The 55,786-nt window shown below is 70.0% G+C and carries 53 protein-coding genes and 2 pseudogenes (1 of these 55 cut by a window edge); 27 read left to right on the top strand and 28 right to left on the bottom strand.

Annotated features, from left to right (window positions below; genetic code table 11):
• Nucleotides 1-487 precede the first annotated feature (487 nt).
• Both ABZS64_RS14935 and ABZS64_RS14940 read right to left on the bottom strand, forming a co-directional pair.
• Nucleotides 488-1,045 carry a helix-turn-helix domain-containing protein gene (locus ABZS64_RS14935; RefSeq protein ID WP_355828816.1) on the bottom strand — a complete coding sequence of 186 codons (558 nt, stop codon included), beginning with the start codon at nt 1,043-1,045 and terminating at the stop codon, nt 488-490.
• A gap of 281 nt (nt 1,046-1,326) precedes the next feature.
• Entirely contained in the window at nt 1,327-3,081 is a 1,755-nt protein-coding gene (locus tag ABZS64_RS14940; RefSeq protein ID WP_355828428.1) for a biotin carboxylase N-terminal domain-containing protein, read from the bottom strand.
• A gap of 401 nt (nt 3,082-3,482) precedes the next feature.
• Between ABZS64_RS14940 and ABZS64_RS14945 the strand changes: the two genes are divergently transcribed.
• Entirely contained in the window at nt 3,483-3,893 is a 411-nt protein-coding gene (locus ABZS64_RS14945; protein WP_355828819.1) for a hypothetical protein, read from the top strand.
• A 157-nt stretch (nt 3,894-4,050) separates the two neighbouring features.
• Here ABZS64_RS14945 and ABZS64_RS14950 read toward each other — a convergent pair whose 3' ends face one another.
• From ABZS64_RS14950 to ABZS64_RS14965, 4 genes are all read right to left on the bottom strand, one after another.
• On the bottom strand, nt 4,051-4,659 hold the full coding sequence (locus ABZS64_RS14950) for a nucleoside triphosphate pyrophosphatase (RefSeq protein WP_355828431.1): 609 nt from the start codon (nt 4,657-4,659) through the stop codon (nt 4,051-4,053).
• Between the two features lie 20 nt (nt 4,660-4,679).
• Entirely contained in the window at nt 4,680-4,808 is a 129-nt protein-coding gene (locus ABZS64_RS14955) for a hypothetical protein (RefSeq protein WP_266486898.1), read from the bottom strand.
• A 164-nt stretch (nt 4,809-4,972) separates the two neighbouring features.
• On the bottom strand, nt 4,973-5,179 hold the full coding sequence (locus ABZS64_RS14960; protein ID WP_355828822.1) for an acyl-CoA carboxylase subunit epsilon: 207 nt from the start codon (nt 5,177-5,179) through the stop codon (nt 4,973-4,975).
• A 14-nt stretch (nt 5,180-5,193) separates the two neighbouring features.
• The gene (locus tag ABZS64_RS14965) at nt 5,194-6,777 is read right to left on the bottom strand and encodes an acyl-CoA carboxylase subunit beta (RefSeq protein WP_355828434.1); all 1,584 of its coding nucleotides are present in this window, start codon (nt 6,775-6,777) and stop codon (nt 5,194-5,196) included.
• 109 nt (nt 6,778-6,886) lie between these two features.
• Between ABZS64_RS14965 and ABZS64_RS14970 the strand changes: the two genes are divergently transcribed.
• The 5 genes from ABZS64_RS14970 (at nt 6,887) to hutH (ending at nt 12,827) form a co-directional block, all read left to right on the top strand.
• Nucleotides 6,887-7,744, top strand: a complete 858-nt coding sequence (locus ABZS64_RS14970; RefSeq protein ID WP_355828437.1) for a biotin--[acetyl-CoA-carboxylase] ligase — start codon at nt 6,887-6,889, stop codon at nt 7,742-7,744.
• A 108-nt stretch (nt 7,745-7,852) separates the two neighbouring features.
• A complete protein-coding gene (locus tag ABZS64_RS14975; RefSeq protein ID WP_355828440.1) occupies nt 7,853-9,070 on the top strand; it encodes an adenylate/guanylate cyclase domain-containing protein in 1,218 nt (405 codons plus the stop codon).
• Between the two features lie 68 nt (nt 9,071-9,138).
• On the top strand, nt 9,139-9,933 hold the full coding sequence (locus ABZS64_RS14980) for an enoyl-CoA hydratase-related protein (protein ID WP_355828443.1): 795 nt from the start codon (nt 9,139-9,141) through the stop codon (nt 9,931-9,933).
• Nucleotides 9,934-10,015: 82 nt separating this feature from the next.
• Nucleotides 10,016-11,182, top strand: coding sequence for a sensor domain-containing diguanylate cyclase (locus ABZS64_RS14985; protein ID WP_355828446.1), 1,167 nt, complete (start codon nt 10,016-10,018; stop codon nt 11,180-11,182).
• Nucleotides 11,183-11,285: 103 nt separating this feature from the next.
• Nucleotides 11,286-12,827: a histidine ammonia-lyase gene (hutH, locus tag ABZS64_RS14990; RefSeq protein WP_355828825.1), complete on the top strand. Its 1,542-nt coding sequence runs from the start codon at nt 11,286-11,288 to the stop codon at nt 12,825-12,827.
• Nucleotides 12,828-12,852: 25 nt separating this feature from the next.
• Here the strand turns inward: hutH and ABZS64_RS14995 are convergent, their stop codons facing one another.
• A complete protein-coding gene (locus ABZS64_RS14995; protein ID WP_355828448.1) occupies nt 12,853-13,143 on the bottom strand; it encodes a hypothetical protein in 291 nt (96 codons plus the stop codon).
• Between the two features lie 107 nt (nt 13,144-13,250).
• Here ABZS64_RS14995 and ABZS64_RS15000 point away from each other — a divergent pair, with 107 nt between their 5' ends.
• The 3 genes from ABZS64_RS15000 to ABZS64_RS15010 all read left to right on the top strand — a co-directional run bounded on the left by ABZS64_RS15000 (nt 13,251) and on the right by ABZS64_RS15010 (nt 16,206).
• Nucleotides 13,251-13,628: a hypothetical protein gene (locus ABZS64_RS15000; RefSeq protein ID WP_355828451.1), complete on the top strand. Its 378-nt coding sequence runs from the start codon at nt 13,251-13,253 to the stop codon at nt 13,626-13,628.
• 205 nt (nt 13,629-13,833) lie between these two features.
• Nucleotides 13,834-15,096, top strand: coding sequence for an Ig-like domain-containing protein (locus ABZS64_RS15005; protein ID WP_355828454.1), 1,263 nt, complete (start codon nt 13,834-13,836; stop codon nt 15,094-15,096).
• Between the two features lie 120 nt (nt 15,097-15,216).
• Nucleotides 15,217-16,206, top strand: a complete 990-nt coding sequence (locus tag ABZS64_RS15010; RefSeq protein WP_355828457.1) for a GNAT family N-acetyltransferase — start codon at nt 15,217-15,219, stop codon at nt 16,204-16,206.
• 31 nt (nt 16,207-16,237) lie between these two features.
• Here the strand turns inward: ABZS64_RS15010 and ABZS64_RS15015 are convergent, their stop codons facing one another.
• Nucleotides 16,238-17,101: a helix-turn-helix transcriptional regulator gene (locus ABZS64_RS15015; RefSeq protein ID WP_355828461.1), complete on the bottom strand. Its 864-nt coding sequence runs from the start codon at nt 17,099-17,101 to the stop codon at nt 16,238-16,240.
• A 117-nt stretch (nt 17,102-17,218) separates the two neighbouring features.
• On the opposite strand from ABZS64_RS15015, the gene ABZS64_RS15020 reads away from it, so the two are divergent.
• Together ABZS64_RS15020 and ABZS64_RS15025 are read left to right on the top strand one after the other, a co-directional pair.
• Nucleotides 17,219-18,262: an NAD(P)-dependent alcohol dehydrogenase gene (locus ABZS64_RS15020; protein ID WP_355828464.1), complete on the top strand. Its 1,044-nt coding sequence runs from the start codon at nt 17,219-17,221 to the stop codon at nt 18,260-18,262.
• A 148-nt stretch (nt 18,263-18,410) separates the two neighbouring features.
• The gene (locus ABZS64_RS15025; protein WP_355828467.1) at nt 18,411-18,770 is read left to right on the top strand and encodes a DUF1330 domain-containing protein; all 360 of its coding nucleotides are present in this window, start codon (nt 18,411-18,413) and stop codon (nt 18,768-18,770) included.
• 213 nt (nt 18,771-18,983) lie between these two features.
• Here ABZS64_RS15025 and ABZS64_RS15030 read toward each other — a convergent pair whose 3' ends face one another.
• On the bottom strand, nt 18,984-20,537 hold the full coding sequence (locus ABZS64_RS15030) for a hypothetical protein (RefSeq protein ID WP_355828828.1): 1,554 nt from the start codon (nt 20,535-20,537) through the stop codon (nt 18,984-18,986).
• A 204-nt stretch (nt 20,538-20,741) separates the two neighbouring features.
• Between ABZS64_RS15030 and ABZS64_RS15035 the strand changes: the two genes are divergently transcribed.
• Nucleotides 20,742-21,140 (top strand): PPOX class F420-dependent oxidoreductase, encoded by a 399-nt coding sequence (locus ABZS64_RS15035; protein ID WP_355828469.1) that lies wholly within the window; start codon nt 20,742-20,744, stop codon nt 21,138-21,140.
• Between the two features lie 20 nt (nt 21,141-21,160).
• Here the strand turns inward: ABZS64_RS15035 and ABZS64_RS15040 are convergent, their stop codons facing one another.
• Nucleotides 21,161-21,460, bottom strand: coding sequence for a hypothetical protein (locus ABZS64_RS15040; protein WP_355828472.1), 300 nt, complete (start codon nt 21,458-21,460; stop codon nt 21,161-21,163).
• Nucleotides 21,461-21,695: 235 nt separating this feature from the next.
• On the opposite strand from ABZS64_RS15040, the gene ABZS64_RS15045 reads away from it, so the two are divergent.
• Nucleotides 21,696-22,106 (top strand): helix-turn-helix transcriptional regulator, encoded by a 411-nt coding sequence (locus ABZS64_RS15045; RefSeq protein ID WP_355828474.1) that lies wholly within the window; start codon nt 21,696-21,698, stop codon nt 22,104-22,106.
• A gap of 34 nt (nt 22,107-22,140) precedes the next feature.
• Here ABZS64_RS15045 and ABZS64_RS15050 read toward each other — a convergent pair whose 3' ends face one another.
• The 5 genes and pseudogenes from ABZS64_RS15050 to ABZS64_RS15070 all read right to left on the bottom strand — a co-directional run.
• Nucleotides 22,141-22,743: an ATP-dependent Clp protease proteolytic subunit gene (locus tag ABZS64_RS15050; RefSeq protein ID WP_355828477.1), complete on the bottom strand. Its 603-nt coding sequence runs from the start codon at nt 22,741-22,743 to the stop codon at nt 22,141-22,143.
• A 1-nt stretch (nt 22,744) separates the two neighbouring features.
• Nucleotides 22,745-23,404, bottom strand: coding sequence for an ATP-dependent Clp protease proteolytic subunit (locus ABZS64_RS15055; protein WP_355828479.1), 660 nt, complete (start codon nt 23,402-23,404; stop codon nt 22,745-22,747).
• A 135-nt stretch (nt 23,405-23,539) separates the two neighbouring features.
• The gene (locus ABZS64_RS15060) at nt 23,540-24,001 is read right to left on the bottom strand and encodes a GNAT family N-acetyltransferase (RefSeq protein ID WP_355828482.1); all 462 of its coding nucleotides are present in this window, start codon (nt 23,999-24,001) and stop codon (nt 23,540-23,542) included.
• A 235-nt stretch (nt 24,002-24,236) separates the two neighbouring features.
• Nucleotides 24,237-25,343, bottom strand: a pseudogene (locus ABZS64_RS15065) (serine hydrolase domain-containing protein).
• Nucleotides 25,344-25,352: 9 nt separating this feature from the next.
• Nucleotides 25,353-25,562 (bottom strand): annotated as a pseudogene (locus ABZS64_RS15070) (hypothetical protein); the annotation flags it as partial.
• 626 nt (nt 25,563-26,188) lie between these two features.
• Here ABZS64_RS15070 and ABZS64_RS15075 point away from each other — a divergent pair.
• A complete protein-coding gene (locus ABZS64_RS15075) occupies nt 26,189-26,962 on the top strand; it encodes a polysaccharide deacetylase family protein (RefSeq protein WP_355828484.1) in 774 nt (257 codons plus the stop codon).
• Nucleotides 26,963-27,260: 298 nt separating this feature from the next.
• On the opposite strand, the gene msrA is transcribed toward ABZS64_RS15075, so the two are convergent.
• Nucleotides 27,261-27,926: a peptide-methionine (S)-S-oxide reductase MsrA gene (msrA, locus tag ABZS64_RS15080; RefSeq protein WP_355828488.1), complete on the bottom strand. Its 666-nt coding sequence runs from the start codon at nt 27,924-27,926 to the stop codon at nt 27,261-27,263.
• Between the two features lie 82 nt (nt 27,927-28,008).
• Nucleotides 28,009-29,112: a hypothetical protein gene (locus ABZS64_RS15085; RefSeq protein WP_355828490.1), complete on the bottom strand. Its 1,104-nt coding sequence runs from the start codon at nt 29,110-29,112 to the stop codon at nt 28,009-28,011.
• Nucleotides 29,113-29,219: 107 nt separating this feature from the next.
• On the opposite strand from ABZS64_RS15085, the gene ABZS64_RS15090 reads away from it, so the two are divergent.
• Nucleotides 29,220-30,374 (top strand): cystathionine gamma-synthase, encoded by a 1,155-nt coding sequence (locus ABZS64_RS15090; RefSeq protein WP_355828493.1) that lies wholly within the window; start codon nt 29,220-29,222, stop codon nt 30,372-30,374.
• Nucleotides 30,375-30,467: 93 nt separating this feature from the next.
• Here ABZS64_RS15090 and ABZS64_RS15095 read toward each other — a convergent pair whose 3' ends face one another.
• From ABZS64_RS15095 to ABZS64_RS15110, 4 genes are all read right to left on the bottom strand, one after another.
• Nucleotides 30,468-30,659 (bottom strand): DUF1059 domain-containing protein, encoded by a 192-nt coding sequence (locus ABZS64_RS15095; protein ID WP_355828496.1) that lies wholly within the window; start codon nt 30,657-30,659, stop codon nt 30,468-30,470.
• A gap of 97 nt (nt 30,660-30,756) precedes the next feature.
• Entirely contained in the window at nt 30,757-31,008 is a 252-nt protein-coding gene (locus ABZS64_RS15100) for a hypothetical protein (RefSeq protein WP_355828499.1), read from the bottom strand.
• Nucleotides 31,005-31,478, bottom strand: a complete 474-nt coding sequence (locus tag ABZS64_RS15105; protein ID WP_355828502.1) for a sigma factor-like helix-turn-helix DNA-binding protein — start codon at nt 31,476-31,478, stop codon at nt 31,005-31,007. Before ABZS64_RS15105 ends, ABZS64_RS15100 begins: the two co-directional genes overlap by 4 nt.
• A gap of 32 nt (nt 31,479-31,510) precedes the next feature.
• Complete coding sequence (locus tag ABZS64_RS15110; protein WP_355828505.1) at nt 31,511-32,023, bottom strand: MarR family transcriptional regulator; 513 nt, start codon at nt 32,021-32,023, stop codon at nt 31,511-31,513.
• 147 nt (nt 32,024-32,170) lie between these two features.
• On the opposite strand from ABZS64_RS15110, the gene ilvA reads away from it, so the two are divergent.
• The 3 genes from ilvA (at nt 32,171) to ABZS64_RS15125 (ending at nt 35,527) form a co-directional block, all read left to right on the top strand.
• Nucleotides 32,171-33,400: a threonine ammonia-lyase gene (ilvA, locus tag ABZS64_RS15115; RefSeq protein ID WP_355828508.1), complete on the top strand. Its 1,230-nt coding sequence runs from the start codon at nt 32,171-32,173 to the stop codon at nt 33,398-33,400.
• A gap of 235 nt (nt 33,401-33,635) precedes the next feature.
• Nucleotides 33,636-34,673 (top strand): ATP-binding cassette domain-containing protein, encoded by a 1,038-nt coding sequence (locus ABZS64_RS15120; RefSeq protein ID WP_355828510.1) that lies wholly within the window; start codon nt 33,636-33,638, stop codon nt 34,671-34,673.
• Nucleotides 34,670-35,527: an ABC transporter permease gene (locus ABZS64_RS15125; protein WP_355828513.1), complete on the top strand. Its 858-nt coding sequence runs from the start codon at nt 34,670-34,672 to the stop codon at nt 35,525-35,527. The genes ABZS64_RS15120 and ABZS64_RS15125 overlap by 4 nt, the downstream gene beginning before the upstream one ends.
• A 54-nt stretch (nt 35,528-35,581) precedes the next feature.
• Here the strand turns inward: ABZS64_RS15125 and ABZS64_RS15130 are convergent, their stop codons facing one another.
• Nucleotides 35,582-36,304, bottom strand: a complete 723-nt coding sequence (locus tag ABZS64_RS15130; protein ID WP_355828516.1) for a response regulator transcription factor — start codon at nt 36,302-36,304, stop codon at nt 35,582-35,584.
• Between the two features lie 273 nt (nt 36,305-36,577).
• Between ABZS64_RS15130 and ABZS64_RS15135 the strand changes: the two genes are divergently transcribed.
• Nucleotides 36,578-36,943 carry a hypothetical protein gene (locus ABZS64_RS15135; RefSeq protein WP_355828518.1) on the top strand — a complete coding sequence of 122 codons (366 nt, stop codon included), beginning with the start codon at nt 36,578-36,580 and terminating at the stop codon, nt 36,941-36,943.
• Nucleotides 36,944-37,024: 81 nt separating this feature from the next.
• On the opposite strand, the gene greA is transcribed toward ABZS64_RS15135, so the two are convergent.
• The gene (gene greA / locus ABZS64_RS15140; protein ID WP_355828521.1) at nt 37,025-37,522 is read right to left on the bottom strand and encodes a transcription elongation factor GreA; all 498 of its coding nucleotides are present in this window, start codon (nt 37,520-37,522) and stop codon (nt 37,025-37,027) included.
• 182 nt (nt 37,523-37,704) lie between these two features.
• The gene (locus ABZS64_RS15145) at nt 37,705-38,112 is read right to left on the bottom strand and encodes a DUF4307 domain-containing protein (protein ID WP_355828524.1); all 408 of its coding nucleotides are present in this window, start codon (nt 38,110-38,112) and stop codon (nt 37,705-37,707) included.
• A gap of 97 nt (nt 38,113-38,209) precedes the next feature.
• Here ABZS64_RS15145 and mca point away from each other — a divergent pair, with 97 nt between their 5' ends.
• On the top strand, nt 38,210-39,091 hold the full coding sequence (gene mca / locus ABZS64_RS15150; protein ID WP_355828527.1) for a mycothiol conjugate amidase Mca: 882 nt from the start codon (nt 38,210-38,212) through the stop codon (nt 39,089-39,091).
• A complete protein-coding gene (locus tag ABZS64_RS15155; RefSeq protein ID WP_355828530.1) occupies nt 39,084-39,341 on the top strand; it encodes a hypothetical protein in 258 nt (85 codons plus the stop codon). Before mca ends, ABZS64_RS15155 begins: the two co-directional genes overlap by 8 nt.
• 362 nt (nt 39,342-39,703) lie before the next feature.
• On the opposite strand, the gene ABZS64_RS15160 is transcribed toward ABZS64_RS15155, so the two are convergent.
• Nucleotides 39,704-42,913, bottom strand: coding sequence for a tetratricopeptide repeat protein (locus ABZS64_RS15160; protein WP_355828533.1), 3,210 nt, complete (start codon nt 42,911-42,913; stop codon nt 39,704-39,706).
• Nucleotides 42,914-43,059: 146 nt separating this feature from the next.
• Between ABZS64_RS15160 and ABZS64_RS15165 the strand changes: the two genes are divergently transcribed.
• From ABZS64_RS15165 to ABZS64_RS15185, 5 genes are all read left to right on the top strand, one after another.
• Nucleotides 43,060-45,069: a thioredoxin domain-containing protein gene (locus ABZS64_RS15165; RefSeq protein WP_355828536.1), complete on the top strand. Its 2,010-nt coding sequence runs from the start codon at nt 43,060-43,062 to the stop codon at nt 45,067-45,069.
• Nucleotides 45,070-45,378: 309 nt separating this feature from the next.
• A complete protein-coding gene (locus tag ABZS64_RS15170) occupies nt 45,379-46,593 on the top strand; it encodes a glycosyltransferase (RefSeq protein WP_355828831.1) in 1,215 nt (404 codons plus the stop codon).
• Nucleotides 46,594-46,628: 35 nt separating this feature from the next.
• On the top strand, nt 46,629-48,227 hold the full coding sequence (locus ABZS64_RS15175) for a phospholipid carrier-dependent glycosyltransferase (protein WP_355828833.1): 1,599 nt from the start codon (nt 46,629-46,631) through the stop codon (nt 48,225-48,227).
• Complete coding sequence (locus ABZS64_RS15180) at nt 48,224-49,438, top strand: glycosyltransferase (protein ID WP_355828539.1); 1,215 nt, start codon at nt 48,224-48,226, stop codon at nt 49,436-49,438. Before ABZS64_RS15175 ends, ABZS64_RS15180 begins: the two co-directional genes overlap by 4 nt.
• A 71-nt stretch (nt 49,439-49,509) precedes the next feature.
• Nucleotides 49,510-51,876, top strand: a complete 2,367-nt coding sequence (locus tag ABZS64_RS15185; protein WP_355828542.1) for a galactose oxidase-like domain-containing protein — start codon at nt 49,510-49,512, stop codon at nt 51,874-51,876.
• Nucleotides 51,877-51,914: 38 nt separating this feature from the next.
• Here the strand turns inward: ABZS64_RS15185 and ABZS64_RS15190 are convergent, their stop codons facing one another.
• The 3 genes from ABZS64_RS15190 to ABZS64_RS15200 form a co-directional block, all read right to left on the bottom strand.
• The gene (locus ABZS64_RS15190) at nt 51,915-52,550 is read right to left on the bottom strand and encodes a TetR family transcriptional regulator (RefSeq protein WP_355828545.1); all 636 of its coding nucleotides are present in this window, start codon (nt 52,548-52,550) and stop codon (nt 51,915-51,917) included.
• 5 nt (nt 52,551-52,555) lie between these two features.
• On the bottom strand, nt 52,556-54,127 hold the full coding sequence (locus ABZS64_RS15195; protein WP_355828548.1) for a DHA2 family efflux MFS transporter permease subunit: 1,572 nt from the start codon (nt 54,125-54,127) through the stop codon (nt 52,556-52,558).
• 140 nt (nt 54,128-54,267) lie between these two features.
• Nucleotides 54,268-54,945, bottom strand: a complete 678-nt coding sequence (locus ABZS64_RS15200; RefSeq protein WP_355828549.1) for a hemolysin III family protein — start codon at nt 54,943-54,945, stop codon at nt 54,268-54,270.
• A gap of 261 nt (nt 54,946-55,206) precedes the next feature.
• Here ABZS64_RS15200 and ABZS64_RS15205 point away from each other — a divergent pair, with 261 nt between their 5' ends.
• Nucleotides 55,207-55,786, top strand: the 5' portion of a protein-coding gene (locus ABZS64_RS15205) for a phosphoenolpyruvate carboxykinase (GTP) (protein ID WP_355828552.1). Its footprint extends 1,244 nt past the window's final position; 580 of the gene's 1,824 nt are visible here — the first part of the coding sequence; it begins with the start codon at nt 55,207-55,209; the stop codon falls past the right edge of the window.

A 55,786-nucleotide genomic window follows, 5' to 3' on the forward strand; every position in this document is an offset into this window, starting at 1 on the left:
AGGCACCGCGTTTTGTGGGTGCCGTGGGCCGGGGGCGTTGGTGGTTGCTGCCCGGTGGGTGGCTTCGCGGGCGAGCCGCCGGTAGGCACCGCGTTTTGTGGGTGCCGTGGGCCGGGGGCGTTGGTGGTTGCTGCCCGGTGGGTGGCTTCGCGGGCGAGCCGCCGGTAGGCACCGCGTTCGTGGGTGCCGTGGGTCGGGGGCCCGCCGCTGGCGTCAACGTGCGGCGCGAAGCTGCCGTCGGGGCCCGGGCCGGCCCCTTTGGTCGTGCGTGCCCTGTCGGCGCGCGCCGTAGGCTCCTGGCAGCCCGGAGCCGCCGCAGAGCACCCGTGGCCCCTGCCGCCCCGGGTCGGGAGCTTGCACCGGGTTCGTAACCCGTCGCCCGGCAACCATGCACCTCGCCCGGCGGCGCGAAGCTGCCGCCCCGGGGTCCGGGGCCTGCCCCGGTTTCGGGAAGGGGCGGGGTGGGGGCAAGCCCCGCGCAGCGGGCCTACGTGCCGCCGTTCCCCTTCAGGCCCCGCAGCGTCAGCATCAGCAGCCTGTCCGCCAACTCCGCGTCCCCCGGCTCCTCCTCCGCCGCCAGTGCGATCGCGTTCGTCAGTTGCATCAGGTCGCCGATCGAGACATCCGCCCGAACCGCGCCGCTCTCCTGTGCGCGGATCAGCAGGCGTTCGCCCGCCTCGCGCATCGGCACGCTGCATTGCGACAGCGCCGAAGTCTCGTCGTGCGAGGCCGACATGAGCGCCCGCGCCAGACCGCGGTACTCACCCGCATGAGTGATGATGGCGCGCAGCCACTCCACCAGGGCGCCGCACGGCTGCTCCGCCGAGGCCAGTTCGCGGGAGCGCTGCAGCAGTGAGGCCAGGGCCTCCTGGAAGACCGCGCTCATCATCGCGTGGCGGTTGGGGAAGTGCCGGTACAGCGTGCCGATGCCCACGCCCGAGCGCCGCGCGATCTCTTCGAGCGAGGCGTCGGTGCCGTACTCGGCGAAGGCGGCACGTGCTTCGGTGAGCAGCCGTTCGTAGTTGCGGCGCGCATCCGCCCGCATCGGGCGTGCCGGGCTGGCCGGGCTGGCCGGCGCACCTGCTGCCGTGCCGGTCGTCGACGTACTGGTCGCCATCGCGCCGTCCTCCCTGAGTCCGCCCCCGACGTCCAGTGTCCAGGATGCCATCGCGAAAGCGGAGGACTCCTCCGCATATTGCCGTCCCCTGGAGGCACTGCCGCCATGCCCAGCACCCTGAAAACTGACAAGCGGGGCTGAACACACGTGTGGGGCCTGCCCGTCGACGTACCGGGCAGGCCCCACACACGTACACACTCAGCCGGACGTCAGTCCTTGATCTCGCAGATCGTCGCGCCGGAGGAGATCGACGCGCCGACCTCGGCCGACAGGCCCTTGATCGTGCCGGAGCGGTGCGCGTTCAGCGGCTGCTCCATCTTCATCGCCTCCAGGACGACGACGAGGTCGCCCTCCTTGACCTCCTGGCCCTCCTCGACCGCGATCTTGACGATCGTGCCCTGCATGGGAGAGGCGAGGGTGTCACCGGAGGCCGCCGACGCGGACTTCTTCGCGGCACGCCGCTTGGGCTTGGCGCCCGCGGCCAGGCCGGTGCGGGCCAGCGTCATGCCCAGCGAGGACGGCAGCGAGACCTCCAGGCGCTTGCCGCCGACCTCGACGATGACCGTCTCGCGGCCCGGCTCCTCATCGGTGTCCGCCTCCGTGGGGGCGGCGAAGGGCTTGATCTCGTTGACGAACTCGGTCTCGATCCACCGGGTGTGGACCCGGAAGGGGTCCGCGGTGAACGCCGGGTCCACGACGACCGCACGGTGGAACGGGATGGCCGTGGCCATGCCCTCGATGTTGAACTCGGCCAGCGCACGCGCCGCACGCTGAAGCGCCTGCTCACGCGTCGCGCCCGTGACGATCAGCTTGGCCAGGAGCGAGTCCCAGGCCGGGCCGATCACCGAACCGGACTCGACACCGGCGTCCAGGCGCACGCCCGGGCCGCTCGGCGCGGCGAACGTGGTCACCGTGCCGGGGGCCGGGAGGAAGCCCCGGCCTGGGTCCTCGCCGTTGATGCGGAACTCGAAGGAGTGACCGCGCACCGCCGGGTCGTCGTAACCCAGCTCTTCGCCGTCGGCGATACGGAACATCTCGCGGACCAGGTCGATGCCGGTGACCTCTTCGGTGACCGGGTGCTCCACCTGGAGACGCGTGTTGACCTCCAGGAAGGAGATCGTGCCGTCGACACCGACGAGGAACTCGACGGTGCCGGCGCCGACGTAACCGGCCTCCTTGAGGATGGCCTTGGAAGCGGCGTACAGCTCGGCGTTCTGCGCCTCGGAGAGGAAGGGCGCGGGCGCCTCCTCGACCAGCTTCTGGTGGCGGCGCTGCAGCGAGCAGTCACGCGTCGACACGACGACGACATTGCCGTGGCTGTCGGCCAGGCACTGGGTCTCCACGTGCCGCGGCTTGTCCAGGTACCGCTCGACGAAGCACTCGCCGCGCCCGAAGGCGGCGACGGCCTCGCGCACCGCGGAGTCGTACAGCTCCGGCACCTCTTCGAGGTTGCGGGCGACCTTCAGACCGCGGCCGCCACCGCCGAACGCCGCCTTGATCGCGATCGGCAGCCCGTGCTCCTCGGCGAAGGCGACGACCTCGTCGGCGCCGGAGACCGGGTCGGGCGTACCGGCGACCAGCGGGGCGCCGGCGCGCTGAGCGATATGACGGGCGGCGACCTTGTCACCCAGATCGCGGATCGCCTGCGGCGGCGGGCCGATCCACGTCAGACCGGCGTCCAGCACGGCCTGCGCGAAGTCCGCGTTCTCCGAGAGGAAGCCGTATCCGGGATGGATGGCGTCCGCTCCTGCGTCCTTCGCGGCCTGGAGCACCTTGGCCATGTCCAGATAGCTGGCGGCCGGGGTGTCACCGCCCAGGGCGAACGCCTCGTCGGCCGCGCGGACATGCAGAGCGTCCCGGTCCGGATCGGCGTAGACGGCTACGCTCGCGATCCCGGCGTCCCGGCAGGCACGGGCAACGCGGACAGCGATTTCGCCACGGTTGGCGATGAGCACCTTGCGCACGATGGCTCCCTCCTTGAAACAAGCTGAGTTTAGGGAAGCCGCACACCGTCCTTCGACCCGTCCCCAATGGTGAGCTTGCACACACGGAGCGTGATTCGAGGCTCGCGCAAGTCGCGAAATCCCTTGTCGCACCAAGGTACGACGGGTTCCTTCCTCGCACAGTAACCCTGTGGTGTGGCACAGGTCTCTGTTCTGGACGCCAGCGGCCGAACGGGTTTCTTTGTGGAGTCCCTACGAATGGCCCAATGATTCTTTGCTGCGAGACCGAGCGTGCCGCGCCCCTTGTCCCACCCTTTACCCGTTAGTAGCGTTCGGGATGTCGTACATACTTCCGGTAACAGAGGGTTGGGGGCGCCGTGGCGCGCAGACCGGTGGCCGTGGTGGCCGCGCTTGTTCTGCTGATGGAGGCCATCGGCATCGTGGTGATCAACGGCGTTCTCGCCACCTTCGTCGACAAGCAGAGCATGTCGCTTGCCGACCTGGACCCTGACGCGATGGTCACGGGCACGTGGGTGATGGGCGGCGTCTTCGGTCTCTACCTCGCCGCGTGCGGTGTGGTCATGCTGCTGGCCGGTCTGCGCGACCGGGCTCCTGGCCGCGTCGCCCGGATCCTGCTGATCTCGTGCGCGATCACGCACGGGGTGCTGGGCGCGCTGACGGTGGGTCTCGTCGGCTGGGACGCGTTCGCGTTCATGATGGTGGTGCTCGGACTGATCGTTCTGGTGCTGCTCGCGTTTGGAAATGGCGAGAAGCCACAGAAGGAAGAGACCGTGAGTGAGCCCTCTCCGACGAACGGTGCCGCCCCCGCCTGAGCGGGATCCCAGCCGGGCCTGAGCTGTGCGTTAGCCGGGCGTGAGCCACGCGTGAGCCGGTTTTGAGTCTGACGTGATCCTGACGCTGAACTGACGTCAACCGGCCCTGCGGCGGGGGTGGTTCAGCCCGTCGTTCAGTTCGTCGGCAGTTCGTCGTTCAGTCCGTCCACAGGTCCGTGATCGAGAAGCCGAGCTCGGCCAGCAGTGTGCGCAGCAGCGGCAGCGAGAGCCCGATCACGTTCCCGTAGTCGCCGTCGATGGAGTCGATGAACGCCGCCGAACGGCCGTCCAGCGTGAACGCGCCCGCCACATGCAGCGGTTCGCCGCTCGCGACGTACGCGGCGATCTCGGCGTCCGTCGGGTCGCCGAAGCGCACCGTCGTCGACGCGGTCGCGGAGGCGCTGCGGCCGGTCGCCGTGTCCGTCACGCAGTGGCCGGTCTGCAGGATGCCCGAGCGGCCACGCATGGCCTTCCAGCGGGCTGTCGCGTCCTCCTCGTCGGCCGGCTTGCCGAGGGCCTCGCCGTCGAGTTCGAGTATCGAGTCGCAGCCGATGACGAGCGCGCCGGAGGCCTCGGGGCGCGCGGCCACGGCGGCGGCCTTCGCCTCGGCGAGCACCAGGGCCAGCTCGGCCGGGGTCGGGGCGCTCAGCGCGTCCTCGTCGACGCCGCTGACGATCACTTCTGGGGCGAGTCCGGCCTGGCGCAGCAGATTGAGGCGCGCGGGGGATGCGGAGCCGAGGACGAGGCGGGGGCGCTGAGCGGTCATGGGGTCATCGTAGGCGGCACTCAGTGCAGGCCGACCACGAACATCGCCACCACCATGGCCAGGGCCAGCAGCAGGCCCGCGCGGCGCATCATCGCCTGCGTCTCGCGCAGCTCTTTGGGGGGCTCGTTCTCCGGGTCGGACCACAGCATGTCTTCGATCCTGCTGCGGGCGGCCGGGCGGCGCCTGAGTACGGGTACTCAACACCTGGGGTGACAACGGGCCAATTTCCGGTGTCGGCGTGACTACTCGCGACTCCGGCCCGACCCTCGGGTACGCCGTCGGGCGCACCGGGGATCGGGCCGGAGCCCGGTTGTCACACCGGCCAGTAGCTGCGGGCCCAGGCCCTCGGGCCCGGCAGGGGCCTTCGGGTGCGGGCGATGCGCGCCGGGTCCGACCACTGTTCCGGCGGCAGCGGAGAGCCCTCCACCGCCGCGGCCGTCGCCGCGGCGCGCGCCTGGACCACCGCCAGGGCGGCGGCCAGCTCCTCCGGGGTGGGATTTCCTCGTACGACCTTGATCATCGTCAAGTCCCTTCCTAGAGGGGGATGTTGCCGTGCTTCTTCGGCGGCAGGGTTTCCCGCTTCGTACGCAGCTGACGCAGGCCCTTCACGATCTGCACCCGCGTGTCCGACGGCATGATCACCGCGTCGACGTAGCCGCGCTCGGCCGCGATGTACGGGTTGAGGAGCGTGTCCTCGTAGTCCTGGATCAGTTCCGCGCGGGTCGCCTCGATGTCGTCCGCGGCCGCGATGGTGCGGCGGTGCAGGATGTTCACCGCGCCCTGCGCGCCCATGACCGCGATCTGCGAGGTCGGCCAGGCCAGATTGAGGTCGGCGCCCAGGTGCTTGGAGCCCATGACGTCGTACGCGCCGCCGAAGGCCTTGCGCGTGATCACCGTGATCAGCGGGACCGTCGCCTCCGCGTACGCGTAGATCAGCTTCGCGCCGCGGCGGATGATGCCGCCGTACTCCTGGTCCACGCCGGGCAGGAAGCCGGGCACGTCGACGAAGGTCAGCACCGGCACGTTGAAGGCGTCGCAGGTGCGCACGAAGCGCGCGGCCTTCTCGGATGCGTTGATGTCCAGGCAGCCCGCGTACTGCATCGGCTGGTTGGCGACGATGCCGACCGGGTAGCCCTCGACCCGCCCGAAGCCGGTGATGATGTTCGGCGCGAACAGCGCCTGCGTCTCCAGGAATTCGCCGTCGTCCAGCACATGCTCGATGGCCGTGTGCATGTCGTACGGCTGGTTCGCGGAGTCGGGGATGAGCGTGTCGAGCTCGCGGTCCTCGTCGGTCGTCTCCAGGTCGGCCTCCTCGGGGAAGGCCGGTGCCTCGGAGAGGTTGTTGGACGGCAGGTACGACAGCAGCGACTTGACGTACTCGACGGCGTCCTTCTCGTCGCCCGCCATGTGGTGCGCGACACCCGAGGTGGTGTTGTGCGTACGGGCTCCGCCCAGCTCCTCGAAGCCGACGTCCTCGCCGGTGACCGTCTTGATGACATCGGGTCCGGTGATGAACATGTGCGAGGTCTGGTCGACCATCACCGTGAAGTCGGTTATGGCGGGGGAGTAGACGGCGCCGCCCGCGCAGGGTCCGACGATCAGCGAGATCTGGGGGATCACGCCGGAGGCGTGGGTGTTGCGGCGGAAGATCTCGCCGTACATGCCGAGGGCCATGACGCCCTCCTGGATACGGGCGCCCCCGGAGTCGTTGATGCCGATGACCGGACAGCCGGTCTTGAGGGCGAAGTCCATCACCTTCATGATCTTCTGGCCGAAGACCTCGCCCAGGGAACCGCCGAGGACCGTGAAGTCCTGGGAGAAGACCGCCACCGGGCGGCCGTCGACTGTGCCGTAGCCGGTGACCACACCGTCGCCGTAGGGGCGGTTCTGCTCCATGCCGAAGTCGGTGGACCGGTGCCGGGCGAACTCGTCCAGCTCTACGAACGAACCCTCGTCCAACAGCAGATCGACGCGCTCACGGGCGGTCAACTTGCCCTTGGCGTGCTGCTTCTCCACCGCGCGCGCGGAACCGGCATGCGTCGCCTCGTCAACACGGCGCTGCAGATCCGCCAGCTTTCCTGCGGTGGTGTGAATGTCGATCTGTTCCGGCTCGGACATCGGGATGCGGCTCCCTGGCTGGTCACGGGGTCGGTGGCTACTGACTCGTAGCGTATCGGCGCGCATACCGTTCGGCAGTGCGTCGTTTACCACACCTAACCTGGCTTGCATGACGCCTGAGAATGCGCCCAAGAGCCGCTGGTCCGACCTCGACCGGCCGCCGCTGAACGAAGCCGCGCTGCGCCACTCCCTGCTGCAGCCGGGCGGGCTGTGGACCTCGCTCGACATCGTGGCCGAGACCGGGTCCACCAACTCCGACCTGGCTGCCAGAGCCGGGTCCCTGGAGGAGGGGGCGGTGCTCGTCGCCGAGGTGCAGACGGCCGGGCGGGGGCGCCTGGACCGCACCTGGTCGGCGCCCCCGCGCTCCGGGCTGTTCTTCTCCGTACTGCTCAAGCCCGGAGCGGACGTCCCGGTGGAGCGCTGGGGGTGGCTGCCGCTGCTCGCCGGAGTGGCCTCCGCGACCGGCCTCGCACGCGCCGCCGGAGTGGACATGTACCTCAAGTGGCCCAATGACCTGCTGGTAAAGATCGACGGCGAGGAGCGCAAGACCGGCGGGATCCTCGCCGAGCGTGCGGGCGACGACGCAGTGGTCGTCGGGATCGGCCTCAATGTCACGCTGCATACCGACGAGCTGCCGGTCCCGGCGGCGGGCTCACTCGCCCTCGCGAACGCGATCTCCACCGACCGTGACCCGCTGCTGCGGGCCGTGCTGCGCGGGCTGGAGCAGTGGTACGGCGACTGGCGGGCGGCGGGCGGCGACCCGGGCCTGTCGGGGCTCCAGGAGGCGTACGCGGCGGGCTGCGCGACGCTGGGACGGCGGGTACGGGCCGAGCTGCCCGGCGAGCGCTCGGTCATCGGCGAGGCGGTGGCGCTCGACAGCGACGGGCGTCTGGTGTTGTCCACGGAGGGCGGCGGGCGGCAGGCGATCAGCGCGGGCGACATCGTGCACCTGCGGCCGGCCGGATGAACCGACACGGCGACCGGGACGTGAGCTAGGGCACACCTGCCGTATCGTTGAGGCGATCGAGCGACAGATCGGCAGGGCAGTGCGCAGGGAACGGGCAGGAGGCGGCTGGTGACAGTCGACGACACCACTTCCGGCGCGGGCGCGCAGCCGCCGGAGGACTCGTCCGGCGCGTCCGCCCCGTCGAATTCGTCATCGTCGTCCTCGGGGACGTCCTCCGCCGCCGCGTCCACCTCGGTGCATCCGACGCCGCACCACGAGGTCGACCACACCGCGGAGCCGACCGACGACCCCCTTGCGATCCGCCTTGAGCAGCTGATCCTGGGCGCGGACCGGCGCTACACCCCGTTTCAGGCCGCCCGTACGGCCGGAGTCTCCATGGAGCTCGCCTCCCGCTTCTGGCGGGCCATGGGCTTCGCCGACATCGGCCAGGCGAAGGCCCTGACCGAGGCGGACGTGCTGGCCCTGCGGCGGCTCGCCGGTCTGGTCGAGGCGGGTCTGCTGAGCGAGCCGATGGCGGTCCAGGTGGCCCGCTCGACCGGCCAGACCACCGCCCGGCTGGCGGAATGGCAGATCGATTCCTTCCTGGAGGGCCTGACCGAGCCGCCAGAGCCCGGGATGACCCGCACGGAAGTCACGTACCCCCTGGTCGAGCTGCTCCTGCCCGAGCTGGAGGAGTTCCTGGTCTACGTCTGGCGCCGCCAGCTCGCCGCGGCGACCGGGCGCGTGGTGCAGGCGGCCGACGACGAGGAGATGGTCGACCGCCGTCTCGCGGTCGGCTTCGCGGACCTGGTGGGCTTCACCCGCCTCACGCGGCGGCTGGAGGAGGAGGAACTGGGCGAGCTGGTCGAGGCGTTCGAGACCACATCGGCCGACCTCGTCGCCGCGCACGGCGGCCGCCTGATCAAGACGCTCGGCGACGAGGTGCTGTACGCGGCGGACGACGCGGGCACGGCGGCGGAGATCGCGCTGCGGTTGATAGAGACGATGACGCACGACGAGACGATGCCTGCGCTGCGCGTCGGTATCGCGTTCGGGACGGTGACGACTCGGATGGGCGACGTCTTCGGCACGACGGTGAACCTGGCGAGCCGTCTGACCTCGATAGCGCCGAAGGACGCGGTGCTGGTGGACGGCGCGTTCGCGGAGGAACTTGTCCGCACGGGCGACGCGCCGGCCTCCGAGGCAGAGGCGGCGGAGGAGGCGGCCGCGGCGGAGAAGGAGGGCGAGGAGGCACCGTCGTACCGCTTCGCGCTCCAGCCGATGTGGCAGCGGCCGGTGCGGGGACTGGGCGTGGTGGAGCCCTGGCTGATGTCCCGCCGCGGCTGAGTCCGGGCGACCCGCCGGCCGCCGGGCCTATGATCCGGTGAACCATCGTTAACCGGGAGGGTGTCGTCATGTCCGAGTCCGAGCAGCGCTTCGGGGAATTCGTCGTCGTACGCAGGCACGAGCACGTGGCCGAGCTCGTACTCGACCGGCCCAAGGCCATGAACGCCGTCTCCACCGAGATGGCCCGTTCCATCGCCGCCGCCTGCGACGCCCTCGCCGCCGACCGGGATGTACGCGTCACCGTCCTCACCTCCACCCACGAGCGCGCCTTCTGCGTCGGCGCCGATCTCAAGGAGCGGAACTCCTTCTCCGACGCCGAGTTGGTGCGGCAGCGGCCGACCGCGCGGGCCGCCTACACCGGAGTGCTGGAGCTGCCCATGCCCACCGTCGCCGCCGTGCACGGATTCGCGCTCGGTGGTGGGTTCGAGCTCGCGCTGGCATGCGATCTGATCGTGGCCGACGACACCGCCGTCGTCGGGCTGCCCGAGGTGTCCGTCGGTGTCATCCCCGGCGGCGGCGGCACGCAGCTGCTGCCGCGCCGGGTCGGGGCTGCACGGGCCGCCGAGCTGGTCTATACGGCGCGGCGCGTCGAGGCCGCGGAGGCCCGGGAGTTGGGGCTCGTCGACCAGCTCGTGGACGAGGCCCGGACCGGCGCGCTGGAGCTCGCCGCCCGGATCGCGGCGAATTCCCCCGTCGGGCTGCGCGCCGCCAAGCGTGCGATGCGGCTCGGGCAGGGGCTCGATCTGCGGGCCGGTCTTGAGGTCGAGGACGCCGCCTGGCGTTCGGTGGCCTTCTCCGGGGACCGCGCCGAGGGTGTCGCCGCGTTCAACGAGAAGCGGAAGCCGCAGTGGCCCGGCGAGTGAGGCGCGGCGGGGCCCGCGGTGGGGCCCGTGGAATCCCGGGTTACGTCAACTGATCAAATCGGGCAAACCTCCCTAAGCTGGGGTGATGGCTGAGGATCGGCGGCTGCGAGCCGTAGTGGCGCTGGCGCAGGCGATGGCCAGCGCGCACACGCCGCGCGAGTCCTGGCGGGCCGCCGCGCTCGGTGCGCGCGACGCCCTCGCCGGGTCCTTCGCGGCGCTGTCCGTGTGGGAGCGGGAGCTCGGACGCCTCAAGGTGCTCGTGAACGCCGGCGAACGCGCCGCGGGGGAGGAGGAGTTCCCCGAGTCCGAGACGTACCCGGTCAACCGTTTCCCGGAGATCACGGAGTTTCTGCACGAGCAGTGGGCCGGCGGCGGTGAGCCCGACGCCTGGGTGGAGACCGCCGACGGCCACGCGTCCGGCGAGCCCGGCTACTCCCATCAGCGCGTGGATGCGCTGCGTCGGCGAGGGCGGGGCTGCTGTGTCGTCGCGCCCATCGTGCTGCACGGGCGGGCATGGGGGGAGCTGTATGTGGCACGCGCCGCCGGCCAGCCCGTCTTCGACCGGGAGGACGCGGACTTCGCGACCGTGCTCGCCTCGGTGGTGGCGGCCGGGATCGCCCAGACCGAGCGGCTTGAGGAGGTCCGCAGGCTGGCGTTCACGGACCCCCTGACCGGTCTCGCCAACCGCCGGGCCGTCGACATAAGGCTCGACGAGGCGCTGGAGCGCCATCGCGTCGACGGCTCGGTCGTCAGCCTGGTGGTGTGCGATCTCAACGGCCTGAAGCAGGTGAACGACACCCATGGCCACGCCGTCGGCGACCGGCTGCTCGAACGTTTCGGCTCGGTCCTCTCGCTGTGCGGGGCGATGCTCCCGGGCGCACTGGCGGCCCGTCTCGGCGGGGACGAGTTCTGTCTGGTCTCGGTCGGCCCGGCGGCGGACGAGGTGGTCCGCGTCGCGGACGAACTCTGCGTACGCGCAGGTGAGTTGGAGCTTGGGGAGGGCGTGGCCTGCGGGGTCGCGTCCACCGGCGACCCGATCGGGCAGGTCCGCTCGGCCCGCCGGCTGTTCCGGCTCGCGGACGCGGCCCAGTACCGGGCGAAGGCGGCCCGTTCCCCGAAACCCGTGGTCGCAGGCCGCGACGGCACGGTGCTGCGTCTCGCGGACTCCCCGCCCCGCTCGGAGCACGAGCGCCGCACGTTCCGGGCGGCGCGGCCCGAGGACTCTCAGGAGCCGTGGAGCGAACCCTGAGCCCACTGCGCGGTGCCGCGTGCGCCGTCGGATGCGTAAGGGGCCAACCGGGCCACCACTAGTGACAGGTTTGGATTCAGTCCGTACGCTCCTGAATATGGATATGCACACAGTCGTGGTGGGGACGTCCGGTACCACCGCTGAAGACGTCATCGCCGTGGCCCGCGAGGGCGCCCGTATCGAGCTCTCCGAGGAGGCCGTCGCCGCCCTCGCCGCCGCCCGCGGAATCGTGGACGCGCTCGCCGCCAAGCCGGAGCCCGTCTACGGGGTCTCCACCGGATTCGGCGCACTCGCCAGTCGGCACATCAGCAGCGAGCTCCGCGCCCAGCTCCAGCGCAACATCGTCCGCTCGCACGCCGCGGGCATGGGCCCGCGCGTCGAGCGCGAGGTCGTCCGCGCGCTGATGTTCCTGCGCCTGAAGACCGTGGCCTCCGGCCACACCGGCGTACGCCCCGAGGTCGCCCAGACCATGGCCGACGTACTGAACGCGGGCATCACGCCCGTCGTCCACGAGTACGGCTCCCTCGGCTGCTCCGGCGACCTCGCGCCGCTGTCCCACTGCGCCCTGACCCTCATGGGCGAGGGCGACGCCGAGGGCCCCGACGGCACCGTCAGGCCCGCCGGCGAGCTGCTCGCCGAGCACGGTATCGCCCCCGTCGCGCTCCGCGAGAAGGAGGGCCTCGCCCTCCTCAACGGCACCGACGGCATGCTCGGCATGCTGGTCATGGCCCTTGCCGACCTCCACCGCCTCTACACGACCGCCGACATCACCGCGGCGCTGTCGCTGGAGGCGCTGCTCGGCACCGACAAGGTCCTCGCGCCCGAACTGCACGCCATCCGCCCCCACCCCGGCCAGGGCGTCGCCGCCGCCAACATGAGCGCCGTCCTCAAGGGCTCCGGTCTCGTCGGCCACTTCCAGGAGGAGGAGGCGCCCCGCGTCCAGGACGCGTACTCGGTGCGCTGCGCCCCGCAGGTCGCAGGCGCCGGACGGGACACCCTCGCCCACGCCCGCCTGGTCGCCGACCGCGAGCTCGCCTCGGCCGTCGACAACCCGGTTGTGCTGCCCGACGGCCGTGTCGAGTCCAACGGCAACTTCCACGGCGCCCCCGTGGCATACGTCCTGGACTTCCTGGCCATCGCCGCCGCGGATCTGGGATCGATCGCGGAGAGGCGTACGGACCGGCTGCTCGACAAGAACCGCTCGCACGGGCTGCCGCCGTTCCTCGCCGACGACGCCGGTGTCGACTCGGGCCTGATGATCGCCCAGTACACCCAGGCCGCCCTGGTCAGTGAGATGAAGCGGCTCGCCGTGCCTGCCTCCGCCGACTCGATCCCGTCGTCGGCGATGCAGGAGGACCATGTCTCGATGGGCTGGTCGGCCGCGCGCAAGCTGCGTACGGCAGTCGGCAATCTGAACCGGATCCTCGCGGTGGAGCTCTACGCCGCGACCCGCGCCATCGAGCTGCGCCGCCATCTGACCCCCGCGCCCGCTTCGCAGGCCGCGATCGGGGCGCTGCGCGCGGCGGGCGTCGAGGGTCCGGGTCCGGACCGCTTCCTCGCGCCCGACCTGGAGGCGGCGGACGCGTTCGTACGGGACGGAGCGCTCATCGCGGCCGTGGAGCCGGTGACGGGCCCGCTGGCCTGACCCGTGGCTCAGTTGTCGGCGGGGCTCATCGCAGCCCCGCCGGCGACTGAGGGCGGCGCACCGAGTACGTCACGAAGCCCACGCCGATCGCCAGAAATGCCGTGCCGCCGATCAGATACGGAGTGGTGTCCACGGTGCCCGTGTCGGCGAGAGCCAGCCCCTGCGCCGCCGCTTCCGCGCCGGTCTGCTGTGTCTGTACTGCCTCCGTCACCGCTTCCGTCTCGGCCGTGGCATTCGCCGAGGGGACGAACCACAGCGCACACAGAAGAGTCCCTGCGGCAGTGGCGGTGAGAAGCGGTCGACGTGCGACGGACACGGAGTCGATCCCCCTTGAGGCATCCTCGAATTGGCCGGTGCGCTGATGCTAGTGAAAGCAGCGGGTCGCGGGAAAGCCGAGTGGCCGGGCGCTCTACCCTCCGTCGTATGACCACTTCTGAGACATCACGTTATGTGCGGCTGCGGGTGGATTTGGTGCTGGAGATCGCCGATACCGAAGCGCTGACCGCCGCGGCGCTCGAGCGCATCGCGGCCGACGAGTTCATGCCGGACGAGGAGCGTACGCACGCGCGCTCGGCGGTGCGCGAGGACGAGGCCGAGGCCATCGCGTATCTCGTGGACCCCTTCGACCTGGTCGGCGAGGTTCCTGGGGTCGATCTCGCCCAGGCTTCCTGGAGCAGTGAGCAGATCGAGTACGACCCCGATGCCGAGGACTGGGATCTCGACGAGGAGGATGGGGATTACGAGGAGGACGAGAGCCCTGAGGGCAGTCCTGGCGACGGCCCTGACGGGGCACGGCCGTAGCCTCCGGTGGCAGCCGGACCCCGGGCCCGTTTCGTCGGGTGAGTGAACCGGAACCCGGCCCCTTTCGTGCCGTAGTGCAACCGGCCGGGCCCCGGCTGCGTCGGTGAGTGTCGTTGAGTGGTGTTGCCCACATCCCCGCGGGATGTGGAACCGGATGGCCCGGAATGGGTGTTGTCCAAGCAGTTGGTCAGGGGAATCGGCGACGATGGAGAAGCGTGTGATGACGGACAGCAAGCGGCGCAGGGGCCTGATGGCCGCGTCCGCGGTGCTCGGCGGCGTGCTGGTGATATCCGCCTGCAGCGGCGACGGGGACAAGGGCGGCGCCGACGGCTCGAAGAAATCGCAGGCCCAGGTCGACGAGGCCGCCGCGAAAGACGCTTCGAAGGCCCGAATAGTCATCTCGCCCAAGAACGGCGCGACCAACGCGGGCATCAACGATGACGCCAAGGTCACCGTCAGCGACGGCACGCTCACTCAGGTGACGATGACCACCGCCGACGGCAAGAGCGTCAAGGGCACGCTGGCCGCCGACGGCAAGAGCTGGAAGCCGGACGAGCAGCTCGACCGCTCGACCACGTACAAGATCTCCGCATCCGCGAAGGATGCCGCGGGCCTCGAGGCCCACGAGAACTCCTCCTTCACCACGGTCTCGCCCGACAACAGCTTCATCGGCAACTTCACGCCGGAGGACGGTTCCACCGTCGGCGTCGGTATGCCGGTGTCGATCAACTTCAACAAGGCGATCACCGACAAGAAGGCCGTCCAGTCCGGGATCACCGTGACGTCGAGCAGCGGCCAGGAGGTCGTCGGCCACTGGTTCAACGGGCAGCGTCTCGACTTCCGCCCCGACCAGTACTGGGCCGAGGGCTCGACCGTCACCCTCAAGCTGAACCTCGACGGTGTCGAGGGCGCGGACGGCGTCTTCGGCGTCCAGCAGAAGACGGTCACGTTCAAGATCGGCCGTAACCAGGTCTCGACCGTCGACGCGTCGTCCAAGACGATGACGATCACTCAGGACGGCAAGACGATCAAGACCATCCCGATCTCCGCCGGCGCCCCGGACAACCCGACCTACAACGGCCAGATGGTGATCTCCGAGAAGTTCAAGGAGACCCGGATGGACGGTTCGACGGTCGGCTTCAAGAAGAAGGACGGCAAGGGCGAGTACGACATCAAGGACGTCCCGCACGCGATGCGGCTGTCCACGTCGGGCACGTTCATCCACGGCAACTACTGGGGCGCCGACTCGATCTTCGGCAGCGCCAACACCAGCCACGGCTGTGTCGGCCTCAACGACGTCAAGGGGGCGGGCGACCCGAACCAGCCCGCGGCCTGGCTGTTCGACAACTCGATCGTCGGCGACGTCGTCATCGTGAAGAACTCCAAGGACAAGACCGTCCAGCCCGACAACGGTCTGAACGGCTGGAACATGAGCTGGAGCGCGTGGAAGGCCGGTTCCGCGGTCTGACCCGCGCTGGCACATCAGGCATACGAAGGCGGCGGCACCCCTCTGGGTGCCGCCGCGGTCGTTGTGGCGATCGAAGAAATTGGCCTGCGTCGGCTCGGACCGCCCCGTACCGTCCGGGTCATGACGATCACCAGCCTCTCCGTCCCGCCCGCCGCCGCCTCCGTCGACGCCTGGCACGAAGTGCTCACCGCGGCACACACCCACGACCTTCCGGCCGGGGTTCCGGCGCCCGGCCGGGTCGAGACCGAGGGGAAGCTGGCCCGGTCATCGGCGAGCGGGCGCACCGTCCGTCTCGCGGCGACGGCACCGGACGGCTCGTACGACGGCGTGGCCTCGCTGCTGCTGTTCACGGACGAGGGCAACCGGCACACGGCCTTCCTCGATGTGCTCGCCGTCCACCCGCGGGCGAGGCGGCGCGGCGTCGGCGCCGCGCTGTGGGAGGCCGTGCGCGCCGAACTCACCGCCGACGGGCGGACCTCGGTGTCCACCCTGCTCGAACTCGGCGGCTCGGGCGAGGAGTTCGCGGCCGGACTCGGCTTCGGGAATGTGCTGCCCCTCGGGTGGTACGTACAGAATGTGCGGGAGGCACTCGAAGCGCACCCACAGCCGCCGGAGCTCCCCGAGGGCTATGCGTACGCCCAGTGGGCGGGCGTCGTGCCCGATGCCCACGCCGACGCGTTCGCCGAGGCGCACAACGCCATGGAGGACGCCCCGAGCGGCGACATGGACGAGCAGGTGACCCCCTGGGACGCCGAGCGCGTGCGGGCCGCCGCGCAGGTGATCCTGGACCGGGGCGGGGTGATCCTGTCCTCGGCGGTGCTCCATGCGGCGAGCGGTGACGCCGTCGCCGCGTACACCGAACTCGTGCTGCGCGACCCGTCGGACGTGCGCGCCATCCAGTACGACACGGTGGTCACCCCGGCCCACCGGGGCCGCGGGCTCGGCCGTGCGGTCAAGCGGCACATGCTGGGGACGGTGAGCGTCGCGCAGCCCGGCATACGGGAGGTCGCGACGACGGTCGCCGACGACAACGGTCCGATGCTGGCGGTCAACGAGGGCCTCGGCTACCGGCGCGAGCGGACCGCCGCGGTCTTCCAGGTGAAGCTCTGACAAGCCCCGGCAAGCTCTGAGAAGCCCTGGCCTAGCCGGTCTGGTCGGCGTCGGCCCGCTCGTCGATTCCCCATCCCGCCAGGAGCCGCAGCGAGTCCGCCGAGCGGCTGCCCGGCTCCGCGTGATACGTCACCAGCGACAGATCGTGGTCGTCGGGCAGCCTCAGCGTCTCGTACGACAGGGTCATCTCGCCCACCAGCGGATGGTGCAGCCGCTTGGCGCCATGGCCCTTCTCCTGCACGGTGTGGGCGGCCCACAGCCTGCGGAACTCGTCGCTCTTGACCGACAGTTCGCCGATCAGCGCGGGCAGCTCGGGGTCGTCGGCCGAGCAGCCCGCGTACATCCGCAGCACGCTGACCAGCTCGACCGCCTTGCACTCCCAGTCGACGTACAGATCACGGGCGTTGGGGTCGAGGAAGACGATCTTCGCCATGTTCCGCTCCCACGGCTTGAGCGCGGCGAAGTCGCCGAGCAGCGCGCGGGCCATGCGGTTCCAGCCCAGGATGTCCAGGCGCCGCCCGAAGATGAGGGCGGGCACCGTGTCCATCGCGTCGATCAGCTGCTGGACCGCCGGACGCACCTGCTGCGGCCGCCCCATCCGCCGGTGCTTCTTCTGCTTCGGCTTGGCGAGATGCGTGAGATGGTCGCGCTCGACGTCGGTCAGCCGCAGCGCCCGTGCGATCGCGTCCAGCACCTCGGTGGAGACATTGCGGCCGTTGCCCTGCTCAAGACGCGTGTAGTACGCCACGGACACCCCGGCGAGCTGGGCCAGCTCCTCGCGGCGCAGCCCTGGCACGCGGCGATGGCGGCCCAGCTGCGGCAGGCCCACGTCCTCCGGCTGGAGCCGGGCACGGCGTGAGCGGAGGAATTCGCTGAGTTCGGCGCGCTGGTCCATGCAGCCAGTATTCGTCAGTCGTGGCTGTCCAGCCTGACCCTGCCAGTAGTACGCACGCCGGACGTAGGCACAACAGAGGGCTGGGTAGCTTGCGCGCGCTGCTCCAGGCTCGACGTCATGACCACCACCGTTTCCGCATACGCCGCTCCCGCCGCCAAGGCGCCGCTGGAGCGGACCACCGTCCCGCGCCGCCCGGTGGGCGAGCACGACGTTCTCATCGAGATCAAGTACGCCGGAATCTGTCACTCCGACATCCACCAGGCCCGCGACGGCTGGGGCGAGGGCATCTTCCCGATGGTGCCGGGCCATGAGATCGCGGGCATCGTCACCGAGACCGGCCAGGGCGTGACGAAGTTCGCCGTGGGCGACCGGGTGGGCGTCGGCTGCATGGTCGACTCCTGCCGCGAGTGCGACAACTGCAAGGCCGGTCTGGAGCAGTACTGCACGGGCGGCAACGTCGGCACGTACAACGCCCTCGACAAGAACGGCGAGCCGACCTACGGCGGCTACTCCACCCACATCGTCGTGGACGAGGCATTCACGGTCCGCATCCCCGACGGTCTGTCGCTGGACGTCGCAGCCCCGCTGCTCTGCGCCGGAATCACCCTCTACTCCCCCCTCGCCCACTGGCAGGCGGGCCCCGGCAAGAAGGTCGCGATCGTCGGCCTGGGCGGCCTCGGCCACATGGGCGTCAAGATCGCCGACGCGCTGGGTGCCGAGGTGACAGTGCTCAGCCAGTCGCTCCGCAAGAAGGACGACGGGCTGAAGCTGGGCGCCGACCACTACTACGCGACCAGCGACGAGGCGACCTTCGAGCACCTCGCGGGCACCTTCGACCTGATCGTCTCGACGGTCTCCGCGCCGCTTCCGCTCGACGCGTATCTGCGGCTGCTGAAGACGGGCGGCGTCATGGTGAACGTCGGCGCCCCCGAGGAGCCCGTATCGCTCAATGTGTTCTCCCTGATGGGCGGCCGCAAGAGCCTCGCAGGCTCGGGGATCGGCGGCATCCGCGAGACCCAGGAGATGCTCGACTTCTGCGCCGAGCACGGGCTGGGTGCGGAGATCGAGCTGATCAGTGCGGATCAGATCAACGAGGCGTACGAGCGGGTGCTGGCGAGCGACGTCCGCTACCGCTTCGTGATCGACACCGCGACGATCTGAGTCACCCGTTGCCCCGGCTGCGCCCGATCGCCTCGCGCGGATCCGGTGCAGCCGGGGCAACCTGCTGATTACCTCTGGCGTAATCGACGGCTCTCCCGTGCCCCGGCAGGATCGAAGACATCCGAACGAGCCCCGCACAGGAGGAATCATGAACGCCTACGCCATTGGCCATCTGCTTCCCGCCGCCACGCTCGACGACGAGGTCTTCGTCTACATGGAGCGGATCCAGTCCACCCTCGACCCGTTCGGCGGCCGCTTCCTCGTCCACGGCGCGAGCGTCGAAGTCCGCGAGGGCGAGTGGCCGGGCGCGCTCGTCATCATCGGCTTCCCGGGGATGGAGGAGGCGCGCGGCTGGTACGAGTCCGAGGCGTATCAGGATCTCGTGCCGCTGCGTGCGCGGCACATGGCGGGCGATGTGGTGCTGGTCGAGGGGGTCGCTCCGGGATACGACGCGTCGGTGACGGCGAACCGGCTCAGGCAGGGGCAGGAGCGGGCCGCGGCGTCCTGACTGCGAGAGGTGCCGGGGGCGCCCGGCGAGTGAGGACAGGCGGGGCCGCGGCCGAGGGCTTCGCCGCCAGGCGACGAGCACTCTGCCCGTGCTGCCGCTGCCGCGTCAGCAGGCTGATCCGCGGGAGCGCGAAAGCCGCGAGCACTCCGCCCGTGCTGCCGCCGCTGCCGCGCCCGTGCTACCGCAGCCCCGCCTGTGTTGCCGCTGCCGCGGTCAGCAGGCCGATCCGCCGGAGCGCGAGAGCCGGTACGGCGAGTCCAGCCGGTACACCCCGGCCCGCGGCACCGTCAGCCGCGTCCACTCGCCCTCCTGCCGCAGGCAGGCCCCCTTCGCCCGCAGCCACGGCGAGTACGCAACGCGCACCGTCACCGACCCGGCCGCCCGCATCCGTACCACCAGCTCCGCGTCATCGCCCCGGACCACCGTCGCCGGGGACGACACGAGCGGAACCGCGTCCCGTACCCGGTAGACCGTCCAGCCCTCGTCCTGCCACACCTGCTCCAGCCAGACCGGCCCGCTCCTGACGATCGCCGCCTCGGCCTCCGCGGGCCCGTCGGGACGCCCGTGGTGCAGCACCACCAGGCCGACCGCCCACCGGTCCAGCCACTGGCGGTACGTCGCCGGGGTCAGCGACCCGTCGTAGAAGAGTCGCCCGCGCTCCACATCGAGCTGCCGGTTCCAGCCGCGCGCCATGTTGATGTGCGGGGCGAGGAGGGCCGCCTCGCGGTGGTTGCGGGCGGGGACGACCTCGACCCGCGTGCGGTCGGCGCCGAGCCGCGCGAGTTCGCGTACGACACCGTCGGTGTGCGCGGCCCACGCGGGGACGTGATTGGAGACGGCCAGGTCGTCATCGGTCTTGTCGATCAGCCAGTACGTGTTCAGGGCGAGCGCGGCCGTGAGGACGGCCGGCAGGAGCTTGCCGAGCCCTCTGCCGAGCTCCCTGCCCAGCCCGCCCGTGAGCACGGCGGCCAGCAGCACCGGCGGTCCGACGAGACCGACGAGCCGCTCGACGTTCGTGCCGATGGGCGAGGCGACGAGATAGGTCAGGACGACGCCGATGCCGTACACAGCGGCTCCGTACCGCACCACCCGCCACTCACGGTCGCGCGGCGCGGCGACGGCAAGCGCGGCCGATGCGGCCAGTGGCATCCACAGCTTGCCGCTCGCCATGGGCTGCTCGCCCTGGAAGGGGAAGAGCAGCGTCACCGCCCCCACCACGACGAACGGCGGCAGCACGAGCGCGGCGCCCTTCCGCCACTGCCGGTCCAGCAGATACGCCGCCCCCGCCACCACCAGGAACAGCCCGGCGACGGGACTGGCCGTCGCCGCGAGGGCCGCGCACACCGCGGCGAGGGCGGTCCTGCGTACGTACAGCACGGCGAGCAGCCCGATCGCGACGCCCAGCGCGAAGGTCGTACGCCCGGAGGCGACGTTGCACCAGAGGGCCAGCGCCCCGAGAACGGCGGGCCAGACCGGCCGCGGCACCCCACTGCGTACGAACAGACAGGCCAGCACCCAGGTCCCCGCGAGCCCGGCGGCCACGGACACGGCGCGTACACCGAAGACGGCCATGAGCGGGGGAGCGAGCAGGCTGTAGTTGGCGGTGTGGGTGCCGCCGTACCAGGAGAGGTTGTACGCGGAGGCCGGATGCCGCTCCATGAAGCCCGCCCAGGCGAGCTGCGCGGCCAGATCGCCGCCGCCGGTGGCGAGCCAGAGGGCCCACAGGACGTAGAGCGGCACGACGACGGCGGTCGCGACGAGCGGCACGCGCCACCAGGGTGGTGCCTCCCGCTTGCCTGCGTCGCTCCGGACGCTCTCCGCCCGTTCGCTGATCCCCACGGCGCAAACCCTAATGGCGCCGCAATCCGGCGCAGCTGATCACCCGCTCGGGCAGGGAATGATTGCTTTCCCGAGCGACGTTGTGCTGGATCACAAGCCATGTACCGCAGTGGGCAGTTGGAGGCTGGAACCATGCCGAGCGTCGCATTCGACGAGACCGTCCGCGCACTGCTGGACGGCAAGAACTTCGCCACCGTCTCCACCGTCGGCCCGGGCGGCGCGCCCCAGTCGTCGGTGGTGTGGATCAAGCGCGAGGGCGACACAGTGCTCTTCTCCACGACGGCCCACCGCCAGAAGACCCGCAACATCGAGCGCGACGCCCGCGTCAGCGTCTCGGTCTTCGACCTGGAGAACCCGTACACCTCGGCGGAGATCCGCGGCAGGGCGGAACTGCTCCCGGACGAGGCCAAGGCACTGCCGCACGAGCTCTCTCACAAGTACCTGGGGGTGGACCCGCCGGCGGAGAAGGACGAAGAGGTGCGGCTGATGGTCCGGATCACTCCGGAGAGGGTGATCCGCTTCTCGGCGTGAGCGGGGGCGGGGGGCTGCCCTCAGGCCGAACCGCTGACGCCGGGAGCCACGAAGCGCCGGTGGAGCGGCGTGAACTGAGTCTCGGGCTGACCTGCGATGCCGGCCTTCTGCACACCGGGCGCGAGCCGCTCGGCGAAGAAGCGCTCGAATTCCCCTTGGCTGTTCCATACGTCGGTCACCCGCAACGCGTCCCCTTCGAACCAGGCCACGTGCAGAACGGCCCCGTCCGGCGTCTGCTCCTCCCAGCGCACCTCGTCCCGCACCTCGTTGTACTGCTCGGGCGTGACCCCAGCCCAGCGCAAAGACAACACAACGGCCATGCTGATTCGCTCCTCGGTCGACGGCCAACTCCGGTCCCATTGGAACGGCCAGGCTGCCGGGGCGCCGTCGGGACTACGCCGTTCACGCAAAGCGACAGGTCAAGGGGCTGGGTCGGGCGGCTGGGCGCCCGTCACGCCGGCACGGGTGCCGGCTGACGTCGAGCAGGAGCGCGATTTCGCCGGGGGCAGAACACCGCTCCCTCCCAGCCGGGCGCAACGCTCCTACCCTGAAGAGGTGAGCAGCCACGCGCCGAACCAAGCCCACGTCATCCCCCTGCGTCCGGCTCCCCGCGCGCCGACCCCCGCGGCCAAGGAGCCCCTCTGGCGGGACGTCGTCGGTGATGTCCTGCGCCGGGAGCGCCTCGCGCAGGAGCGCACGCTCAAGGATGTGGCCGACGCCGCTCGGATCTCGATGCCCTATCTCTCCGAGCTCGAGCGCGGCCGCAAGGAGGCTTCGTCCGAAGTACTCGCTGCCGCCGCCCGCGCGCTCGGCCTCGGGCTGGCCGATCTGCTTGCCCTGGCCCAGGGGCAGCTCGCCCGACCGGCCGGGGCGAGGCCGGTCAGGACCGGCACCGCCCCCACCGGTCCGCGGCGTACCGAGGCGCGGGTGTCCTCGCTCCGGGGCGAAGTGCGCCTCGCCGCCTGACCGTTGGACGCACCCTCGCGCCGGGGGAAGTACGTCAGGCAGTGACAAGCCGCCGGCTGAGAACCTCGTCGGCGAGCCCGTAGGCCACTGCCTCGTCCGCCGTGAAGATCTTGTCGCGGTCCATGTCCGCGCGCAGCGTCGCGACGTCGTGGTGCGTGTGCCGGGACAGGACTTCCTCGACCTGGGAGCGGATCCGGAGCATCTCCTTGGCCTGGAGGCTGAGGTCCGAAACCGTCCCCTGCCGGCCGCCGCTCGCCGGCTGCCCCAGCAGCACCCGGGCGTGCTCGAGAACGAACCGCCGCCCAGGGTCTCCGCCGGCCAGGAGGACCGCCGCGGTCGAGGCCGCCTGCCCGACACAGAACGTCGAGATCGGCGCGCCGACGAAGGTCATCGTGTCGTAGATCGCCATGAGTGAAGTGAACGAGCCGCCAGGCGAGTTGATGTAGATCGCGATCTCGCGGTCCGGGTTCGACGACTCCAGATGGAGGAGTTGGGCGATGACGACGTTCGCGACGCCGTCGTCGATCTCCGTACCGAGGAAGATGATCCGCTCGGACAGCAGCCGGCTGAAGACATCGTACGAACGCTCCCCCTGCGCGGTGCGCTCGACGACGTTCGGGATCGTGTACTGGCCCATGTCAGAGTCCCAGCCCAATCCGTCGCCGCGAACCGGCCGGGCGGACGTCGTCGAGCGACTCGACGACGCGATCGACCATGCCGTACTCCTTGGCCTGCTCGGCTGTGAACCACCGGTCGCGGTCACCGTCGCGGGAGATCGTCTCCTCACTCTGGCCGGTGTGCTCCGCGGTGATCCGCTCGATGGCCTTCTTCGTGAACTCGAGGTTCTCGGCCTGGATCGCGATGTCGGCGGCGGTCCCACCGATGCCGGCCGACGGCTGGTGCATCATGATCCGTGCGTTCGGCAGTGCGTGGCGTTTCCCCTCCGTCCCGACGGTGAGGAGGAACTGCCCCATGCTCGCGGCGAATCCCATGGCGAGTGTCGAGACGTCATTCGGGATCAGCCGCATCGTGTCGTAGATCGCAAGACCCGCTGTGACCGAGCCGCCGGGACTGTTGATGTAGAGGCTGATGTCGCTCCGCGGATCCTCCGCGGAGAGGAGAAGCAACTGCGCGCAGACCCGGTTCGCGGAAACCTCGTCAACCTGCGTGCCGAGAAAGACGATCCGCTGCGTGAGGAGCTGCGCGGCCAGGTGGTCGTCGAACCGTGTCGGAGGGGTGTCACCCTCGGTGGCTCGTGGGTTCAGGCCTGGGTCCCAGCCGGTGATGAGTGGTGACATCGGTCCTCCTTGCTCCGGCGCGGCGGCCGTCGCCGCGGTCTCTCCACTCTCGGCGCGCTGGTGTCGCCGCGTCAGGGTTCTTGGCCCGCAGCAGATTCGCTGACGGCAGACCGACGTGGTCAGCCTCAGCCGGTCCTATCCCTGAGGCCGCCAGGCGTAGCGGACGTCCGGTTCACGTTCCTCGTTGTGCTGTCCGTCAGTGCGCTCAACCACGACGAAGCCGTGCCGCTCGTAGAACCGTTGTGCCGGTTCGTTGACCTGGAACGTCCACAGCCCCAGCCCACCGGGCCGCTGCTGCTTGGCCAGGTCCACGAACCGGTCGCCCAGGCCCCGGCCGCGCCACGACGGGTCGAGGTAGAGCTGCTCCAGTTCTCCGCCGTCGAGCACCATGAGCCCGATCACAGAGCCCTGAGCCACGGCCACCCAGGTCTCGTACTGCGGCACGACCACGTAGGAGAACCAGTCCCGCACCTCGTCGTCGCTGTGCGCGCGGCGCACGGTGGGCAGCGCTGCGGTGAAGGAACGCAGCCACACGTCGGCCAGATCAGCGGCGTCGGAGTCATCCGCACGCCGGAACACAAGCTCAGCACTGTTCACAGGGCGCGACTGTCGCAGATGAGTGATCCCGGCGCATCGGGATTTGTTCCGCCCGTGATCTTGGTGTCTGGGATCTGAGCGCGCAGTGCGCTGCTTACCGGGTCTTGGCCGGCAAGCAGCGCACTCAGTGTCGCCGTCGCTTCCGCGGAGAGCGGCTCAGCCATCAGCCTTCGCGACACCGATCGGGCAGGACACGCCCGTCCGCCGAGCCTGTGCTGCCATGTGACCCGTTGGGTCAGGCGCGCAGACCCGTGAGTCCGTCATACGCGGCCGTGATGATCTCCAGTCCCCGATTGTCGTCCGCGGGTTCGCGCATCTGATGTGTCACGTATGCCGCTGCCATACGGGCGTCGGGATCGATCACGACCAGTGAGCCGCCCCAACCGCCCCACCCGTAGGTGGTGCCGAACAGTCCGTAGCCCAGGCCCCAGCGCATCGGCATGCCCAGGGCGCGGTCATCTCCTTGGAACTGCTCCTCCCGGGCGCGGTCTCAACCCGCCTGCGACAGCAGCCGCGTGCCCCGCACCGATCCTCCGCAGGCCATCACGGACTGGACGAGGGCGACCGAGCGGGCGTTACCGAGCCCGCTCGCCGCAGGGATTTGCGCACGGCGCCAGGACACGCTGTTCCCGTCGTGGACCCGTATCGGGGTCCCGGCGGCGGGAGCCGCGCCGCTGCCTGGGGCACTCGCGGCATAGCTGTCGTCCCGGGACTGTGGCGGGAGCGTGAGCGCCACCCGGTGGTCGTGCTCGGCGGGCAGGCCGATGTGGAAGTCCGCGCCCAGCGGGCCGGCAACCTCGTCGGCGAAGAATGCGCCCAGGGTCCGGCCGGTGATGCGGCGTACGACCTCGCCCACGAGGAATCCCTGGGTGAGCGAGTGGTATCCGGCCTCGCTGCCCGGCTCCCATTGCGGAGCCTGCGCGGCCAGCCGCGCCGTAGCGGACGTCCAGTCGTACAGCTCCTCCACCGGCCCCTCCCAGTCGGGCAGGCCCGCCGTGTGCGCGAGCAGGTGGCGAACCAGCACCCCCTCCTTGCCTGCCGCGGCGAACTCCGGCCAGTACCGGGCGACCGGCGCGGCCAGGTCGAGTTCGCCACGGTCGGCGAGAACCAGCGCGCACAGCGCCGTCATCGTCTTGGTGACGGACCAGACGTTGACGATCGTGTCCCGCTGCCACGGGATCGTACGGTCGGCGTCGGTGAAGCCGCCCCAGACGTCCACCACAGCCCGGCCGTCCACGAAGACGGCCACCGAGCCACCGGCGTCTCCCTCGTCCAGCAATGCCGCCAGCGCGCTGGGCACGGCAGTGAACAGATCATCGTATGAGCCCTGAATGTCCGCCATGCGGAGAATCTAGCCCGCATGGGGTGACGCAAGGCAACCTAATTTCCGGCCCGCTGGGGGCGGCTGTCCCTCAGTGGCTTCCGGCGCAGGGGCGATGCCGGTCGGGCAGGACGCACCCCAGTTCGTCTCGAACGGGGTACTTAGCTTGACCCCCGTCCCGCCGATGCCGCAGTACCCCGCCGGGTTCTTGCCCAGATACTGCTGGTGGCCCAGCTCGCTTGCACCGTTGCTTCCTTGACCCAAGTCAGGCGACCGGACGCGTCTCGCAGCGCTGCGGGGGGTGGCCGATGTCTCGCTTCCACCACTGGCCATCCGCGTCGCGGAAACCGAAGGTGATCACAAGCCTCATGCCCGGCGTGGGTGAAAGTGGTACGCCCCCTGCATCGAGCAGTTGTACACGCGGCGTCAGAGATTCTCCAGGCTGCAAGATGCACGCCTCTGCAGTGTTGTGCGAGATGTTCGGATTGAGGCACCAGGTTGCTTCTGGGTCTGCCGCTGCTGCGCGCACACTGAGCAGGTCCACATCGGCGATGGCGGTTGGTGCACCGCTCGGCGTCGTCCGGAAATTCGCGCCGCTGATGCGATGCCCGAGGCTGTAGTCGAGTCGCTTCGCCTCAAGGGCCCTTGCCTCACGTACAGCTCGAAAGGCACTGCTGGTGTCAGGGCCCCGCTTTGTTGCTGGGGAGCCACCGGTTCTGGCCGCTGCCGGCCGCGTTGTCCGCGAACTCCCCCGAGATTGTCCGTGATCGGTAACGGACGCATCCCGTGGCCGCCGCCCCTCGTCCTGCCAGGTGGTCGCAAAGTGACCGGGAATCGGCGAAGGACTGCGCGAAAGCGGGGCGGACATGGCACGGCACGGCGGCGGGCGGGGCTGGTACGGCAAGCTGGTCGGGGCGGCGCTCGGGGTGATGGTGCTCACCACCGGTGCCTCGGTGTGGACCGCGCAGGCCGGTGCCGTGGGGGGCTCGTCGCCCAAGGCGGCCGCCTCGGCGACGCCGGGCAGTGACGTCAAGCAGGTCGCGGTGACCATCGCGCACGCCTCGGACAAGGGGACGCGCGGCGTCAACATCACCATCGATGACGGCCCCGACCCTGTGTGGACCCCTCAAGTGCTGGACGTGCTGCGGGAGTACGGGGTGAAGGCCACGTTCTGCATGGTGGGGATGCAGGCGCAGGCCCACCCGGACCTCGTGAAGAAGGTGGTCGCGGCCGGGCACCGGCTGTGCAACCACTCGGTGTCGCACGACACCACCATGGACAAGAAGTCCCAGGCCTACCAGTCGCAGCAGATACGCGACGCCGAACGCATGATCACCGAGGCGTCCGGAGGTGTACGGCCGATGTACTACCGGGCGCCCGGCGGGGCCTTCACCCCTCACAGCCGCAAGCTCGCCGCTTCCCGGGGGATGCGCCCGCTGGGCTGGAACGTGGACACCAAGGACTTCGAACGACCGGGCACGAACGCCATCGTCGCCACCGTCGAGCGGGAGCTGCCCAAGGGGCCGACGCTCCTCTTCCACGACGCGGGCGGCGACCGTTCCCAGACCGTCGAGGCCCTGCGCCGGATCCTCCCCTGGCTCAAGGAGCAGGGCTACTCCTGCGGCTTCCCGGTGCGTTGAGCGGCCCTGGTCGGTCCCGGCGTTCGAGGTCCCGGCCCCGGCGCGAGCGCCACCGCCGCCCGGGCCCGGCAGCTCAGCGGCGTCGAGCCCACAGCGTGCCCTTCAGGGCGCACGACCACGGTCTCGAGCACGATCGCGTATTCGTCCTCGGATTCCGGGTAGCGCTTCGATTCGGGGAGGCTGTGGAAGCGCACCCACCGGTCGCAGTACGTACTGCGGAACGTGTGGGCGATGGGCGGACCCGACGGCCGCCGTTCCTGCCACAACCCCGCCAACAGCTCTGGGGTGAAACCGGAGCTCACCCCTCGGCCTTCGCGACGCCGATCGGGCAGGAAACACCCGTCCCGCCGATCCCGCAGTACCCCGCCGGGTTCTTGTCCAAGTATTGCTGGTGATACCCCTCCGCCGGGTAGAACGGGCGGCCCTCCGCCGGAAGCAGTTCCGTCGAGATCGTGCCGTATCCCGAGCCCGTCAGGACCCGTTGGTACGCCTCGCGTGACGCCTCCGCCGTCTCGGCCTGGGCCGGGGAGTGGGTGTAGATCGCCGAGCGGTACTGCGTGCCGACGTCGTTGCCCTGGCGGAAGCCCTGCGTCGGGTTGTGGGACTCCCAGAACAGCTTCAGCAGCGACTCGTACGAGACGACCTTCGGGTCGAAGACGACGCGCACTGCCTCCGTGTGGCCCGTCAGGCCCGAGCAGGTCTCTTCGTAGGTGGGGTTCGGGGTGTGGCCGCCCTGGTAGCCGACCAGGGTCGTCCAGACGCCCTCCGTCTGCCAGAACTTGCGCTCCGCGCCCCAGAAACAGCCCAGGCCGAAGTCCGCGACCTCAAGGCCCTCGGGGTACGGGCCCAGCAGGGGGTTGCCCAGGACCGTGTGGCGGGCGGGGACGGAGAATTCGGGCTCGGGGCGGCCGCGGAGGGCCTGGTCGGGGGTGGGGAGCTCGGGGGTGCGGCGGGACAGGAACATGCGGGCTCTCCTCGGGGTGACGGGTGCCTAGTCACAACGCTCGGGGCCGCGCCAGGATTCCTTCCCGCTCGGGGCCGGGCGGTCACTGCGGAAGCGTCGCCGGGCTCCCGCCGTTCGCCTCGTAACCCGCCACCGCCAGGTTCCGGTACACCGTGTAGTCCGCCGCCGGGTCGCCGCTCAGCGTCCACGGCAGGGCGCCGATATGGCCGTCGACATGCACCAGCTGGTTCATCGCCTCGGCCCACCTCTCCGACCGTACGAGGAAGAGGATCAGCAGGTGGCGTACGTGCGCGAGCATCGGGTCGTCGGGACGGGCGGCGTGGACCGCGAACAGCGCTCCCTCCACCGCCTTGGTGACGACCGCGCTCCGGTAGAAGCTCTGAACCAGATTGACCTCGGGCAGGTGCTCGTACACCGCGAACAGCGGCAGCGCCGCCAGCAGCGAGCCCTGCGGGGCGCGGGCCGCGGCGGTCGTCGCGAAGTGGTCGGCCTCCTCGCGCGAGCCGTGCCACTTCTCGCACCAGTAGTGCAGCGCGGCCAGATGCGCGCCCATGTGCTCGGGCGCGCGGTCGATGACCTTCGCCCACACCTGGTCGAACTGCTCGTGGGAATAGCCGAGTCCACGGCCGACGGCGAGTTCGACGATGTACGGAATCGGGTCGCCGGGCGCCGGCAGGGCTGCCTCGCCGCTGACCGTACGGGCCTCCTCCAGGATGATCCGGAAGTCGTCCGTCCCCGCGGTCGACGACCGCCACGCCTGCTGCACCAGGAACTCCGCGTGCACCTGCGCGCCGCCCGCGTCCTTCGGCGAGTCCAGACGCCAGGCGCGCAGCCACGCGCCGCCGACGCCCGGCTGCTGCTGGAGCTCCAGCGAAGCTGCTCCGGCGAAGGCCTGGACGCGCTGCCAGCGGACCTCGCCCTCCTTGGGGGTGCCCGCGAGCAGCTGGGAAGCGGCCCGCCAGTCCTGGGTGCGCTGGACGACATCGAGTACGTCGAGGAGGTCCTGGTCCGGGCCCGGCAGCCGGATGTCCAGCTCCTCCTGGCGCACGAATCCGTACGTGTCCGGGTCGGCGGCGTCGGGCGAGCCGGGCGCGACCTGGCGGATGCCGGAGCGCCGGCGCAGCACGAGAGGACCGATGACCGCGGTGAGCATGCACAGCGCGATCAGGAACCAGAGAATCTCCATGAGCCCATTGTCCCGGACGGCACCGCCCGGCCGTCGGGGCGGTCCACGCCGGACAGCGTCCGGGCCCGGGCCGCGCCATGGCCGAAGCGGGACTACGCTCGGGCCTCATGAGCGACCAGCACAGCTTCCACAACTTCGAGACCCTCGCCATCCACGCGGGCAACACGGCCGACCCGCTGACGGGCGCGGTCGTACCGCCCATCTACCAGGTGTCCACCTATAAGCAGGACGGTGTGGGCGGACTGCGCGGCGGCTACGAGTACAGCCGCAGCGCCAACCCGACGCGTACCGCGCTGGAGGAGAACCTCGCGGCGCTGGAGGGCGGCCGGCGCGGTCTCGCCTTCGCGTCCGGACTCGCGGCGGAGGACTGCCTGCTGCGTACGCTGCTGGAGCCGGGCGACCATGTGGTGATCCCGAACGACGCGTACGGCGGCACCTTCCGGCTCTTCGCCAAGGTCGTGTCCCGGTGGGGTGTGGAGTGGTCGGTGGCCGACACCTCCGACCCGTCGGCGGTACGGGCCGCGATCACCCCGAAGACGAAGGTGATCTGGGTCGAGACCCCGTCCAACCCGCTCCTCGGCATCACCGACATCGCTGCGGTCGCGGAGATCGCGCGGAGCGCGGGCGCTCGGCTCGTCGTCGACAACACCTTCGCGAGTCCCTATCTCCAGCAGCCGATCGCGATGGGTGCGGACATCGTCGTGCACTCCCTGACCAAGTACATGGGCGGGCACTCGGACGTCGTCGGCGGTGCGCTGATCGCAGCGGACGCGGCCGTGGGCGAGGAACTGGCGTACCACCAGAACGCGATGGGCGCGGTCGCGGGACCGTTCGACGCGTGGCTGGTGCTGCGCGGCATCAAGACGCTGCCCGTCCGTATGGACCGGCACAGCGAGAACGCCACCAGGGTCGCCGAGATGCTCACCCGCCACCCGAAGGTCACCAAGGTCCTCTACCCGGGCCTGCCTGACCACCCGGGTCACGAGATCGCCGCGAAGCAGATGAAGCACTTCGGCGGCATGGTCTCCTTCCGGGTCCAGGGCGGCGAGGATGCGGCGGTCGAGGTCTGCAACCGCGCCAAGCTGTTCACGCTGGGCGAGTCCCTGGGCGGCGTCGAGTCGCTGATCGAGCACCCGGGACGGATGACGCACGCCTCGGTGGCGGGCTCCGCACTGGAGGTTCCGGCAGACCTCGTGCGGGTTTCGGTGGGCATCGAGTCGGGGGACGATCTGCTGGCGGATCTGCAGCAGGCGCTGGGCTGACGCGACGGTTCGACATCGCCGGACGGTCACAATCGCCGGACGGGCTGCGCATCAGCCCGTCCGGCGAGGACGTCATGCGTCAGGCGCCGGGCGTCACGCGGTGACCTTCTCGTTCTCGAGCGTTTCGCGGATCTCCGAGCGCAGCTCCAGGCTGTCCGCGTGTCCATGGACGGAGACCGCGTGCTCGGCAGCGGCCCGTACGACTTCTTCTTCCTCACCTGAGATGGTGAGCGAGCAGTCCGTCACGCTCGGGAACTTGCGGCAATCGGCGACTTTTCTGGTCATGACGACCTCCCTGGTATCGGTCAGTACGCCGCTTTCTCCAGCATAGATCCGTACAGGTCCGGCTCATCCGGTCAGAAGGGGCGGGCCGGTCGGCGGGCTACCAGCCCTCGAGCGGAGGCGTCGTGTCCGCAGGCGACGTCGCCCAGGGCTGAGCCACCGCCGCCCAGACCGCAAAAGCGATCACCGCGGCCACCAGCAGCAGCCACAATGCGCGGCGCAGCGCACGATGGCGGCGCAGCAGCCGGGTGCCGTGTTCCGTGGCGCGGGCCGCCAGATCCGCCGGGACCGGCGGATGACGGGTCTCCAGCATCCGGCGGACCTCGGCCTCCTTGCGCTCCCGGCTGCTCATGACGCCGCCTGGACGTGGGCGGGCGGCAGCGTGGGAGGGCCCGTGCGCATCGTCCTCACAGCGCGGGTGCAGATCGCGCGGACCCGTTCCACCGGGAGCCCGATCAGCGCCGCCGTCTGTTCCTCCGCAACCCCCTCGTACAGGCGCAGCACCAGAATCAGGCGCTCCTGCGGGGTGAGGCGTTCCAGCACCCCGCCGCGTAGCCGGTGGTAGCGCCAGGCGTTGCGCGCGAAGCGGGCGGCGAGCTCCTGGCGGGTGCGGTCGTACGGATCCTCACCGCGCAGCCGGTCCCATTCCGCGTATGTGTGGGCGAGAGCGGCCGTGAGCAGGTGTTCGGCGTGAGGATTGGCGCCGGGGGGCTCGGCGGTGAGCAGAGTGGCGGCATGCAGCAGCCGTGGCGCCGCGCCCGCGACGAACGCCTCGAACTCCCGGGCACGGCGACGCCTTTGTGTCGTCTGCCGCTCGCTCACGTCCTCATATAGGAGCAGATCAGGCGCCCGGGTCAAGAGGTCGGAGAGTTCTCCGTCTCCACGGGCGGCAGACCGGCCTGGCGGGCGGAGAGAGCGGTGTTGAAGCGAGTGAGCAGAGTGCAGAACGACTCGCGCTCCGTCTCCGTCCAGCCTTCCGTCACCTGCGCCATCAGCTCGCGTCGCGAGGAGCGGACCTCTTCGAGCCTGGCCTGGCCGCGCGGCGACAGCTGGAGCACGACTGCACGGCCGTCCTCCGGGTGCGAGGTGCGCTTGACCAGGCCGGTGTCGACGAGCGGCGCGACCTGGCGGGTGACGGTCGACGAGTCGATGCCCATCCCCGCGGCAAGCGCCTTGACGCCCATCGGGCCTTCCTTGTCGAGCCGGTTGAGCAGCAGATACGCGGCACGGTCCATGGAGTTGCGGACCTGGCCGACCCCGCCGAGCCGGGTCTGCTCCGCGCGGCGTGCGAAGACGGCGACCTGGTGCTGGAGAGCATCGAGGAGGCCGGGGTCGAGATGGGTCGTCATGTCCTGAGAAGTGGGCATGGCTAGGGGGGCTCTCTCGTGCGGTGGTCGGTTGGTGGGGGACAGAGTACGCGGCAAAAACCCGGTGTGTACCAGGGCTGCGCAAACCAGTGGGGAAGCCCGGGATCCGGGCGGCCGACCGGCCGGTGAGCTGCGATGCTTGACGTCATGACCTTCAGTACGTCTGGCACCTTTCGCCCCGTCATCCTCGACGACATCCGGGGGGCTCAGAAGATGCTCTCGGGGGTCGCCAGGATGACCGCGATGGAGGGCAGCAGGCATCTGTCGCAGCTGGTGGGCGCGCCTGTCCACTTCAAGTGCGAGAACCTCCAGCGGACGGGTTCCTTCAAGCTGCGCGGTGCGTACGTACGGATCTCCGGGCTCTCACCGGTGGAGCGGGCCGCGGGCGTCGTCGCCGCGTCCGCCGGCAATCACGCGCAGGGCGTGGCACTGGCATCCACGCTGCTCGGAGTGCGCTCCACGGTGTTCATGCCGATGGGAGCGCCGCTGCCGAAGGTCGCGGCGACCAGGGAGTACGGCGCCGAGGTGCGGCTGCACGGCCAGGTCATCGACGAGACCCTGGCCGCCGCCCAGGAGTACGCGCACGAGACGGGCGCGGTCTTCATCCACCCCTTCGACCACCCCGACATCATCGCCGGGCAGGGCACCGTCGGCCTCGAAATCCTGGAGCAGTGCCCCGAGGTCCGGACGATCGTCGTCGGCATCGGCGGCGGCGGGCTCGCGGCCGGGATCGCGGTCGCGGTGAAGTCGGTACGGCCCGATGTGAAGCTGATCGGCGTGCAGGCCGAGGGCGCGGCCGCCTATCCGCCCTCGCTCAGTGCCGGACATCCCGTGTCGATCGACTGTCCGACGACGATGGCTGACGGGATCAAGGTGGGCCGCCCCGGCGACGTTCCGTTCAAAATCATTGGCGATCTCATCGACGAGGTCCGTACGGTCTCCGAGGACGAGCTCTCCAGCGCCCTGCTGCTCTGCCTGGAGCGGGCGAAGCTGGTGGTCGAGCCCGCCGGGGCGAGTCCGGTGGCGGCGCTGCTGAGCGATCCGGGGTCGTTCACGGGCCCGGTTGTCGCCCTGCTGTCGGGCGGCAACGTGGACCCGCTGCTGATGCAGCGCATCCTGCGGCACGGCATGGCGGCGGCGGGTCGCTATCTGTCGTTGAGGCTGCGGCTGACGGACCGGCCGGGGGCGCTCGCAGCGCTCCTCGGCTCGTTGTCAGTGGTCGACGCTAACGTCCTTGATGTGAGTCACGTACGGACCGATCCGCGGCTCGGACTCACGGAGGCGGAGGTGGAGTTGCAGCTGGAGACGAAGGGCCCCGAGCACTGCGAACTGGTGGCGGCGACGCTGCGCGATGCGGGATACACGGTCATGAGCTGAGCCCGGTCCGTGCACTCTCGTGGTCGTCGGTGCCCGGCCGCTGCCACGGCCTGACGCAGCGCTGACAGGCTCTTGGGACTTCCTCGGGACATACACTCGCGACAGTCTTGAGTATCGCGATGTATCGCGTTACGGTGGGGGTCCTGCCATGCTCCCGCCAGGCGCGGGAAATCCCGCAGATCCAGATCTTTCGCAAGAAGTGACCCACCCACCTGCCACCTTTGGGAGAACCCATATGCCAGGCGCCATCTACGCCGAAGGCCTGGTGAAGACCTTCGGCGACGTAAGGGCTCTGGACGGCGTCGACCTCGACGTCCCGGAAGGCACGGTCCTGGGACTTCTCGGCCCCAACGGAGCCGGCAAGACCACGGCCGTGCGCGTACTGACCACCCTGCTGCAGCCCGACAGCGGCAAGGCGGTCGTCGCCGGTATAGACGTCCTGAAGCACCCGAACGAAGTCCGCCGCTGCATCGGCCTCTCCGGCCAGTTCGCCGCGGTCGACGAGTACTTGACCGGCCGTGAGAACCTCCAGATGGTCGGCCAGCTCTACCAGATGAGCGGACGCGACGCGAAGGCCCGGGCGGGCGAGCTGCTCGACCGCTTCAACCTCGCGGACGCCGCCGACCGTCCCGCCAAGACGTACTCCGGCGGTATGCGCCGACGGCTCGACCTGGCGGCCGCGCTCGTCGTCTCCCCGCCGGTGATGTTCATGGACGAGCCCACCACCGGGCTCGACCCGCGCAACCGCATGCAGCTGTGGGAGGTCATCGAGGAGCTGGTCAGCGGCGGTACGACACTGCTGCTCACCACCCAGTACCTCGAAGAGGCCGACCGCCTCGCCCACGACATCTGCGTGATCGACCATGGCAGGGTCATCGCCCGCGGCACAGCGGACCAGCTCAAGGCCCAGACGGGCGGCGAGCGCGTCGAGGTCGTCGTGCAGCACCGGGACCAGATCGCCCCCGCGCGCGAGGTCCTGCTGGGCTTCGGCAAGGGCGAGGTCGCCATCGCCGAGCACACCCGCAAGCTCACCGTCCCGGTCACCGGCGGCGCCAAGCTGCTCGCCGAGGTCATCCGCGAGCTGGACACCCGGGGCGTCGAGATCGACGACATCGGCCTGCGCCGCCCCACCCTCGACGACGTCTTCATCTCCCTGACCGGCCACGCCGCCGAGCTCCAGGACGAGGAGAACGGGCAGTCGGAGGACGTCAAGGACGTCAAGGACGTCATGGACGCGAAGGCCACGAAGTCCCGGAAGGAGTCCGTGAAGTGACCACCACAACGGACGTCGTGAGGATCGCGGCACCCAAGCCCCGCGGCGGCGTCGTCCAGTCGATCAACGACTCGCTCGTCGTCGCCAAGCGCAATCTGATCCGGATGACCCGGATCCCGGAGATGATCATCTTCGGGATGATCCAGCCGATCATGTTCGTGGTCCTGTTCACGTACGTCTTCGGCGGTTCCATCCAGGTCGGCGGCTCCACATCCCCCCAGGCCTACCGCGAGTTCCTGATGGCCGGCATCTTCGCCCAGACCGTCACCTTCGCCACCGCGGGTGCCGGCGCGGGCATCGCCGACGACATGCACAAGGGCCTCATCGACCGCTTCAGGTCGCTGCCCATGGCCCGCGGCGCGGTCCTCACCGGCCGTACCCTCGCCGACCTCGTGCAGACCGCGCTCACGCTCGTCGTGCTCGCAGTCGTCGCGCTCATCGTCGGCTGGCGGGTCCACGAGAACATCGGCAAGGTGCTGCTCGGCTTCGTGCTGCTGCTCCTGCTCGGCTACGCATTCTCCTGGATCGGTGCCCTGATCGGGCTCACGGTGCGGACGCCCGAGGCGGCCACGTCCGGCGGACTGATCTGGCTGTTCCCGCTGACGTTCATCTCGAATGCCTTCGTGGACGCCAACCAGATGCCCGCCTTCCTGCAGCACATCGCCGAGTGGAACCCGTTCAGCGCCACCGTCCAGGCCTGCCGCGAGCTGTTCGGCAACCTGCCGCCCGGCTTCAAGGCCTCCGAGGCCTGGCCCATGCAGCACCCGGTGCTTGCCTCGGTCATGTGGTCGCTGGTGATCCTGATCGTCTTCAGGACGCTGGCAGTCCGCAAGTACCGCTCGGCCACGGCCTGATCACCGGCCACGGCCTGATCGTCGGCCGCGATCTGATCACCGGCCGTCGGCTGATCAGCCGGGGCAGATGACTGAGGGGCAGTGACCACCCGGATTCCCGGCCGGGTGGTCACTGCCCCTTCTGCTGTCGTCGAGTCCTGCCTGCCAGACGATGCGGGCGGCCTGCAGCCGGCTGCGGATGCCGAGCTTCGCGTAGATGTGGTGCAGATGGTCCTTGGCCGTGTCCGCGCTGATCGTCAGGATCGCCGCGATCTCCGGGTTCGACAGGCCGTCGCCGGCGAGTGCGATCACCTCTCGTTCGCGCGGTGAGAGCCCGCCGAGCAGCGCCTGTGCCCTGGCCTGCTCCGTAGCCACGCCCGCGGGCTCGGTGGGAGTGTCCGCCAGGTCCCTTGCCAGCCCCGGTTCCAGGGCCAGGCCGCCGTGAGCCGCCGCGTGGACCGCCCACGGCAGATGCCTGCCCGCGGTGGCCCGGTGCAGGATGCCCGCAGCGCGGAGCCTGAGGAGTCTGCGCACGCCGTCGCCGGTGAGCCGGTCGGCGAGCAGTAGTGCGGCCGGGGGCGTCGGTATTTCCGTCATGCGTTTCAACGCATCGAGTGCCGCGCCCTCTTCCGGCTGGCTCACGATCACCACATCCGGGCGGCGGGTGCGGGACACGAGGTCGCCTTCCTGGCCCGGCACTCCCTCGGCGACGACGCGATGCCGGTGGTCCGCCTCCAGCGTGGTGCGGATCTGCGCCCTTTCCAGCTGATGCCGGGCGACGAGCACGATCCTGATCACGTGAATTTCCCCCTCGTGCGAAACAACGCACCATCGTGAACGTGCACGCTGGTCAGGCGCGCACTTGACGCTACAACGGTGCCTTGATCGCGACTCGGCCGTGGAGTAAACACGTGGTAGCTGAGGGGAATTTGAGCTTTGTGAGGCGCGTGTTGAAGATCCCCTGGGTGGGGGATATTCGAGAGGTCCCCGGGACGGAGATGCTGCCTGGGACCGAAGCCGGTCGGCCGGTATTGGGCCGGCCGGCATTGCGCTGAAACCAGGGGATTCTCAATGAACAAGACGCGCATGGGTGTTGTCGCCGCCATGGCCTCGGCAGTGATGGCTGTGACCACGACGCAGGCGTCGGCGGCGCCGAAGCTGGAGGCGTACACGCCCCGCATCGTGCAGGGTGTGGTCGGGGGCCAGGTGTTCTACGACGGCTACAAGAAGGTCTGTGCCTCGCTGCTGGGGCAGACGCTGTCCGGCTGGGTCCAGCTGACGAGCAAGTGCGTCACGGTCTCCCCGATCTCTTCGGGCGCCTTCAACACCACCATCAAGTGCCCGACGCGCGGCGCCTTCAAGACCTGGGTGTCGGGGACCAGGAGCAACGGCAGGGTGGATGTGAAGATGTCCGGCGGTATCTACCTCGAGTGCTGACCACCGCGGGCAGCCGTACGCACCACGAAGCCCCCGGCACAACGAACCGTGCTGGGGGCTTCGAGCTGTCCGGTGGCGGGCTCAGGCGCTGTACGGCTTGGCCGCCAGGACCTTGACCGAGGCCGTCCTGCCGTTCGGCAGCTCGTACTCGGCGAACTCGCCGACCTTCTTGCCGTTCACGCCGCTGCCCAGCGGGGACTGCGGCGAGTAGGTCGAGATGGCGTCGGAGGCGTACTCACGCGAAGCCAGCAGGAAGGTCTCGGTGTCGTCCTCGTCGCCGTCGAAGGCGATCGTCACGACCGTTCCGGGTGCGACAACGCCCTCCGCGGTCGGCGCCTCGCCGACCTTCGCGTTCTCCAGGAGCTGGGTCAGCTGGCGCACACGGAGCTCCTGCTTGCCCTGCTCCTCCTTGGCCGCGTGGTACCCGCCGTTCTCCCGCAGGTCGCCCTCCTCGCGGGCAGCCGCGATCTTGGCAGCGATCTCCGTGCGCGCGGGACCAGACAGGTACTCCAGCTCGGCCCTGAGCTGGTTGTACGCCTCCTGGGTGAGCCAGGTGACGTTCTCGCTGGTCTGGGTCACAGGTGCTCCTCGTAGGTACTGGGATACAAAGCATCGCCCTACCCAGAAGGATGTGCCTTCATGGATGGGCGAAACCACGAGCCTAACAATTCCGCGGCGGAAGGGGGAGGACGAAAGCCACCAGAATTACGTCAACGCAGGTCAGCGAGCGAGACCCGCCACGAGATCAGTCGTGAGAACCGCTATCGGCGGGCGGTGCACTGCACCAGCTCGGCGCTGGTCGCGCGCGCCGTCGTGCGCACCTTGACGACCTCGTCGATGCGCTTCGTGCCCGGCTGCCCGACGGCGACGTCGAGCCGCGCCACCTCGGTGCCGTCCGCGGAGCGGGAGCGCAGTGTGCAGGTGCCGGTGGCGTCCGCGTCCTTGCGTACCTCCAGGTGCACCTGCACCTCGGAGTCGGAGGTGACGCTGAACTTGATCACTTCGGCGCTGATCTTCTGTCCGGCGATGTAGTCGTAACCGAACCAGCCGATCACACCGAGTAGTACGACCCCGAGACCCGCGCCCACGACCTTGAGCTTGCGGTCGGCGCGCTCGTCCGCCGAGCGGCCGTAGCGGCCCTCCGGAAGCTGCTCGCGCACCGCGGCCATGACAATTCCTCTCGGGAAGGGGATGCCGGAATTTTCCGTCCCCCGATTCGGTCACTATAGAAGCCGCCCAACGCGACGAATCACTGAGGATCGAGTCTTGACTGAGCAGCTGCGACTGATGGCCGTTCACGCCCACCCCGACGACGAGTCGAGCAAGGGCGCGGCCACGATGGCCAAGTATGTGTCCGAGGGGGTGGACGTGCTGGTCGTGACCTGCACGGGAGGCGAGCGCGGCTCCATCCTCAATCCCAAGCTCCAGGGGGACGCGTACATCGAGGAGCACATCCACGAAGTGCGCAAGAAGGAGATGGACGAGGCACGCGAGATCCTCGGGGTCAGCCAGGAATGGCTCGGCTTCGTCGACTCCGGCCTGCCGGAGGGTGACCCGCTGCCGCCGCTGCCCGAGGGCTGCTTCGCTCTCGAAGACGTCGACGAGGCCGCCGGCCGGCTGGTGAAGTCCATCCGTACGTTCCGTCCGCAGGTCATTACGACGTACGACGAGAACGGCGGGTACCCCCACCCCGACCACATCATGACCCACAAGATCTCGATGGTGGCGTTCGACGGTGCGGGGGACGCGGAGAAGTTCCCGGAGTCGGAGTTCGGCCCCGTGTGGCAGCCGCAGAAGCTCTACTACAACCAGGGCTTCAATCGTCCGCGTACGGTCGCACTGCACGAGGCGCTGCTGGAGCGGGGCATGGAGTCCCCGTACGGCGAGTGGCTCGAGCGCTGGAAGGAGTTCCAGCGGGCCGAACGCACGCTGACCACGTACGTTCCGTGCGCGGACTTCTTCGAGATCCGCGACAAGGCGCTGATCGCGCACGCGACGCAGATCGACCCCGACGGCGGCTGGTTCCGCGTCCCGATGGACATCCAGAAGAAGGTCTGGCCGACCGAGGAGTACGAGCTCGCGAAGTCTCTGGTCGATACCTCCCTCCCCGAGGACGACCTCTTCGCGGGCATCCGCGAGAATGCCTGATATGAGCGCAAGCGCAAACCTCGCACTGACGCACCTCGTCCCCCTCGCGAAGGAGGTCGACGACAACAAGGTCACCCCTGGCGTCCTCGGCTTTCTCGTCTTCGCGGCGCTGGCCGTAGGGGTGTGGCTGCTGATGAAGTCGATGAACCGGCACATGGGGAAGGTGAACTTCGAGGAGGCGCCGGATCCGAAGGCGGACGCCGCATCCTCGAAGGAGCCGAGGGGTAAGTCGGGCCCCGCGGCGGCCTAGGGTCTGTCTTTCGGATCTTGCTGGGCTCGCGTGCCCTTTGCACGGCACTCCCCCGTAGCCCTTCGGGCACGGGAGGTGCCCCCACGCCGCGTTGCGTCAGTCGCCGATGCTCCGCGTCGGCTCTCCCCCTGCCTTCGGCGGGGGGACCCCCATCCTCCGGCCTGCGATGCACCACGCCAGACCCCGCTCCCTGATCCGGCCTGATCCAAAAGACAGACCCTAGGTCGTGACGGGGGCGGGGGCGCCTGCGGCGGGCTTGCCCCGGACCCCCGCCCCTTCCCGAAACCATGGGCTCCGCCCCTGGACCCCGGACGGCCTTCGGCCGTGGCGCGGGGGTCCGGGGCGGAGGCCCCGGTGGGGCGTCAGGTCGACGCCGTCACCGGGACGCCCATCACCTCCCGCGCGTGGCGGTTCGGGACCATGCCCAGGTGCCAGGCCTGCCAGCCGTCCTCCAGGTGGACGCCCCGGTCCAGCATCACCGCCAGCGCCTCCGCGCAGTCCTCGAGCTTGCCGTCGCGCGAGGAGTGCGACATCCCCATGAGCTGGGCGAGCTCCTCCTGGGCCACCACCGTGCCGACCTCTATGCCGCCCGGCGACGCGTACGGCAGCAGCGTGCAGCGCAGGAAGCGTGCCCAGTCCGCGCCCCGGTCGTCCTGGTACGAGGCGAACAGCTCCGCCGCCTCGTCGCACAGCGCCAGCGCCTGCGCCGCGCGGTTGTTTCCCGCGTCGATCAGGGCCAGTTCCAAGCAGGTCCAGGCCTCGCCGTGGGCCACGCCGATGCGGTGGAAGTCGGCGCGGGCGTCAACCAGGAGCTGGCGGGCGAAGCCGGAGTTGCGGAGGTTGCCGGTCTGGGCCGCGCGCTGGTCGCGGGTGACGCGGCCCGAGTGGTGGCGGGCGCACGCCAGACCGTAGACGTCGCGCATCCGCGAGAACATCGTCCGGGCCCGTTCCAGCTCCCGTACCGCCTGGTCGCGATCGCCGCTCTCCTCCAGCGCCTGGCCGAGGTAGTACAGCGTCCAGGCCTCGCCGCGCGCGTCCTCGTTCTCGCGGTGACGCGACAGCGCCTGGCGCAGTTGGTCCACCGCAGGCGCCGGGTCGCCGTCCACCAGACGCGCCCGCGCCAGCTGAGTCAGCGCCCAGGCCTCGCCGCGGCCGTCACGGGTGCGTCCGTACAGATCCAGTGCCGTGCGCAGCTCCGACTCCGCGCGAAGGACGTCGCCCATGCGCAGGCACACCTGGCCGAGCTGGAAGTGCGTCCAGGCCTCACCGTGGAGCGACTCGCCCTCCCGGTGCAGGGTCAGCGCCGTCGCCAGCAGCGTCAGCGCCTCCGCGAGATTGGCCCGGTCGCGTTCGACCGCGGCCAGGGCGTGCAGCGACCAGGCCCGGTCCTCGGCCTGCTCGTCGGAGGACTGCAGCTCGATCGCCTCGTGCAGCTTCGCCGCGGCCTCGGTGAGATTGCCCTGGTGGTGCAGGGTGATGCCGAGCGAGCAGAGCGCGAGGGCCGTGCCCGAGTCGTTCTGTGCTTCGCGGTAGAGGCCGACGACGGACGAGAGGGTCGTCCGGGCCTTGTCGAGCTCGCCGAGCTGGCGGGCCGCGATACCGGTACGCCAGCGAACGGAGCGCTCCAGCAGTCCCTGGTCCACCGCCTGCGACAGTTCGCTGATCTCGCCGAGGCGGTACAGGTCGCCGCGCAGCAGGCAGTAGTCGCACAGCGCGCCCAGCAGATTCAGCACCGTCTGCTGGTTCACTCCCTCCGCGTGCCGCAGCGCCGAGGTGATGAAGCTCGACTCGTCGTCCAGCCAGCGCAGTGCCGCGTCCAGCGAGGAGAAGCCGTGCGCCCCGAACTGGCCCGCGCGCGTGGACATCTTGCCGTCCACCATGCGGATCACGGCCCCGGCCAGGTCCGCGTAGTTCTGGATCAGCCGCTCCTGCGCGGCCGCGCGCTCCTTGGCCTCCTCCTCGTCCAGGAGCCGGGCCCGGGCGAAGGACCGTACGACATCGTGCAGCCGGTAGCGGCTGGCCCGCACATGGTCGATGAGTCCCGCCGTCGCCAGGCCCGTCAGCAGGCGCTGTGCCTCCTGCTCGTCCGTGGCCAGCAGCGCGGCCGCCGCGGCCGCGCCCAGCGACGCCCGTCCGGCCAGCGCGAGCCGGCGCAGCAGCCGCCGCGCCTGCTCGGACTGGTCGGTGTAGCGCAGCCACAGCGCCCGCTCGACCGGATCCACCGGACCGTAGGCGCCGAGGTCGGCCGCCAGCTGATGCGCGGTCCGCGGGCCCAGCGATGAGCCCGCGATCCGCAGAGCCAGCGGCAGCCCGCCGCACAACTCCCGTACCTGGTCGGCCGATTGGGCGTCGTAGGGGCCGGACACCGGCTCCTCGGCCGAGGCCCGCAGCAGCTCCTCCGCGCCCGCCGGATCCAGCGCATCGACCGGCAGCTGGTGCACCCACGCCGGAATGTCCTCGGCCAGCTCCAGCGGCCTGCGCGCGGTCACGAGCACGAGGCTGTCCGAGCGCTCCGGCACCAGTGTGCGTACCTGATCCGGGTCGCTTGCATCGTCAAGCACCACCGTCACCGGCAGACCCGTCAGATGCTGGTGGTAGAGCTCGCTCAGCCGCCGCACCTGCTGCTCGGCCGACGACCGCTCCCGGAACAGCAGCTGCTCGCGGGGCGCGCCCAGCCGGTTCAGCAGATGCAGCAGCGCGTCCCGCGTGGACAGCGGACCGGCGCTGTCGCCCCGCAGGTCAACGACGCAGGCGCCCCGGAACTGGTCCTTGAGGTGGTGCGACGCCCGCACCGCCAGGGTCGTACGCCCCGAACCCGCATCGCCGTACAGCACCACGACCGTCGGCTTCGTCTCCGTCGACGCGCGGGCCGCATGCACCCACTGCGCGATCTGCGTCATCTCCTCCCGGCGGCCCGCGAACGGCCCCTCGGGCTCCGGCAGATGACCGAAGGACTGCTCCAGCACGGAGCGCCTGCGCGCCGCCGCGCTGCGGTCCGCGCCACGCAGCTGGGGCACCACGGCGGGTTTCTTCGTCGCCGTACGGGTGGAGGAGGCCAGCATCCGCTGCTGGTCCAGGAACGGGCGGATGCCCCGTACCTCCAGCGCAGTCAACCACTGCAGCCGCAGCTGCTCCGCCCCGCCCGGCTGCCCGAGCGCCCCGGCCCTGCGGTGCGCGGCCGGCCAGTGCGACGCGGTCACCTTGGCGACCGTCGTCGCGGCCCCGGCGGTGGCGACGACGGCCCCGGCTGCGAGCGCGGTGCCCGCGGCCGTGCCCAGCGCGACGTCAGATCCGACCGCCGCGATCGCCGCAACGACCGTCACCAGCACAGGAGTTGAGATGTTCTGCTTGCTGAACTGCGCGGAAAGCGGCTGCTGCCCGGCCTCCGCCTCGGCCAGCGCCTGCTCGTACGCGGCGTACTCCTCGCCCGCGTTCGCCGCCATGCTGTCCAGGGCGGCCCGCGCGCGTGCCAGCAGCACGGCGGAGTCCGACCGCCCTCCCGAACGCCGTACCTCTTCCTCGACGGCGCGTACCAACAGCCGCTCGGCTTCCGCCCGATGGCTGTCCCGCATGTGCGTCCCCCTCCGAGAGCTCCCATTCCGTTCCGGTTCCGGCCCCGTCTCGGGTTCCGGTTCCGTTCCGGCGACAAGTGTCCTGCGTGCGGCGCGTCAGCGCGAGAGAGTCTGACGATCATCCCCACCTGAGAGAGGATGAGTACATGCCGAACCGCCTCGCCCATGAGACTTCCCCCTACCTCCTGCAACACGCCGACAATCCGGTCGACTGGTGGCCGTGGTCGGGCGAGGCTTTCGAGGAGGCGCGCAAGCGCGGGGTGCCCGTGCTGCTGAGCGTTGGCTATTCCAGCTGCCACTGGTGTCATGTCATGGCTCACGAGTCCTTCGAGGACGACGAGACCGCGGCCTATGTGAACGAGCACTTCGTCCCGGTCAAGGTCGACCGCGAGGAGCGACCCGACGTCGACGCCGTCTACATGGAGGCCGTGCAGGCCGCCACGGGGCAGGGCGGCTGGCCCATGACCGTTTTCCTCACCGCGGACGGCGAGCCCTTCTACTTCGGTACCTACTTCCCGCCCGAGCCCCGGCACGGCATGGCCTCGTTCCGGCAGGTCCTCGAAGGGGTCGCGGCCGCCTGGAACGAGCGGCGCGAGGAGGTCGGTGAGGTCGCGGGGAAGATCGTCCGCGATCTGGCCGGGCGCTCGCTCGCGTACGGCGGGGAGGGTGTGCCCGGTGAGGAGGAGCTGGCGCAGGCGCTGCTCGGGCTTACCCGTGAGTACGACGAGCGGAACGGCGGCTTCGGCGGGGCGCCCAAGTTCCCGCCGTCGATGGCCGTCGAATTCCTGCTGCGCCACTACGCCCGTACCGGGTCCGACGGGGCGCTGCAGATGGCAGCCGAGACCTGTGGGGCGATGGCCCGCGGCGGGCTGTACGACCAGCTCGGCGGCGGTTTCGCGCGGTATTCGGTGGACCGTGAGTGGGTCGTGCCGCACTTCGAAAAGATGCTCTATGACAACGCTCTGTTGTGCCGGGTGTACGCGCATGTGTGGCGGGCGACCGGCTCGGAGCTGGCGAGGCGCGTGGCATTGGAGACCGCGGAGTTCATGGTGCGGGAGCTGCGCACGGCCGAGGGCGGTTTCGCGTCGGCGCTCGACGCGGACAGCGACGACGGAACCGGACGGCATGTCGAGGGCGCGTTCTATGTGTGGACGCCTCAGCAGCTGCGCGAGGTGCTGGGCGACGAGGACGGGCAGCGGGTCGTCGAGCTGTTCGGTGTGACGCAGGAGGGGACCTTCGAGGAGGGCGCGTCCGTTCTGCAACTCCCGGACGGCGAGGTGGATCCGGCGATCAAGCAGCGGCTGTTCGCGGCACGTGCGCTGCGGGCGCGTCCCGAGCGGGACGACAAGGTCGTCGCCGCGTGGAACGGTCTCGCGATCGCGGCACTCGCCGAGGTGGGTGCGTACTTCGAGCGTCCGGATCTCGTCGAGCGGGCCACCGAGGCCGCCGATCTGCTGGTGCGGCTGCACATGGACAACGGCGCTCGGCTCGCCCGTACCTCCAAGGACGGCAAGATCGGCGCGAACGCCGGGGTCCTTGAGGACTACGCGGATGTCGCCGAGGGCTTCCTGGCGCTCGCGGGTGTGACCGGCGAAGGGGTGTGGCTGGAGTTCGCGGGCTTCCTGCTGGACATTGTCATCGACCAGTTCGTGAGTGAGGGCGGGGCGCTGTACGACACGGCCCATGACGCCGAGCCGCTGATCCGCCGTCCGCAGGACCCGACGGACAACGCGACCCCGTCCGGCTGGACCGCGGCCGCCGGTGCGCTGCTCTCGTATGCCGCGCACACCGGCTCGGAGGCCCATCGCACCGCGGCGGAGGGCGCGTTGGGTGTGGTGAAGGCGCTCGGGCCGCGGGCGCCGCGGTTCATCGGCTGGGGGCTCGCGGTGGCGGAGGCGCTGCTCGACGGGCCGCGCGAGGTGGCGGTGGCCGGGTCCCAGGACGACGCGGTGACACGGGAGTTGCACCGTACGGCACTGCTGGCGCAGGCCCCTGGCGTTGTGGTCGCGGTCGGTGAACCGGACAGCGAGGAGTTCCCGCTGCTCAGGGACCGTCATCTGGTGGAGGGCAGCCCGGCGGCGTACGTCTGCCGGAATTTCGCCTGCCGGATGCCCACGTCGGATCCGGCGGAGCTCGCCGCGCAGCTCGGCGGCTGAGGCGTCCCCGGGGGTCGGGCCGACAGGGGACCTAACGACACACCACGGGCGGATGTGTACGTGCCCGAAACTCGCCAACTGACAGAGATACATCACTTTTTATCGGGCGGGCACCGGAGTTTAACGTTCCGCCACTAGCGTCCCGCTCCAGGAGTAGCCGGGTGTGAGCACTGGGGAGTGCGCCACGCCGGGGCTGCCACAGGTGTGTCGCCGGCCAGGGGGGTCCTGCTGCCGGGGCACAGGTCCAAGGGGGGACCGTCGGTGCTCATTTCGGTGTTCGTTGCTGCCATTTCCGTGGCGCTTTTCTGGATGGCCGCGTTCACGCTGTGGTGGCAGATGCATGCCTGGCGTACGCCCGAGACCCTCGCGGCGACCCGCTTCGACCGTCCCGACGGGGGTGTCGGGCTCTCCTTCTCGCTGCTTCTGCCCGCCCGCCACGAGCAGGCGGTGCTGGAGCACACCATCGAGCGACTGCTGGAGTCCAGCCACTCCAACTTCGAGATCATCGTGATCGTCGGCCACGACGATCCGGAGACCGCGGAGGTCGCCGAGCGCGCGGCGGCCCGTGATCCGGTGCGGGTGCGGGTCATCACCGACACCCATGAGGTGAAGAACAAGCCCAAGGCCCTCAACACCGCACTCCCGCACTGCCGCGGCGACATCGTGGGCGTCTTCGACGCCGAGGACCAGGTCCACCCCGAGCTGCTCGCCCATGTCGACCATGCCTTCACCTCCACGGGTGCGGACGTCGTCCAGGGCGGGGTCCAGCTGATCAACTTCCACTCCAGCTGGTACAGCCTGCGCAACTGCCTGGAGTACTTCTTCTGGTTCCGCAGCCGACTGCATCTGCACGCACAGAAAGGTTTCATTCCGCTCGGCGGCAACACCGTCTTCGTCCGTACGACGGTGCTGCGCGAGGCCGACGGCTGGGACCCGAACTGCCTTGCCGAGGACTGCGATCTGGGCGTACGCCTCTCCTCCGTCGGCAAGAAGGTCGTCGTCGCGTACGACAGCGACATGGTCACCCGCGAGGAGACCCCGGGCACGCTGATGAGCCTGCTCAAGCAGCGCACCCGCTGGAACCAGGGCTTCCTTCAGGTCTACCGGAAGAAGGACTGGCAGCAACTCCCCGGCTTCGGACAGCGGTTGCTCGCCCGCTACACCCTGATGACGCCCTTCCTGCAGGCGTTCTCCGGCGTGATCATCCCCGTCAACGTCGGTATCGCGCTCTTCCTGGACGTTCCCGTCGGCATCGCCATCGTGACCTTCCTGCCGCTGATCACGGCCATGGTCACCTTCGTCTTCGAGATCGTCGGACTGCACGACTTCGGTAAGCAGTACGGCCTGCGTGTCCGCTTCGTGCACTACCTCAAGCTCATCGTCGGCGGGCCCTTCTACCAGGTCCTCCTGGCCGGCGCCGCCGTGCGCGCCGTCTGGCGGGAGCAGCGGGGACGCAACGAGTGGGAGCTGACCAGTCATGTCGGCGCGCATCTCACCGCGACCCGAGAGGACGCCCACCGGTGACCACCACACTGCCCCCGGCTGCTGACACCGCCACGCTGCCCCCAGCCGCGACGCCCCCGCAGGCGGTCCCCGTCCATGTCCGGCCCGTCATACGCTTCCGCAGCTCACGCCCCGATCTGCTGCTCTGCTTCGGGCTGCTGGCCGTGATCCTGATCGTCCAGGGCTGGAACATCACCCACTTCCCGACCCTCAGCGACGACGAGGGCACCTATCTCGCTCAGGCCTGGGCGGTCCAGCAGGGCGACGGGCTTGCGCACTACACGTACTGGTACGACCATCCGCCGCTCGGCTGGATACAGATCGCCGCGCTCACCTGGGTCCCCTCGCTGATCGCGCCCGAGACGATGACCGTCGCGACGATGCGGTTCGCGATGCTGCTGGTCAGCGCGGCATGCGCGGTCCTTCTGTACGTCCTGGCGCGCCGGCTGTTCCTGCCGCGCTGGGCGGCGGCGCTCGGGATGCTGCTCTTCGGGCTCTCGCCGCTGTCGGTCGTCCTGCAGCGCGAGATCTTCCTGGACAACGTCGCGGTGATGTGGATGCTGCTGGCGTTCTGCCTGGCGGCGTCCCCGAGCCGTCATCTGTGGCACCACTTCGGCGCCGGGCTCGCCGCAGCGACCTCCGTGCTCACCAAGGAGACGATGCTGGTGGTGCTGCCCGCGCTCCTTGTGACGATGTGGCGGCACAGCCATCGCGACACCCGCAAGTTCGCGGTGACCGGGGCGATCACCGCGTGCGCCCTGATCGGCCTGTCGTATCCGCTGTACGCGCTGCTCAACAATGAGCTCTTCCCCGGGGCCGGGCATGTGTCGCTGATCGACGGGATCACGTATCAGATGGGCCGCGCCGGCTCGGGCTCCATCTTCGACGCGGGCTCCGGCTCGCACGGCGTCTTCCAGTCCTGGCTGTACTACGACCGGGTGCTGCCGCTCGGCGGACTCGCGGGCGCGGCGCTGCTCCTGCTCACGTTGCGCTGGTCTGTCACCGCCCGCGCGCTCGCCGGTCCGGCCCTCGCGGTGGCGATCCTCGCGGTGGTCGCGATGCGCCCGTCGGGGTATCTGCCCGCGATGTACGTGATCCAGGCGCTGCCGTTCCTCGCGATAGTCCTGGCGGGCGGCGCGGCGAGCGTCACGCACGCCGTGCTGCGCAAGTGGCGGGGCAGGGACGAGGGGAAGCAGCTCACCTATGGGCGCTGGGCGGTCGCCTCGCTTCTCGCCGTGTCCGCCGCCGTGTACGTCGTACCGCGCTGGTACGACGGAAATCGCGATGCCCTCACCGTCGACGCCAACGCCCCCTACCGCGCAGCCGCGTCCTGGATGCAGAGGGAGGTCCCCGACCCCGCATCCACCCGCGTCCTCGTCGACGACGCGCTCTGGCTGGACCTCGTCCACGACGGGTTCAAGCCCGGCACCGGTGCCATCTGGTTCTACAAGGCAGACCTCGACCCGGCGGTCACCAGAACCATGCCGCGCGGCTGGCGGGACCTCGACTACGTGGTGTCGTCGCCGACCGTCCGCCGCGACGCCGTCGACCTGCCCAACGTCAAGGCCGCACTTCAGCATTCGAGGCCCGTAGCCGTCTTCGGCGACGGCGAGGACCGGATCGAGATCCGCCGGATCACCGGAGGCGAGCGATGACCACACCCCGTACGGGCGCCGAAGAACTGGGCGATCCGGAACTCACTGCCGCCGAGCTCGCCGAGCCCGGCGCCGTCACCGTCATCATCCCGACCTTCAACGAGTCCGAGAACATACGGGAGTTGCTGCGCCGGCTCACCGAGTCGGTGCCGTCCAGGCTGCCCTGCGAGGTCCTCTTCGTCGACGACTCCACGGACGACACCCCCGAGGTGATCCGCAGCGCCGCGCAGGACTGCCCGTTCCCCGTCGGCGTACTGCACCGCGAGACCCCCACCGGCGGACTCGGCGGAGCGGTCGTCGAGGGCCTGCGCAGCGCGGGCTCCGACTGGATCGTCGTCATGGACGCCGACCTCCAGCATCCGCCCGCGCTGGTGCCCGAACTGGTCGCCGCGGGCGAGCGCTCGGGCGCCGATCTCGTGGTCGCCAGCCGGTACATTCGCGGCGGCAGCCGTGCGGGCCTCGCCGGCGGCTACCGCATCGCCGTCTCGCGCGGGGCGACCTGGCTGACGAAGGCGCTGTTCCCGCGCAGGCTGCGCGGCATCAGCGACCCGATGAGCGGCTTCTTCGCGATCCGCCGCAGCGCACTGTCTCCTCCCGGGGGACACCCCCCGAACCCCCGGCCGACCGAGGCGCTGAAGCCGCTCGGCTACAAGATCCTGCTCGAACTGGCGGTGCGCTGCCGCCCGGAGACGGTCGCGGAGGTGCCGTTCGTCTTCCAGGACAGGTTCGCGGGCGAGTCCAAGTCGACGGCGAAGGAAGGGCTGCGCTTCCTCGCGCACCTCGCCTCGCTGCGGACCGCGTCCCCCTTCGCGCGCATGGCCGTCTTCGGACTGATCGGCTTCACCGGCTTTCTGCCGAACCTGCTCGGGCTGCATGTGCTGACCGTCGCAGGAATGCACTATCTGCCGGCCGAGATCGTGGCCAACCAGTTCGGCGTCATGTGGAACTTCCTCCTCATCGAGACGCTGCTGTTCCGGGACCGCCGAAGGCACCGGCACTGGGCGGACCGGGTGGGCCGGTTCGCGCTGCTCGCCAACGCCGATCTGCTGCTGCGTATCCCGCTGATCGCGCTGTTCGTGAGCCGGATGGACATGGCGGTGCTGCCGGCGACCACGCTGGCGCTGCTGACCACGTTCGTGCTGCGGTTCGCGGCGACGGAGGCGCTGGTGTATCTGCCGCGGCGAGGAAGCCGTAGGGAAGGGACCGCGTGATGACCAACTCATGGGGACTCAGAGGACTCAGGGGACGCAGACGGAGAACCGCTCTGCTGGCAGTCGGCGCCATGACGACGGCGCTGCTGATCGCGGCTCCGCCGCCCGCGTCCGCCGGAGCCAATCTGATCACCAACCCCGGCTTCGAGCAGGCCGGTGCGGGCGGCTCGATGCCCACCTGCTGGGAGAAGTCCGGCTGGGGCGACAACGACTTCACGTTCGCGACCGTCGCCGACGCGCACTCCGGCAGTACGGCGATGAAAGTGTCGCTGACCCGCCGCGTCGACGGCGACCGCAAGGCGATGATCACCGAGGACACGACCTGCGCGCCGAAGGTGAAGCCGGGCAGCCAGTACGACCTGTCCCTCTGGTACAAGAGCGACACCCCCGACACGTCCGTCACACTCTTCCGGCACGACACGACGGCCGGGTGGCAGTACTGGACTGACCTCAAGACCCTGCCCATGAGCGCCGGTTACCAGCGCGCCGAGGTGCGTACGCCCGAGATCCCGCCCGGCACCGACCAGATCACCTGGGGCGTATCCGTCTACGGCACGGGCTCGGTCACCACCGACGACTACGTCATGGAAGAGGTCGGCGCGCCCGCCCCCGAGCCCCAGTGCACGGCGACACCCGAGGAGTGCGCCAAGGGCCGCTGGGACGTGCTGCCGGTCCAGAACCCGGTGCGTTCCATGCACTCCGTGGTGCTGCACAACGGCAAGGTGCTCGTCATCGCGGGCTCCGGCAACGACCAGGCGCAGTTCGAGGCGGGCACCTTCACCTCGGCGATCTACGACCCGTCGACCGGTGACTTCCGGACGATCCCCACGCCCGTGGACATGTTCTGCGCCGGTCATGTGCAGCTCCAGGACGGCAAGGTCCTGGTGATGAGCGGCAACAAGGGCTATCCGTCGGCCGACGGCAGCATCGGATACCAGGGTCTGAAGGACTCGTACATCTTCGACCCGGCGACCGAGACCTATACGAAGACGAACGACATGAACGGCGGCCACTGGTATCCGTCGGCGACGATCCTCGGCAACGGTGACGTCATCTCCTTCGGCGGTCTGAAGGAGGACTCGACGGGCAATGTGACGGCGGAGAAGTTCTCGGCGGCCCAGAACAAGTGGCTGCCGTGGTACGACGTCAACCAGACCTGGTCGTACTGGGGTCTGTACCCGTCGATGATCCTGATGCAGGACGGACGGCTCTTCTACTCCGGAAGCCATGTCTTCGGCAACGGCACGCAGGGTTCGGGCGCCTCGATCTACGACTACACCGCCAACACCCTCACCGATGTGCCCGGTCTGCAGAACAAGGACCAGCGGGACGAGTCGGCGAGTGTGCTGCTGCCGCCCGCGCAGGACCAGCGCGTGCTGACGATGGGCGGCGGCAACAACGAGACCAACCCGGCGGCCAACCGCCTCACCGACATCATCGACCTCAAGAACCCCAACCCGGGCTATGTGCACGGCCCGTTGCTGCCGCAGGGCCAGGTCGACCAGGGCCAGGGCAAGCGGCCCCAGACGGGTGCTGAGGGCAAGATGTTCGTCTCGGCCGTGCTGCTGCCCGACGGGAAGGTCCTGGAGACGGGCGGCGGGCTGCACGACCGGGCCGACCCGGTGTACGAGGCGTCCTTCTTCGACCCGGTGACCAACACGTACCAGGAGGGCCTGGCGGCGGACCCGATCCCGCGGACGTACCACTCAGGGTCCTTCCTGCTGCCGGACGGGCGGGTGATGTCGGTCGGCGACAACCCGGGCAACGGCACGTACAACCACAATGTGTCGGTCTACACGCCGCCGTATCTCCTCAAGGGCGCACGGCCGGGCATCACGTCGGTGATCGACGGGCAGTGGACGTACGGGGACACCCAGCGGATCACGGTCGACCGGCCGATCGCCAAGGCGGAACTGATCCGCCCGGCGGCGGTGACCCACTCCTCCGACCCCAACCAGCGGTTCGTGGACCTGCCGATGACGGTCGACGGCAACAACATCGACCTCAACGTCACCAGCAACCCGAATCTGGCGCCGCCGGGCTGGTACATGCTCTTCGCGGTCGACGCGAACGGGGTTCCGTCGGTGGCGCAGTGGGTGCATCTGGGCGGGCCGGCGGCGATGGCAGCCGATGCGCCGTCCGCGCACGTCCACAGCTTCGCCGAGGCTCCCGCGGCTGCCCCCAAGAAGGCGCAGAAGAAGCGGAGTTCGGCCCCGGTGAGCCCGACGGTCGCGGGCTGCGACCGGCACTACGGCGCGGTGGGGGTGTGTGTCCCCACGGTCTTCCCGCGCACGGTGAAGGCGACGACGACGGCACGGTGCGGGTGGCTTGCGGCGCACGACTACGGCCGTCTGAAGCTGAACGGCAGGGACGACCCGCTCCGGCTGGACCCGAACCGGGACGGGGTGGCGTGCGGTAAGGGGGACGGGGTGCGGTAGCGGCCGGTCAAAGCGCGGGTCCGGGTCAGAGCCGCAGGTCAGAGCCTCAGCCCGCCCTGGATCGTCGTCAGCGCGCGGTCCACCAGTTCGATCAGGTCGTCCTGGTGGTCCCGCGCCGCCCAGTACAGCATCACCTCGCGCAGGGCACCCAGCACCGCCGCCGTGAAGACCCGGACGTCCAGGTCGTCATGGTCCCGGCCGGTGCGGTCCGCCAGCGCGTGGACCAGCAGCTCCGACGTCGTCGCCATCGTCTCCGTCATCCGCGCGCGGATCGCCGGAACCTCCACCATCAGCTTCGTCCGCTGGATGACCTCGTCCCGCTCGTCCTCGATGAAGGTCCGCAGGCCGTCTGTCATCACCTGCCGGATCGCCTCCAGCGGCTCCTCGTCCGCCGGCCTGGCCCGGAGCTCCGCCTCCATGATCGGGTCGTACTCGTCGGTGAGGACGATGTCTTCCTTCGTCGGGAAGTAGCGGAAGACCGTCGACGGCGAGACTTCGGCCGCCTCGGCGATCTGCTCGATCGTGGTCGCCTCGTACCCCTGCTCCGAGATGAGCCGGTACGTCGCCCGCCGGATCGCGATACGCGTCTTGAGCTTCTTGCGCTCGCGCAGGCCGAGCTGTGGCTGCGCTTCGGCGAGCGAGTCGCGCGAGGGGTTGCGTGTGGTGGCGGCCATGTCCGTCATTGTCCTGCATCGACCGGGGCGGGAGCCACGGCGACCTCGTCCTTCGTGACCGGCCGCCGGTTCGGCAGCAGTGCCGCGACCAGCAGGGCGGACAGCAGCGCCGCCACTCCGCTGATGAACAGGACGGTCGTCATGCCGTGCAGATACGCGGCGTCGGCGGAGTCCGCGAGGCGCCCGCCCCGCCCGCCGCCGAGCTGCCCCGCCACGAGGTGCGCGGCGACGACCGAGTCCTGGGCCCGTTCCGCGACCGCGGCCGGCAGCCCGGAGACGTCCAGCGTGTCGACGTACAGAGAGGCGAGCAGCGAGCCGAGCAGGGCGATCCCGATCGCGCTGCCGACCTGTCGTACGGTCATCAGCAGCCCGGACCCGCTGCCCGCGCGGTCCGCGGGGAGCGTGCCGAGTGCCGCGTCCATGGCGGGTACGACCGCGAAGCCGAAGCCGATGCCCATGACGGACAGCCACAGGGCCGTGTAGCCATAGCCGTTGTCGACGGTGGTGCGGCTGCCGAGGAGCGCGGAGAAGGCGAGGACGACCAGTCCGGCGGTGATGACACCGCGCGGGCCGAAGCGCTGGACGAGCGGCGCGCTGCCCTTGGCGACGATCACCAGGCCGCCCATCATCGGCAGCATCCGCACCCCGGTCTCCAGCGCGTTGTAGCCGAGGACGGCCTGGAGATGGACGGGCAGCGTGAACATCAGGCCCGCCATCACGAACATCACCAGCGTCGCGGCGACGGTGTTGAGCAGGAAGCCGCGGTCGCGCAGCAGCGCCATGTCGAGCATCGGCCTGGAGGCCCGGCGCTCGCGTACGACGAGTGCGCCGATGAGTACGACACCTGCGGCGAGCATGCCGACGATCAGCGGGTTGCCCCAGCCGCGGTCGGGGGCCTCGATGATTCCGTAGATCAGCGTGCCGAGCCCGGCCGCGGTGAGCGCGGTGGAGACGGCGTCGACCTTGGGGGACGCGGGGTCGCTGGTCTCGGGGAGCAGCAGGACGCAGGCGGTGATCCCGATGGCGACCATGGGGATGTTGATCATGAAGATCGAGCCCCACCAGAAGTGTTCGAGCAGCCAGCCGCCGAGGATCGGGCCGAGCGGCAGGCCGAGCGCGGAGGCGGCGGAGACGATGCCGACGGCCTTGGTGCGGTCCGCGGGTGCGCCGAAGAGTGAGGGCAGCACGGCGAGGGCGAGGGGCATGACGAGCGCGCCGCCGATGCCCATCACGGCGCGGGCGGCGATGACGGTGGTGACATCACCGGCCAGCGCGCCGACGAGCGAGCCGAAGAGGAAGACGCCGAGGCCGGTGATGAGCATCCGGCGGCGGCCGAAGCGGTCGCCGAGGAGGCCCGCAGGGAGCATCAGCGCGGCGAAGACGACGACGTAGGCGTCGGCCGTCCACTGCTGCTCACCGGTGGTTGCGCCGAGCTGGGCGGCCATGGTCGGCAGGGCGACGTTGAGGATCGTGAGGTCGAAACCGAGCACGAGCATGCTCGCGACGAGGGCGCCGAGCGCCCACCAGCGGCGTGGGCTTCCGGCGTCGGCTGCCCCGGCTCGTGTTGTCGTCGCCATGACGCCCCCTTCGTAATAGGCGATGCCAAATGACAGTAACTCTCAAAAGGGGCTCGCTGTCAATGTAGACAGGGGGTGCGGGGGCGGGAACGCCGAACGGCCCGTGGCGGGTGCCACGGGCCGTTCGGTGAGGGCTGCGTTTACGAATGCTGGTAGGCCACCAGCGAGATGCCCACGTAGTGCACGACGAACGCCGCGAGCGTGAACGAGTGGAAGACCTCGTGGAAGCCGAACCACCGCGGGGAGGGGTTCGGCCGCTTCATCCCGTAGATCACGCCGCCCGCGCTGTAGAGCAGTCCGCCGACGATCACCAGGACCAGCACCGCGATCCCGCCCGCGCGCATGAAATCGGGGAGGAAGAAGACGGCCGCCCAGCCCATGGCGATGTAGCACGGCGTGTAGAGCCACCGCGGGGCGCCGACCCAGAAGACCCGGAAGGCGATGCCCGATACCGCCGCCGCCCAGACCGCCCAGAGCAGCGTTCGGCCGGTTGAAGCCGGGAGAAGGAGCATCGTCAGCGGGGTATACGTGCCCGCGATGATCAGGAAGATATTGGCGTGGTCGAGGCGGCGCAGTACGGCCTCGCCGCGCGGGCCCCAGTTGCCGCGGTGGTAGAGCGCGCTCACCCCGAAGAGCAGGCACGCCGTGAAGACGTAGATGGCGCAGGCCACCCGGGCCTTGGTGGAGTCGGCCAGCGCCGTGAGCACAAGCCCGGCGACCAGGACGGCGGGAAACATCCCGGCGTGCAGCCAGCCCCGCAGCCGCGGTTTGTACGGTTCGGGCTCTATGTCGGTCACTTCGGGCGCGCCAGAGGTCATGACGTGGATGGTACCTACGCAACCGTAGGTAACGAGCGTGTCGTTCGGGCCTCGTTGCGAGACTCACAGCGATGCGGTCTGAACCCGCTCGGGCCGCGAGTGGCGATGCTCACGTGAGAGGCCCTCTGGACATATGCGCACAGGGCACCGATGATCAGATGAGTGCGGTCGGCACCGGATGAGCGCCAGGCGAGGACCGAAGCATCCGGGTCGCGGCCCCCACGGGGCACCAACCTTCAAACCCCTCACTTAGGAGCGATCGTGGCGCGCGACATCGCGGCTCCCAGCACCGTCCCCACCAACCACCAGGAGCTCATCTCCTGGGTCGACGAGATCGCAGCAATCACGGAGCCGGACAGCGTCGTCTGGTGTGACGGATCCGAGTCCGAGTACGAGCGTCTGTGCGAGGAGCTCGTCGCCAAGGGCACGTTCAAGAAGCTGGACCCGATCAAGCGCCCCAACTCCTACTACGCCGCGTCCGACCCGACCGACGTCGCGCGTGTCGAGGACCGCACCTTCATCTGCTCCGAGAAGGAGGAGGACGCGGGCCCGACGAACCACTGGAAGGCTCCCGCGGAGATGAAGGACATCTTCGCCGGTGAGAAGGGCATCTTCCGCGGCTCGATGCGCGGCCGGACCATGTACGTCGTGCCGTTCTGCATGGGCCCCCTCGGCTCGGACCTGTCCGCGATCGGCGTCGAGATCACCGACTCCGCCTATGTCGCCGTGTCCATGCGCACCATGACCCGCATGGGACAGCCCGTCCTCGACGAGCTCGGCTCCGACGGCTTCTTCGTCAAGGCCGTGCACACGCTGGGCGCGCCCCTCGCCGAGGGCGAGC

This window comes from Streptomyces sp. NPDC005408 (assembly GCF_040606445.1).
GTDB lineage: Bacteria > Actinomycetota > Actinomycetes > Streptomycetales > Streptomycetaceae > Streptomyces.

Bases quoted from the DNA above. Each gene is read 5' to 3' on its own strand.
- ABZS64_RS14935 (WP_355828816.1), bottom strand. From the start codon at position 1,045: ATGCGGGCGGATGCGCGCCGCAACTACGAACGGCTGCTCACCGAAGCA.
- ABZS64_RS14945 (WP_355828819.1), top strand. From the start codon at position 3,483: ATGGAGGCCATCGGCATCGTGGTGATCAACGGCGTTCTCGCCACCTTC.
- ABZS64_RS14950 (WP_355828431.1), bottom strand. From the start codon at position 4,659: ATGACCGCTCAGCGCCCCCGCCTCGTCCTCGGCTCCGCATCCCCCGCG.
- ABZS64_RS14955 (WP_266486898.1), bottom strand. From the start codon at position 4,808: ATGCTGTGGTCCGACCCGGAGAACGAGCCCCCCAAAGAGCTGCGCGAG.
- ABZS64_RS14960 (WP_355828822.1), bottom strand. From the start codon at position 5,179: ATGATCAAGGTCGTACGAGGAAATCCCACCCCGGAGGAGCTGGCCGCC.
- ABZS64_RS14965 (WP_355828434.1), bottom strand. From the start codon at position 6,777: ATGTCCGAGCCGGAACAGATCGACATTCACACCACCGCAGGAAAGCTG.
- ABZS64_RS14970 (WP_355828437.1), top strand. From the start codon at position 6,887: ATGACGCCTGAGAATGCGCCCAAGAGCCGCTGGTCCGACCTCGACCGG.
- ABZS64_RS14980 (WP_355828443.1), top strand. From the start codon at position 9,139: ATGTCCGAGTCCGAGCAGCGCTTCGGGGAATTCGTCGTCGTACGCAGG.
- hutH (WP_355828825.1), top strand. From the start codon at position 11,286: ATGCACACAGTCGTGGTGGGGACGTCCGGTACCACCGCTGAAGACGTC.
- ABZS64_RS15000 (WP_355828451.1), top strand. From the start codon at position 13,251: ATGACCACTTCTGAGACATCACGTTATGTGCGGCTGCGGGTGGATTTG.
- ABZS64_RS15005 (WP_355828454.1), top strand. From the start codon at position 13,834: ATGGAGAAGCGTGTGATGACGGACAGCAAGCGGCGCAGGGGCCTGATG.
- ABZS64_RS15010 (WP_355828457.1), top strand. From the start codon at position 15,217: ATGACGATCACCAGCCTCTCCGTCCCGCCCGCCGCCGCCTCCGTCGAC.
- ABZS64_RS15015 (WP_355828461.1), bottom strand. From the start codon at position 17,101: ATGGACCAGCGCGCCGAACTCAGCGAATTCCTCCGCTCACGCCGTGCC.
- ABZS64_RS15020 (WP_355828464.1), top strand. From the start codon at position 17,219: ATGACCACCACCGTTTCCGCATACGCCGCTCCCGCCGCCAAGGCGCCG.
- ABZS64_RS15025 (WP_355828467.1), top strand. From the start codon at position 18,411: ATGAACGCCTACGCCATTGGCCATCTGCTTCCCGCCGCCACGCTCGAC.
- ABZS64_RS15035 (WP_355828469.1), top strand. From the start codon at position 20,742: ATGCCGAGCGTCGCATTCGACGAGACCGTCCGCGCACTGCTGGACGGC.
- ABZS64_RS15040 (WP_355828472.1), bottom strand. From the start codon at position 21,460: ATGGCCGTTGTGTTGTCTTTGCGCTGGGCTGGGGTCACGCCCGAGCAG.
- ABZS64_RS15050 (WP_355828477.1), bottom strand. From the start codon at position 22,743: ATGGGCCAGTACACGATCCCGAACGTCGTCGAGCGCACCGCGCAGGGG.
- ABZS64_RS15055 (WP_355828479.1), bottom strand. From the start codon at position 23,404: ATGTCACCACTCATCACCGGCTGGGACCCAGGCCTGAACCCACGAGCC.
- ABZS64_RS15075 (WP_355828484.1), top strand. From the start codon at position 26,189: ATGGCACGGCACGGCGGCGGGCGGGGCTGGTACGGCAAGCTGGTCGGG.
- msrA (WP_355828488.1), bottom strand. From the start codon at position 27,926: ATGTTCCTGTCCCGCCGCACCCCCGAGCTCCCCACCCCCGACCAGGCC.
- ABZS64_RS15085 (WP_355828490.1), bottom strand. From the start codon at position 29,112: ATGGAGATTCTCTGGTTCCTGATCGCGCTGTGCATGCTCACCGCGGTC.
- ABZS64_RS15090 (WP_355828493.1), top strand. From the start codon at position 29,220: ATGAGCGACCAGCACAGCTTCCACAACTTCGAGACCCTCGCCATCCAC.
- ABZS64_RS15095 (WP_355828496.1), bottom strand. From the start codon at position 30,659: ATGACCAGAAAAGTCGCCGATTGCCGCAAGTTCCCGAGCGTGACGGAC.
- ABZS64_RS15100 (WP_355828499.1), bottom strand. From the start codon at position 31,008: ATGAGCAGCCGGGAGCGCAAGGAGGCCGAGGTCCGCCGGATGCTGGAG.
- ABZS64_RS15110 (WP_355828505.1), bottom strand. From the start codon at position 32,023: ATGCCCACTTCTCAGGACATGACGACCCATCTCGACCCCGGCCTCCTC.
- ilvA (WP_355828508.1), top strand. From the start codon at position 32,171: ATGACCTTCAGTACGTCTGGCACCTTTCGCCCCGTCATCCTCGACGAC.
- ABZS64_RS15120 (WP_355828510.1), top strand. From the start codon at position 33,636: ATGCCAGGCGCCATCTACGCCGAAGGCCTGGTGAAGACCTTCGGCGAC.
- ABZS64_RS15135 (WP_355828518.1), top strand. From the start codon at position 36,578: ATGAACAAGACGCGCATGGGTGTTGTCGCCGCCATGGCCTCGGCAGTG.
- ABZS64_RS15145 (WP_355828524.1), bottom strand. From the start codon at position 38,112: ATGGCCGCGGTGCGCGAGCAGCTTCCGGAGGGCCGCTACGGCCGCTCG.
- ABZS64_RS15155 (WP_355828530.1), top strand. From the start codon at position 39,084: ATGCCTGATATGAGCGCAAGCGCAAACCTCGCACTGACGCACCTCGTC.
- ABZS64_RS15160 (WP_355828533.1), bottom strand. From the start codon at position 42,913: ATGCGGGACAGCCATCGGGCGGAAGCCGAGCGGCTGTTGGTACGCGCC.
- ABZS64_RS15165 (WP_355828536.1), top strand. From the start codon at position 43,060: ATGCCGAACCGCCTCGCCCATGAGACTTCCCCCTACCTCCTGCAACAC.
- ABZS64_RS15170 (WP_355828831.1), top strand. From the start codon at position 45,379: ATGGCCGCGTTCACGCTGTGGTGGCAGATGCATGCCTGGCGTACGCCC.
- ABZS64_RS15180 (WP_355828539.1), top strand. From the start codon at position 48,224: ATGACCACACCCCGTACGGGCGCCGAAGAACTGGGCGATCCGGAACTC.
- ABZS64_RS15185 (WP_355828542.1), top strand. From the start codon at position 49,510: ATGACGACGGCGCTGCTGATCGCGGCTCCGCCGCCCGCGTCCGCCGGA.
- ABZS64_RS15190 (WP_355828545.1), bottom strand. From the start codon at position 52,550: ATGGCCGCCACCACACGCAACCCCTCGCGCGACTCGCTCGCCGAAGCG.
- ABZS64_RS15195 (WP_355828548.1), bottom strand. From the start codon at position 54,127: ATGGCGACGACAACACGAGCCGGGGCAGCCGACGCCGGAAGCCCACGC.
- ABZS64_RS15200 (WP_355828549.1), bottom strand. From the start codon at position 54,945: ATGACCTCTGGCGCGCCCGAAGTGACCGACATAGAGCCCGAACCGTAC.